A 53,942-nucleotide genomic window follows, 5' to 3' on the forward strand; every position below is an offset into this window, starting at 1 on the left:
GCTCGGCCATCCGTGAAATCCTCAAGATCACCGAACGCCCCGAGGTCATCTCCTTCGCGGGCGGTTTGCCGTCGCCCGAAGGCTTCCCGATTCCCGAACTGCGCGCCGCGTTCGACCGGGTGCTGGCCACACAGGGCGCTACCGCGTTGCAGTATGGCCGCACCGAAGGCTATACCCCCCTGCGCGAATGGGTGGCGCAGGATCTGTCGCGCGACGGCATGACGATCGACCCCGAAGAAGTCCTGATCGTATCCGGTTCGCAGCAGGCCCTGGACATGCTGGGCAAACTGTTCATCGATCCGGGTTCGCGCGTGCTGGTCGAGGCCCCCAGCTACCTGGGCGCGCTGCAGTCGTTTTCGCTCTTCGAGCCGCAATACCAGTCGGTGCCCACGGATGCCGGCGGGCTGATCCCCGAGGCCCTGGACGCGGAACTCACCCAGGATGCGCGCTTCATCTACGTCCTGCCCAATTTCCAGAACCCGACCGGTCTGACGCTGGATCTGCAACGCCGCCAGGCGCTGGTCGAGCGCTGCGCCGCCCTGGGGCTGCCCATCATCGAGGACGACCCTTACGGCGAACTGCGCTACGCGGGCGAGCCGCAGCCCAGCCTGCTGGAACTCGGCCGCCCCGTGGGCGCGACGGTGATCCGCCTGGGCACCTTTTCCAAGGTCCTGGCTCCGGGCATGCGCCTGGGCTACGTGGTCGCGCCGCGCGACGTCATTTCGAAACTGGTCCAGATCAAGCAGGCCACGGATCTGCATACGGCCACCATCACGCAGATGGCGGTCTACGAAACCGTGCGCAACGGCTTTCTGCGCACGCATTTACCCAAGGTCCGCGAGATCTACCAGCGCCAGTGCGGCTACATGCTTGATGCCTTGCAGCGGCATTTTCCCGCCGACGCGCGCTGGACGCGGCCGCAGGGCGGCATGTTCATCTGGGTGACGCTGCGCGAAGGCATCGACACCGGCGAACTGCTGCAGCGGGCCATCGCGCGCAACGTGGCCTTCGTGCCCGGGGCGCCGTTCTATGCCAGCGCGCAGGCGCCGACCAACCGGCTGCGGCTCAGTTTCGTGACGGTCCCCGAGGACCGCATCCGCACGGGCATCCAGGTGCTGGGCGAGCTGATCGGCCCGGGGCACTGACGTGGATGAACGGCCGGCAGCCAGCGGCCCGGACCTGTCGGACATGCGGTCCGACGACTGGGTCGCGCGCTGGCTGCCGGCATCGTGGGGGCCTTACGCGCGGCTATGCCGCCTGGATCGTCCGGTCGGCACCTGGTTGACCCTGTTGCCGGCGCTGGCCGCGCTGGCGCAGGCGGCCGACGGCTGGCCCACGCTGTGGCGACTGGTGATCTTTTCCCTGGGCGCATTGCTGATGCGGGGCGTGGGCTGCACCTTCAACGACATCTTCGACCGCAATTTCGATCATCGGGTCGAGCGCACGCGCTTCCGGCCTCTGACCAGCGGCCAATTGACGCTGCGGGCGGCACTGTGGTTCGCGCTGGCGCAAATCCTGGTCACAGCCATGCTGCTGCTGGCGATCAACGCCTACAGCCGCTGGCTGGCGCTGGTTCTGGTGCCGCTGGTGGTCATCTATCCTTTGTGCAAACGCTTTACCTACTGGCCGCAGGCCGTGCTGGGCATGGCCTTCAACTGGGGCATGCTCATGGCCTGGACGGACACGCGCGACATCCTGCCCTGGTATGGCCTGGCCATGTGGGTGGGGGCCGTGCTGTGGCAGATCGGCTACGACGCCATCTACGCCTACATCGACATGCGCGACGACCGCATGCTGGGATTGAAGTCCGTGGCCATGCGCTTTGGCGACCAGGGCAAGGCCTGGATCGGCGGCATGTATGCCGCCACGGCGGTCCTGTGGACAGTGTCCGGATGGGGCATGGGCATGCGCTGGCCGTATTACGTCGTGATGGCCGTCATCGCCGGGCATTTCGTCTGGCAGGTGCGGCTGTTCGACGTACGTTACCCGGAACGCGGCCTGCGGCTGTTCCGCTCGAACATGCAGGTGGGTGTGCTGCTGATCGTGGCGGCGCTGGCCGGGACAACGCTTTACGGCTAGACTGATTCCAGACAATAAGATCGGGCCGCACAGGCCCCAGGAGACACGCGATGGTCGGCAATGCGCCCACCGAAACCGCATTGGAATTCGATTATGTCATTGTGGGGGCGGGCTCGGCGGGTTGCCTGTTGGCCAACCGTTTGTCGCAGTCGCACCGGGTGCTGCTCCTGGAAGCCGGCGGCACCGACGACTGGCGCTGGATCCACATCCCCGTGGGCTATCTGTACTGCATCGGCAATCCGCGCACCGACTGGTGCTATCACACGCAGCCCGATCCGGGTCTGAACTACCGCACGCTGGGCTATCCGCGCGGGCGGGTGCTGGGCGGGTCGTCGTCCATCAACGGCATGCTGTATCTGCGCGGCCAGGCGGCCGACTACGACGGCTGGGAAGCCCTCGGCAACCCGGGCTGGGCCTGGCGTGACGTGCTGCCGCTGTTTCGCGATGTCGAAGACCACCATGCCGGCGCCAGCGAATTCCATGGGGCCGCGGGCACCTGGCGGGTCGAGCCCCAGCGCCTGCGCTGGGACGTGCTGGATGCCTTTCGCGACGCGGCGGCACAGGCGGGCATCGAACACACCGATGATTTCAACCGGGGCGACAACGCCGGCTGCAACTACTTCGAGGTCAACCAGCGGCGCGGCGTGCGCTGGAATGCCGCCAAGGCCTTCCTGCATCCCGTCATGGGGCGCGAAAATCTGCGGGTGATCACCGGCGCCTGCGTCGAGCGCATCGAATTTTCCGGGCGCCGCGCAACCGGGGTGGCCTTCGTGCAGGACGGCTTGCGCCGGCATGCCGTGGCTCACCGCGAACTGATCCTGGCCGCCGGGGCCATCGGTTCGCCTCAGCTGCTGCAGGTCTCGGGTGTGGGCCCCGCCGACCGGCTGCGCCATCTGGGCATCCCGCTGGTGCACGATCTGCCGGGGGTGGGGGAAAACCTGCAGGATCACCTGCAGCTGCGCATGATCTTTCGCCTGCAGGGGGCGCTGACCTTGAATACGCTGACCCATGCCTGGTGGGGCAAGGCCTGGATGGGGCTGCAGTACGCGCTGCTGCGCCGCGGGCCGCTGTCCATGGCGCCCTCGCAGCTGGGGGCGTTCGCCCGGTCGGATCCGTCGCGCCCGCGCCCCAATCTGGAATACCACGTCCAGCCCCTGTCGCTGGACAAATTCGGCGACCCGCTGCACACCTTTCCCGCCCTGACCGCATCGGTGTGCAATCTGCAACCCGGCAGCCGGGGCTATGTCCGCATCACCTCGCCCAACGTGGCCGATCATCCCGACATCCTGTGCAATTATCTGCAGACGCCCGAAGACCGCGCCGTCGCGGCCGATGCCCTGCGCCTGACCCGGCGCATCATGGCCCAGCCCGCGCTGGCGCGCTATCACCCTCAGGAATACCTGCCCGGGGATGCGGTGCGGACCCAGGAAGCGCTCGAGTCCGCAGCCGGCGATATCGGCACCACGATTTTCCATCCGGTCGGGACATGTAAAATGGGCACCGATCCCATGGCGGTGGTGGACCCGGAACTCCGCGTCCGGGGGATCGACAGCCTGCGGGTGATCGATGCATCGATCATGCCCGTGATCACCTCGGGCAACACCAATTCCCCCACCATCATGATCGCCGAAAAGGGCGCGCGCCTGATTTTGCAGCGTGCCTGAATCGTATTTTTCACATCCCTGCTTTTGGACTCGGATATGGTCAGTCACACCGAGGTCGTGGCCAGCTTGTTGTTTGCCATCGCCATCATTCACACGTTCTCCGTGCCGGTTTTCGCGCGTCTGGCGCATCGGGGCGGACGCCATGCCGGCTTATGGCATCTGCTCTCCGAGGTCGAGGCGGTATTCGGCGTCTGGGCCTGCGTGCTGTTCGTCTGGATGGCCCTGACGCTGGGGGTGAAGGGCGCGGTTGACTACCTGGATACCCGCAACTTCACCGAGCCCGCCTTCGTGTTCGTGATCATGGTGGTGGCCGCCAGCCGTCCCATCATCGAACTCGTGCGCCTGGTGGTCGATGGTCTGGCGCGTGTGCTGCCGGTGTCGTGCGAACTGTCGCGCTTTTTTGTCATCATGACGCTGGTACCGCTGGCAGGGTCGCTGATCACAGAGCCCGCCGCCATGACGCTGGCCGCGCTACTGCTGCGTCAGGCCTATTTCCGCCGCCCGGGCCAGGACGGCTTCAAATATTTGACGGTCGGGGTGCTTTTCGTCAACGTGTCCATCGGCGGCGTGCTGACGGCCTATGCGGCGCCGCCTGTGCTGATGGTCGCGCAGACCTTCGGCTGGGACACCGCCTTCATGGCCACGCATTTCGGCTGGCGTGCTGCCGCCGCCGTGCTGTTCAACGGCCTGATCCTGACCCTGATCTGCCGGCCCTTCCTGCTCGATGGCAGCCTGGGCGTGCGCCCTGATGACAGCAACGCCCGCGCGCCGGTGCCGCTCATGGTCATGGCCGTCCATGTCCTGTTCCTGCTGGGGATCGTGCTGGCCTCGCATCACATCAAGATCTTCCTCGCGCTGCTGGTGCTGTTCATCGGCTACGCACAGGCCTACAAGACCCACCAGTCGCCCCTGCTGCTGCGCGAAGGCCTGATGGTGGGGTTCTTCCTGGCAGGTCTGGTGGTCCTGGGCGGGCTGCAGCAGTGGTGGCTGCAAGGCCTGCTGGCCGGGTTGTCGCCCTTCGTCCTGTACCTGGGCGCCACCGCGCTGACGGCGGTCACCGACAATGCGGCGCTGACCTATCTGGGTTCCCTGGTCGAAGGTACCGGTGATCTGTGGCGCTACATGCTGGTGGCCGGGGCCGTGACCGGGGGCGGCCTGACGGTCATCGCCAATGCACCCAATCCGGCGGGGTTCTCCATCCTCAAGGGCTGTTTTGGCGACGGCACGATCTCGCCCCTGAAGCTGCTGGGGGCCGCGGCGGTGCCGACCCTGGTGGCGGCCATCATGTTCCTGCTGCCCAATTCTTTCAGCTGAAAACGCCGCGCCGGCAGTCGCGGGCCGTGCGGCGTGGGGGCACTTTGTTTTAAAAGGATTAAAATCCAGGCAGTTCAGATTTCCAGGACATTGTTGTGCCGATTTACGTCTATCGTTGCAGCCATTGCGGTCATCAGCAGGATGTGCTGCAGAAAATCTCCGACCCTCGCCTGACCGTGTGTCCGGCCTGCGGGCAGTCCACCTATGAAAAGCAGGTGACGGCGGCGGGTTTCCGCCTGAAGGGCTCGGGTTGGTACGAAACCGATTTCCGGGGCGGTAAGTCCGGCTCGCACTCCGAAGGGGTGCTGGGCTCGTCCGGCTCCGCAGCGTCGTCCGACCATGGGGCGGGTTCCGCCTCCGGCGGTGCTTCTTCCGCCGGGGCATCGGGCGCGGCAGCAGCCGGCCCGGCGTCCTCCGGCAGCCCCGTGCCGGCCGCCACGCCTGGCTGACGCCTTTCGCCGACACTTCGCTCAGGAACCATGCGATTCTTCAAGCGCTACTTCATCACCGGCCTGCTGATCTGGCTGCCCCTGGTGACCACCATCTGGGTGCTGACGATGCTGGCGCGCACCCTGGATTCCCTGGTGCCGTCGTTCCTCTCGCCAGAAGCCTTGTTCGGGGTGGCCATTCCCGGCTTCGAACTGGCGCTGGTGCTGGGCATCATCCTGCTCACGGGGCTGTTCTTCGCCAACTTCATCGGCCGCGCCATCCTGTCGCGCTGGGAGGCCCTGCTGGGGCGCATCCCATTGGTGCGCTCCATTTATAATTCGGTCAAGCAGGTCGGCGACACGGTGTTCTCCCCCAACGGCCAGGCCTTTCGCCAGGCCATTCTGGTGCAGTATCCGCACCAGGGTTCCTGGACCATCGGGTTCCTGACCGGGGCGCCCTGTCTCGAGATCGCGGATCTGCTGGCGGGCGATCACATCAGCGTCTACGTGCCGACGACACCCAATCCCACGTCGGGGTTCTTCCTGATGATGCCGCGCGCCGACGTCCAGGTGCTCGACATGTCCGTCGACACCGCCCTGAAATACATCATTTCCATGGGGGTGGTGGTGCCGCCCCCATCGATTTCACATCATTCTCGGAGCCATTCTTGAACCGTACCTGCTATACCGGCGAGGTGTCCAAAGCCCACCTCGACCAGACCGTCACCCTGTTCGGCTGGGTCCATCGCCGCCGCGACCACGGCGGTGTGATCTTCATCGATCTGCGCGACCGCGCGGGCCTGGCCCAGGTGGTGGTGGATCCCGACAATCAGGGGGCGTTCGCCACGGCCGAGCGCATCCGCAACGAATATTGTGTGCGGATCACCGGTCTGGTTCGGCGGCGCCCGGAAGGCACGCGAAATCCCGACCTGACGTCGGGCGAAATCGAGATCCTGTGCCGCGAAATCGAGATCCTGAATGCGTCCCTGACGCCGCCGTTCCAGCTCGACGACGACAATCTGTCCGAAACCACCCGCCTGACGCACCGCGTGCTGGACCTGCGCCGCCCGCAGATGCAGCGCAACCTGATGATGCGCTACCGGGTGTCGATGGTGGCGCGCAATTACCTGGATGCCCTGGGTTTCATCGACATCGAAACGCCGATGCTGACGCGCAGCACGCCCGAGGGCGCGCGCGATTACCTGGTGCCGTCCCGCGTGAATCCGGGTGAATTCTTCGCCTTGCCGCAGTCGCCGCAGTTGTTCAAGCAGATGCTGATGGTGTCGGGGTTCGATCGCTACTATCAGATCACGAAATGCTTTCGCGACGAAGACCTGCGCGCCGACCGCCAGCCGGAATTCACGCAGATCGATTGCGAGACCTCCTTCCTGAACGAAGTCGAGATCCGCGAAATTTTCGAAGGCATGGTGCGCGAGGTCTATCGCCAGGTGCTGGACGTGGCCCTGCCGGAATTCCCCGTCATGAGCTGGGCCGAAGCCATGCGCCGCTATGGTTCCGACAAGCCCGACCTGCGCGTGAAACTGGAATTCACCGATGTGGCCGACCTGATGCGCGCGGTGGACTTCAAAGTCTTCGCCGGCCCGGCCAACGATCCGGCCTGCCGGGTGGTCGCCCTGCGCGTGCCCGGCGGCGCCAGCATGCCGCGCAGCGAGATCGACGCCTACACGCAGTTCGTGGGCATCTACGGCGCGCGCGGCCTGGCCTACATCAAGGTCAACGACGCCGCCGCCATCCCCGAAGGCCTGCAGTCGCCCATCGTCAAGAACATCCATGCCGATGCGCTGCGCGCCCTGATCGAACGCACTGGCGCGTGCAACGGCGACCTGATCTTCTTTGGCGCCGACCGCACAAAGGTCGTCAATGACGCCATCGGCGCGCTGCGTGTGAAAATCGGCCTCAGCGAATTCGGCCGCGACAATGGCCTGTTCGAGGCCGGCTGGCAGCCGCTGTGGGTGGTCGATTTCCCGATGTTCGAATACGACGAGGGCGAGGACCGCTACATGGCGGCGCACCACCCCTTCACCTGCCCCAAGGCTGGCCACGAAGATCTGCTGGAATCCGATCCCGGCAGCGCGCTGGCCCGGGCCTATGATATGGTTATGAACGGCTGGGAGATCGGCGGCGGTTCGGAACGTATCCACCGCGCCGATGTGCAGACCAAGGTCTTCAAAGCCCTGAAAATCGACGAGGACGAAGCCGCCGAAAAATTCGGCTTCCTGCTGGACGCGCTGCAATATGGCGCGCCGCCGCATGGTGGCCTGGCATTCGGTCTGGACCGGCTGGTGACCCTGATGGCGGGCGCGGAATCCATTCGCGACGTGATCGCCTTCCCGAAAACCCAGCGTGCGCAGGATTTGCTGGTGCACGCGCCGTCGCCGGTGGACGAAAAGCAGCTGCGCGAACTGCATATCCGCCTGCGCCAGACCGAGGCGAAATAACACCAGAGGGCTGCCATGCCAGTCATGCGGATCGTCAGCTACAACATCCACAAGGGGCGCTCGGCTTCGGGTGGGCGGGAATCGCTGGCCGATCTGCGGCTGGGCTTGTATGGCCTGCGGCCCGATCTCCTGTTCCTGCAGGAAGTCCAGGGGCGCAACCAGATGCACAGCAGCCTGGATGCTCAGCACGAATCTCTGGCGGCCGCCCTGCACATGCAGGCAGCCTATGGCTGCAATGCGGTGCGCGCGGCCACCGACCACGGTAATGCGCTGCTGTCGCGCTATCCGATCCTGTATTACGAAAATCAGGACATCTCCGATCATCGCCTGGAACAGCGCGGCCTGCTGCACGGGGTCGTGCAGGTCGGGGACGCGCATGTGCACTGCCTGGTGGTGCACCTGGGGCTGCTGGCGGGGGGGCGTTCCCGTCAGGTGTATGCCCTGGTGGATCGTATCCGCCGGCTGGTGCCGGATTCCGAACCGCTGCTGATCGCGGGCGATTTCAACGACTGGAACAACCGCCTGGCGCCGCTGTTCGTCCAACAGCTGGGGCTGGTGGAAGTCTTCGCCGCCGCGCCCCAGGGCCTGGACGAGGTCTATCGCCTGCGGCATCGGGTGGCGCAGCTGCGTCAGCGGATGCCCTGGTTTCCGGGCCAGATCCTGCGTCCGCTGCCGGCGCTGCCGGCCGGTGGCCTGGCGGCGCGGCTGATGCCCCCGCCCCGCACGTTCCCGGCTATGTTTCCGTGGCTGCGCCTGGACCGGATCTATCAGCGCGGGTTTGCCGTGCGCCGGGCACGGGTGCTGCATGGCGCCCCCTGGAAGAAATTGTCCGACCATGCGCCGTTGGTGGCTGAACTCGAACTGCCTTGATGATCGGCAGGTGGGGAACTTTTCGCCTTTGACGCTGGTCAAATACTGCATTGTCTGGAAATTAGCACTCCGCCCCATAGAGTGCTAACATCATCCACGAACCACCCAAGGACTTTGCCACCATGAGCCACACTTCGTCTTCCCTGGTGTTGGCGCCGGCCCAGCTTGCGCAGGCCATTTCCAACCCGGGTGCGCTTGGCACCATCGACGCTTACATCGGGGCGGTCAATCGCCTGCCCCTTCTGACGGCCGACCAGGAATCCGACCTGGGCCGCCGCCTGCGCGACCAGAACGACCTGGACGCCGCGCGGGATCTGATCCTGTCCCATCTGCGCCTGGTGGTCTCGGTGGCGCGCCAGTACCTGGGCTATGGTCTGGCGCACGCCGATCTGATCCAGGAAGGCAACATCGGTCTGATGAAGGCGGTGCGCCGTTTCGACCCGGATCGGGGCGTGCGGCTGGTGTCCTTTGCCGTGCACTGGATCCGGGCGGAAATCCACGAATACGTGGTGCGCAACTGGCGGCTGGTGAAAATCGCCACGACCAAGGCCCAGCGCAAACTGTTTTTCAATCTGCGGCGCATGCGCCCGGACGGTCACACGCTGGCCCCGGACCAGGTGTCCGAGATCGCCCGCGAGCTTAACGTGCGCCCCGAAGACGTGGCCGAAATGGAAGTTCGCCTGTCAGGCGGGGATTGCGGACTAGAGACATCGGCCGCCGACGACGATGACCGTTTCGCGCCCATCGCCTGGCTGGCCGACGATAGCCAGGAACCGGGCCAGGTCCTGGCGCGTCGCGGCATGGATACCCTGCAAAGCCAGGGGCTGGCCGATGCCCTGGATTCCCTGGATGACCGTTCCCGCCACATCGTGCAGTCGCGCTGGCTGGCCGACGACGGTGGCGCCACCTTGCATGAACTTGCCGCCGAATACGGTATTTCGGCCGAACGTGTTCGCCAGATCGAGGCTGCCGCGCTGAAAAAACTGAAAACCGCGCTGGCCGACCGCCAGGCCGATTTCCTGGCAGCCTGATCTGTATCGGCTGCCGGGTAAATCCTTGTCAGGAAATTGTTTTTTACATTTTTGTCGGGTGTGCGGCAGAACTTTCCGGATGGCGGGCGGACTAATTCTCCATGGGCGAACGTCCAGCCCCCTGGGCCGCGTCGTCCTGTCGTCCGCTTCAGCTTCTCCTCTTCCCCTCCCTATCGAAGCGGATGTTCTCGGGATGCCTTCATGGCATCCTTTTTTTTGCGCCTCCGGACTGGGCGCGTTTCCGCGTCACAGCCGGATTGTTTGCGAGGGTGACGGCGTGCTGATGACATCGGCAAGACTCATTCATATCTGCTTTCAGACAAGGCAGGCGGCCCTGTAACATAATGGCTGACGCATTTTTTGCTGATTAGCTTCGATCATGAAAATAGGCTTCCTGGTCTTTGGCCTGGCCGGGCTGCTGGCCCTGATTTCCTTCATGCCGCCGCTGGCAGGGCGGCTGCGCCTGCCGTATTCCGTGCTGCTGGCCATCGTCGGCTTTGTCCTGGGCGTGATCATCCACGTCCACGGCTGGGCGCCGGGGGTCGTGGCCGATTTTCTCGATTCCCTGCAGCACTTCGACATTTCGTCCGAAACCTTTCTGTTCGTGTTCCTGCCGGTGCTGCTCTTCGAGGCGGCGCTGGCGATGAACATCCGGCGCCTGCTGGATGACATCAGCCCGATCCTGGTGATGGCCATCGTGGCGGTGGTGGTTTGCACGGTGGCGGTCGGTTTCTCGCTGGCGGCGATTTCCCCCTATGGGTTGATCGTCTGCCTGATGCTGGGGGCGATTGTCGCCACCACGGATCCGGTGGCTGTGGTTGGCATCTTCCGCGAGGTTGGGGCGCCCCGGCGGCTGACCACGCTGGTCGAAGGCGAGTCGTTGTTCAATGACGCGGCGTCCATCGCGCTGTATTCCGTGCTGCTCAGCATGCTGTTCAGCGGTGGCACCCCGTCGGTGACCAAGGTGCTCGGCAGCTTCCTGTTCAGTTTCATCGGCGGCGGGCTGGCGGGGCTGGCCATGGGGCGGCTGGCGAGCGCGCTTTTCCGCTGGCTGCGCGGCTGGCCGGCAGCCGAGGTCACTTTGACCGTGGCACTGGCCTATCTGACGTTTTTCGCGGCCGAACACTACCTGGGGGTGTCCGGGGTGGTGGCCACCGTGATCGCCGGTCTGGTGGTGGGCTCCAACGGCCGCACCCGCATGTCGCCCACGACGTTCGAACAACTGGAAGGCGCCTGGGCGCAGTTCGGATTCTGGGCCAATTCCCTGATCTTCCTGTTTGCCGCCATGCTGATCCCGCGCATGATGGCCGAGATCACCTGGATGGAAGTCCTGCTCATCCTGGTGGTCTTCATCGTCACCCTGGCGGCCCGGGCGATCATCATCTACGGCCTGTTGCCGCTGCTTGGCCGGCTGCGGCTCAGCACTCAGGTCAGCCGCTCGTACCGAGCCGTGATGCTGCTGGGTGGTTTGCGGGGCGCCGTGTCCCTGGCCCTGGCCCTGGCGGTCACGGAACAGCCCGCGGTTCCCCACGAGGCGCGCCAGTTCATCGCCGTGGCGACGACCGGGTTCGTGCTGATGACTCTGTTCATCAACGGCCTGACCCTGCGGCCGCTGATCGCGCGCCTGGGATTGAATCAGCTCTCGCCCGTGGACCGCACACTGCGCGATCAGGCGCAGGTCGTCGAACTGGAAGCCCTGCGCCTGCGGATCGACGAGATCGCCCGCCACGAAAACATCGGCCAGGAAGTACTGGACCGCTTGGGCGCCGTATTCGATGCCAGCCAGACCAGCATGGACACGGCGCAGGTGCATCAGCTGAGTCAGGATCAAAAGGTCACCGTGGGCATGGGGATCCTGGCCGGGCGCGAGGAAGAAATGTTCTTCGAGACCCTCAAGGCGCAGATGGTGGACTGGCGCACGGCGGAATCCCTGCTGGCCCGCTCCGAACGTCTAGGCGACGCGGTGCGCGCGGGCGGTCTGGCCGGCTTCGAGTCGGCCATCGACGGGGATTTGCGCTATTCGCACGGGTTGCGGCTGGCCTTGCGCCTGCATCATCTGACGGGCTGGCAGTTCTGGCTGGCGCGCGAACTGGCACAGCGGTTCACCAACCTGATGTTCAAATGGGCCGTGGCCCGCCGGCTGATCCAGTTTGCACGCACGGATGTGCAGCCGCTGCTGGGTGCCGAGGTCACCGACATCATCATTGCCGCGCATCAGCGCCGCCTGACGCTGCTGGAAGGCGCCCTGCAGGCCATGACGCTGCAGTATCCCGGCTATGCGCATCACCTGCAAGAGGCCTATCTGGCGCGCATGGCGCGTTCCATGGAACGCATGCGCTACCGGGACATGCTGGCGCAGAACCTGATCAGCGGGGAAACCTATTCCGATCTCATCCAGCAGGTGGATACGCGTTGGGGGCCGCTGGAAAAACACAGCGGGCTGGATATCACCATGAGCGCAGCCACGCTGGTGCAGCGCGTCGCGCTGTTCGAGGGGCTGGACGAGGCCACCATGGCGGCGATCTGCCGGGTGCTCAAGCCCCGGTTGGCAGTGCCCGGTCAGGATATTCCCATGCGCAACGGGCGCAGCCGGGCCATGTATTTCGTCGCGTCGGGGGCGGTCGTGCTGGATCTGCCCGATGGCACTTCGGCCGAATTGGGCAGTGGCCAGATCTTTGGTGAAATGGCGCTGGCCATGGACCGCGACTTCGAGGCGCGGGTGCGTTCGCTGGGCTACAGCCGCCTGCTGATGCTGCAGGAAAAGGATTTCAAGCGGCTGCAGCGGCAATTTCCCGAACTGCGCGACAAGATCGATGCGATCGTGCGCCAGCGCGCACGGGCGGTGGAAGTCTGGGAGCAGTTCAAGTCGGGTCAGCGACAGTACGAACCGTTGCCCCCACTGGGTCGGGACGCCACCCCTGGGGATGTCGTGCAATCGCCGGCGCCGGACCAGGCGGATCCCGAGGGACCCCGCCCGGATCCCGACGAACAGGTCGGGGCTGCATCGTAGCTGCCCGGCTGGCAGCGGATGGCCTACAGCAATAGCGAGATGTCGTGCGCCATGTCTTCGGGGGTCAGCGACGGCCCCAGCAAGGCCCGTGCCTCTCCCTTCTGGTCCATCAGATAGAAGGCGGCCGAGTGATTCATGGCGTACTGGTCCGGAGTCGGGCCCGGTTCCTTCGCATAGAAGGCCTTGAAGGACCGCGCGGTCTTGTCCAGCTGTTCGGGCGTGCCGGTCAGGCCGACGAAGGACGGGTCGAAGGCCTGGACGTAGGCGCCCAGGATGGCTGGCGTGTCGCGTGCCGGATCGACCGAGATCATGATCACCTGGACGTTACTGGCCTTGGCGCCCAGCAATTGCAGGGCCTGAGCGGCCTGTGCCATGGCGGTGGGGCAGACGTCCGGGCATTGCGTATAGCCGAAGAAAACCAGCAGGACCTTGCCGTGGAAATCGGCCAGGGTGCGGGGTTTGCCGCTGGTGTCCGTCATGTCCAGGTCGCGCCCCAGGTGCGTCCCGGTGATGTCGTTGCCTTCGAAGGGCAGGGGTTCCGCGGCCTTCGAGGTACAGCCAGCCAGCAGAGTCAGGGAAATGGATGCGACGGCGCCGACCAGCAGGCCGCGGCGAACGGCGGAAAATGAAACGGGCATGCTCAACCTATCGGGGTCATGGAGCCGGCCAGTGCCAGGCCGATCCAGTGATCCAGCAGCAGCGCCGCGAACAGCAGCGCCAGATACAGGATCGAATACCAGAATAGTTTACGCGACCGCGCGTCGGAATAGTTTCGATATAGCGCAAGGGATTGCCAGACAAAGCGCCCGCTGAGGATGCAGGCCGCCGCCAGGTAGGCCGGGCCGCTCATGCGCACCACGTAGGGCAGCAGCGAGGCGGCGAAGAGGACAATGCTGTAGAGCAGGATGTGCAGCTGGGTGAAATTACGCCCATGGGTGACGGGCAGCATGGGCAGACCGGATTCTTCGTAGTCGTGATGGCGGTACAGCGCCAGCGCCCAGAAGTGCGGCGGGGTCCAGATGAAGATGATCAGCACCAGGATCCAGGCTTCGGCCGGAACCGCGTCGGCCATCGCCGCCCAGCCCAGGGCGGGCGGCATGGCGCCCGAGAACCCGCCGATGACGATGTTCTGCGGCGTCAGGGGTTTGAGGATCGCGGTATAGATCAGGGCGTAGCCCACAAAGGAGGCGAAGGTCAGCCACATGGTCAGGGCGTTGACCCAGAGATTCAGGATCAGCATGCCGGCACCCCCCAGCAGCCCGGCCATCAACAGCACCTGGGGCGGGGTGATCTGCCCCGATGCCGTGCCGCGCTGCGCCGTGCGTCGCATGCGGGCGTCTGTTTCGCGTTCGATCAGGCAGTTGACGGAAAAGGCCGCCGCCGCCAGCAGCCAGATGCCGGCCGTGGCGGCCAGGGCCCGGCCCAGGTCGGGCAGGCCGGGGACCGCCAGGAACATGCCGATGACCGCGCAGAATACCGCCAGCTGGGTGACGCGGGGTTTGGTGAGCACCAGATACTGGCGCAGCAGGGATGGGTGATGGGTGGCGGCGGCAGTGGTCATGGGATCATTCTAGGTGGCTTGCGCGGGTCTGCCGCTAGGGAGTTTCCCTGGCTGCGACGCGGATAGGCCCGCGGCGGATCCCACAGGCATGCCGACGGGCTTGCCCGCCCGGGACAGGCGCCAGAGCAATGTCACGCTGACCAGCACCAGGCCGGCGGCCCCGCCGTTGTGCATGACGGCGATCAGCAGCGGCCACTGAAAGAAGATCGTGGTCAGGCCGGTCAGCAGCTGAAGCGCCAGCAGCGCCAGCAGCAGGCGGGCGGGGCCGCGCAGGCCGGGTGTGCGCCGCCAGCGCCAGGCCAGACCGCCCAGCAGGATCAGCACGACAAAGGCGAAATTCCGGTGGGCCCAGTGGATGGCGGTCAGAGCATCCTGCGAAATGAGATCGCCCGAAGACAGTTTGCCCAGGCCGCGCAGCAGGGCGAAACCCTCCTGGAAATCCATCGCCGGCAGCCAGGCGCCGTGGCAGGTGGGAAAGTCCATGCAGGCCAGCGCCGCGTAGTTGGTGCTGACCCAGCCGCCCAGGGCCAGCTGCAGCAGCAGTACGGCCAGCGCCAGGATCATCCAGGGGCGGCCGCGAGCCACCGCCGCCGGTACGGGATCGTGGGGTTTTTCGCGGGCCGCCAGCCAGGTCATCAGGGCGAGCAGACTCATGCCCAGGACCAGGTGGGTGGTGACGACCAGTGGCATCAGGCGATGGGTGACTGTCCAGGCGCCGAAGGCGCCCTGCAGGCAGACCAGGGCCAGGATGCCGGTGGCCAGCGCCGGGCCGTACGCCAGCGCGCGGCGCAGCCGCCACGCGAGCACGGTGAAGCCGATGATGAGCAACCCCAGTGCCGCTCCCGCGTAGCGGTGGATCATCTCGACCCAGGCCTGGAAGGCGCTGACCGGGCCGTAGGGCATGGATTCCAGGGCATGGCGGATCGATTCGTGCGCGCCCAGCGGGCTGAAATGCCCATAGCAACCCGGCCAGTCCGGGCAGCCCAGGCCCGAATCGGTCAGGCGCACGAAGGCGCCGAACATGATCAGATCCAGCGTCAGGAACCACGCCAGGAAGACCAGGCGACGATACGTTCTGTGTCGTCGGGGCGGGCCCTGCGGGTGCGCGCTCATGGGGGATTCCTATCCGATCCGGGAATTTTTCAGCAAGGTCCGGATGTCGTCGCGGACGGCTTCGGGCTGCTGGGCGTCGGGAAATTGCATCATCAGGTGGCCCAGCGGATCGACGATCCACAGGCCCTGCGTCAGGAATGCGCTGGGCTGCGCGGCGTTGGGCGCCAGCCAGGCCGCCAGGGCGGCCGGATCGACCCGAAGCACATGCGTGCCCCGGTAGGCCTCGTCCACCACCGGGGCGATGGGCGCATCGTCGGTGACGAACCAGACGCGTTCCAGACGGTTGACGTTCTTGCCCTGGCTGGCATGGGAATTGCGCAGCACGAACAGCCCGCGCACGCAGGATTCCGGGCAGGCGCCCGGACCGGCGCTGATCAGCAGCCATTGGCCCTTCAGCTGGTTCAGGTCGTAGGGGTGGCCGTTGGCATCCTTGACTGTCAGATTGTCCGGGATCGGCCGTTGGGGCTCGACCAACTGTCCGTAGTTCGTCCGGACCGCCGATCGCAGGCCCAGGGCCGGCACGTAGTACGCCAGGAGTGCGAACACCACCGGCGCCAGGCAGATCAGGAAAATGGCGATGACTGGCATCAGGGAACGGGGGCGGGCGGCGGCTGTCGTCATGGCTTGGGTGCGTCCGGGTTCAGGGGAAGGTGGGGGCGCCGCCGGATCCGCCAGAGCGTGACCATGGCGGCGCCCAGGGCGATGGTGGCAAAGCTGAACCATTGCGCGGCGTAGTTGTAGTTCTGGCCGGCATTCAGGGACGGCCCGGGCCAGTCCTGGACCAGGCCGGCGTCATGGGTGGGCGACTGTTCCAGGATCACTGGCAGCAGTTTCAGTCCGCTGGCGGCGGCCAGCGTATCCAGCGCCAGATTCTGCACCCGGGGCGGCTGGCCATCCGTCGCGGGGAAGGGGTGCGGCAGCGCGGTATCGGGATGGCCGGTCAGGATGCCCAGGTCGAACAGGCGCGGCACCTGGTGCAGCAGTGTGCCCCGGACCAGAACCGGGCCGTCCGCGGCGCGCAGATCGGGCAGGGTGGCGGGCGGCAGGGGGCGGGGGACCCAGCCACGCAGCACCAGGACGGCGGTATCGGGGCTGTCTTGCAGGGCCAGCGGGGTCGCCACCCACAGGCCGGGCAGACCTTTGAGGTTGCGATTGTCCAGGAGTACAGTAAATGGGTTGAGCCAGTGTCCCCGGACCTGGGCGGCATGCCAGTCTGGGCCGTCGCGCCGTTGATCCGTCAGGGTGAGTGCGGGCGCGTGCCGGCCCGCCTGCATGGCGGACTGGACGGCTTCGCGGGCATGCGCGCGGCGCAGCTGCCATTGCCCGGCACCCACGCACACGACCCCCAGCAGGATCAGCAGCACGATGGCCAGGACGGCTTTCGTTCGTGAGGCTGGTTGCTGCGGATTCATAGGCGGGTCGGGGTGCTGAGGCGGATCGGGTATGCTGACGCGATCGTGGCGGACGGATTACCGGCGGATTCTTTCAGTGTGATGGTTGCGGGTATCAGGGGAAATCCATGAAAGTGCTGATTGTCATTCTGTTCCTGGCGATCGTGGCCAGCCTGGGCTCGGCCCTGATGTTCCTGATGCAGGACCGGGGCCGCAGCAACCGGATGGCCTGGGCACTGACGTGGCGGGTTGGCCTGTCGATCCTGCTGTTCCTGTTTCTGCTGCTGGCCAACGCCATGGGCTGGATCCATGCCACAGGGGTCCCGATGACGGCGGGCTGACGCGAACCCGCCGACCTTGCATCCCCGGCCTACATCCAGTAGACGAAGATGTACAGGCCCAGCCACACCACGTCCACGAAGTGCCAGTACCAGGCGACACCTTCGAAACCGAAGTGGTGTTCGGCCGTGAAGTGGCCGCGTACCAGCCGCAGCCAGATGACCGTCAGCATCGTGCCGCCCAGGATCACGTGAAAGCCATGAAAGCCCGTCAGCATGTAGAACAGCGCGCCGAATGCGCCCGATGAAAAGCGCAGGTTCAGTTCCGTATAGGCATGGTGGTATTCGTAGGCCTGAAAACCCACGAAAGTAAAGCCCAGGATGATCGTGATGGCCAGCCACAGGATGGCCCTGGCGCGGTGGTTCGCGCGCAATGCGTGGTGGGCGACGGTCACGGTCAGGGCCGAGGACAGCAGCAGCGCAGTATTGATGGTGGGCAGCCAGAAGGGGCCCACGGTCTCGAATGGCGCGATTGTGCCGGCGGGGCCGAAGTTCGGCCAGGTGCCGGAAAATCCCGGCCACAGCAGGGTCTGGGAATCCAGGGTGCTCAGCCAGGGTGTGGAGACTGTCCGGGTGTACCACAACGCCCCGAAGAAGGCCCCGAAGAACATGACCTCGGAAAAGATGAACCAGGTCATGCTCCAGCGGTAGGAATGGTCGATGCGCTGGCTGTTCAGACCGCCCTCGGATTCACGGATCGCGTCGCCGAACCAGCAGAACAGCACGAAGAACATGCCCAGGATCCCGGCGCCGCACAGCCACGGCCCGAGCGCATAATCGTTGACCCAGAGCGCCGCGCCGACCAGGGTCGCCAGCATGCACAGGCTGCCGCGGATCGGGTGCGGGGAATGGGGCGGGACGTAGTAGTAGGGCGCCTTTCCGGTGTGTACTGTCTGTGCCGCTGACATGTCTCGTTCTCCTTTTTCTAGGCTGCCACCAGCCGGACGGCCAGTAGCAGCAGCAATACGAAGACTACCCCGCCCAGGATGCCCGCCACGATCAGGTGAGCCGGACCGATGCGCGACAGGTCGTCATCGTGGCCGGATCGTTTGCGCAGACCCAGGAAAGCCCAGGCCACGGTACGCACTGAACGCAGAAAGGCACCCGGGCCGTTCAAGAAACGACCCCGTACAGATTGGCGCGGACGAAGGTCCAGACCAGGACGGCCAGGGCAAACAAGGCGAGGAGCAGTCCGGTGCGGCGATTGCGGCGGCGTTGTTCAGGTGTCATGACCATGCTTCCGGTGTTTTCAGTCCGCATATTGAGGCGGCGTGGTGAAGGTGTGATAGGGCGCGGGCGAAGGCACGGTCCATTCCAGGCCCTCGGCCCCTTCCCAGGGATTGGCGGGCACCGGGGCGCCCCGGCCGCGCACGGCCTGGATCACGATGTACAGGAACAGCAGCTGCGACAGGCCGAACCAGAACGCGCCGATCGTCGACACCTGGTGGAAGGTGGTGAACTGGGCGGCGTAGTCCGCGTAGCGGCGCGGCATGCCGGCCAGCCCCAGGAAGTGCATGGGAAAGAAGGCGACGTTGAACGAGATCATCGTGTTCCAGAAGTGCCATTTGCCCAGCCGTTCGTCGTACATATGGCCGCACCATTTGGGCAGCCAGTAATAGGTGGCGCCGAACAGGGCGAACAGCGAGCCGGCCACCAGCACGTAGTGGAAATGGGCCACCACGTAGTAGGTGTCGTGGACCGCGATGTCGATGGGCACGATGGCGGTGACCAGGCCGGTGAAGCCGCCGATGGTGAACACGAAGATGAAGCCGATGGCGAACAGCATCGGGGTTTCGAACGACAACGATCCGCGCCACATCGTGGCGGTCCAGTTGAAGACCTTGACCCCGGTGGGGATGGAAATCAGCATCGTGCCGTACATGAAGAACAGCTGCGCCGTCACCGGCATGCCGGTGGCGAACATGTGGTGCGCCCACACCAGGAAGGACAGGATGGCGATGGCGCAGATGGCGTAGACCATCGACGAATAGCCGAACAGACGTTTGCGGGCGAAGGTCGGGATGATCTGCGAGACGATGCCGAATGCCGGCAGGATCATGATGTAGACCTCGGGGTGCCCGAAGAACCAGAAGATGTGCTGGAACAGCACCGGGTCGCCACCGCCGGCCGCGTTGAAGAAGTGCGTGCCGAAATGGCGGTCGGTCAGCAGCATCGTCACAGCGGCGGCCAGCACCGGCATCACGGCCAGCAGCAGGTAGGCCGTCACCAGCCAGGACCAGCAGAACAGCGGCATCTTCATCAGGGTCATGCCCGGCGCGCGCATGTTCAGGATGGTCACGATGATGTTGATCGCCCCCATGATGGACGAGGCGCCCATGATGTGGATGGCGAAGATGGCGAAGTCCATGCCGGGACCCATCTGCAGCGACAGCGGCGCGTACATGGTCCAGCCCGTCGCGGGGGCCCCGCCCGGGACGAAGAAGGACGAGGTCAGCAGGATCGCCCCCACCGGAAGCAGCCAGAAGCTGAAGTTGTTCATGCGGGCGAAGGCCATGTCCGAGGCGCCGATCTGCAGCGGGACCATCCAGTTGGCAAAGCCCACGAAGGCCGGCATGATGGCCCCGAAGATCATGATCAGGCCGTGCATGGTGGTGAACTGGTTGAACAGCTGCGGCTCGAAGAACTGGATGCCCGGTTCGAACAGTTCCGTGCGGATCAACAGCGCCAGCGTGCCGCCCTCGAGCAGCATGCAAAACGAAAAAATCAGGTACATCGTCCCGATGTCTTTGTGGTTCGTGGCGAACAGCCAGCGCCGCCAGCCGGTGGGCACGGGGTGTGCGTGTTCGTCATGCCCGGCGTAGGGCGGGATGTTGTCTACCGTGACGCTGCTCATGTGTTGCCTCCATCCTGGGCGCGCCGCTTGGGGGGCGCGGGGAATGTTGTCTCGGGTGTGCCGTGGGGTTCGGGATCAGCGCAGGGCCTTGACGTCGGCCGGCTGGACGACCGGGTCGGGGCCCTTGCCTGCGTTGTCCCAGGCATTGCGTGTGTACGTGATCACGGATGCCAGCTGGACATCGCTCAGCTGGTCGCGGAAGGCTGCCATGGCCGTTCCCGGGTGACCGTTCAGTTCTGTCAGGATCTGGCCCTTCATGGGCGCCAGAACGAATTTGGTGCTGCCGTTGAGCGCCGGGAAGGTGCCTGGAATGCCCTGGCCGTTGGCCTGGTGACAGGCGACGCAATTCGTGGCAAAGACTTCCTTGCCCTTGGCGATGAGCTCGTCCTTGGTCCAGACCTTGTTGGGGTCTTCCGTGGCCGCCGCCATCGCCAGCTTCTGCTGCTGGGCCCACTGGGCGTAGTCTTCCGCCGATTTGACTTCGACCACGATGGGCATGTAGGCGTGGTTCTTGCCGCAGAGTTCGGCGCACTGGCCGCGATAGGTGCCGGGCTTGTCCGCGCGGAACCAGGTGTCGCGCAGGTACCCCGGCACGGCATCCTGCTTCACGCCGAAGTAGGGCACCATCCACGAGTGGATCACGTCCGTCGCGGTCAGGACCACCCGGACCTTGCGATTGACCGGGACGACCAGCGGCCGGTCGACGTCCAGCAGATAGGTGTCGGTCTTGGGGGCCAGGCCGTTGATCTGGTCCTGGGGGGTAGTGAGATTCGACAGGAAATGCACGCCGGCGGCTGGGCCGTCCAGGTATTCGTAGCCCCATTTCCATTGATAGCCGGTGGCCTTGATCGTCAGGTCGGCGCCGGTGGTGTCCTTCATGGCGACGACCGTGCGGCTGGCGGGAATGGCCATGGCGACGATGATGAGGAATGGAACGATGGTCCAGGTGAGTTCGACCGAGAGGTTTTCCTCGAATTTGGCGGCCTTGTGGCCCCGGGATTTCCGGTGCATGACGATGGAATAGAGCATCGTCCCGAAGACCCCGATGAAGATGACCGTGCAGACGATCAGGATCATCCAGTGCAGTGCGTGGATGTCGTGCGCGATCGGGGTGACGCCGGGGGTGACGTTCAGCTGATCGACCGCCGGACCCCCTGGCACGTCCTGGACGTTCGCGGTGGCCACGGCCACCCATGACAGCGCAATCAAGCCCAACAACCCTCTGACCATCTTCATGTCGTCCCTCTGGTTGGTGTGTTCACCGGGCGGGTTGACCTTCGTCAGACAGGCACGAGGGGAAAACGGGCCCTGCACACATGGTCGGATCGTCAGGCCGTACAACGAGTCGCGAAAGCCTTGACCTGCGATGTCCTTATAAGCTTGAAGGGATTATAGCGAAGGCTTTCCGCTTGTACAGACATGTTTCCGGCGGCTCGCAGTGCTGGCGCGGGTTTCCCCCTACCGCTTCCGGGCTTCCACTACAATGCTGCGATGGATTCCACCTCGGCGGTCTTTACCCTGGATGATCTGGCGGCGCGCAGCGCGCGCCTGGTGCGTCGTGCGCAGCAGTTGCCGCCCGCGGGCGCGCGTCCGGTGACCGTGGCCGGACGGGTGGGGGGCTGGATCGGCCCGGCCGCGCTGTCGGTCATTGCCGGACGGCCCGGCGTGCACATCGAGGCCGAGGCAGCGCACCTGACGGCCGCGCCGGCTGCCCGTCTGAATCTGGATGGCGTGTTGCGCGACGTTGCCGTGGCCCTGCGGGATGCTGGCTGCATCCGCAGCTGGCGCGACGAACTGCTGGATGTCGTCGCCGAGGGGCTGACCCTGGCGCGCATCGAACGCGGGGCCGTGCGGCCGTTGGGCTTGCTCACCCAGGCGGTGCATCTGAACGGCTGGACGCCGGACGGGCGTCTGTGGGTCGCGCGCCGTGCCCTGAACAAATCCACCGACCCCGGGCTCTGGGATACGTTGTCCGGCGGCCTGGTGGCCGCGGGCGAGGATGCCGGGTCGGCGCTGTTGCGTGAATCCCACGAAGAAGCCGGACTGGCCGCCGTGGCGTTGGCCGCGCACGAACCTTTGCGGACGGTTGTTCGCATGCATCGACGTCTGCCCGACGGTTATCAGGTCGAAACGGTCTGCGTCAGCGACTGCGTGCTGGATGCGGCGGCGCCCGTCAATCTCGATGGCGAGGTCCAGGAATTCCGCTGCGTCGATCTGGCCGAACTCCATGACATGATGGCGCGCGGGGCGTTCACCCTGGAAGCGGAACTGTGTATCCTGGATTCACTGCGGCATTGTCTGTTTTCCGGGCGGGCGGCAGTTTCTCACTGATCGATTGATGCCGGCAGCGTGCCGGTGGAGGCTCACCATCATGGCGCAGGAATCTCCCAACCCCTTCGTTCTTCCGGGCTTTGGCCAACAAGGCGAAGCCGCTCAGAATCCTCTGTTCGCCGGTCTGGACATGATGCGCCAGGCCTGGCAGAACCTGGCCGGTGCCGGGCGCATGGATGCGCCGGCCATGCCACCGATGTCGCTCGAAGACCTGGATCGCCGCATCCGGGAATTGCAGACGGTGCAGAACTGGCTGCAGCTGAACGCCACGATGCTGGCCAACACCATCCAGGGGATGGAAATCCAGCGCAGCACGCTGAAGACCTTGCAATCCTTTGCTGGCGCCGTGGTTCCGGGTGCGGCCGGTGCCGCGGCGGCGTCGGCCGAATCAGCCGACGGCGCCAGTCAGGGATATGCCCAGGCGGCGGGCGACTGGTGGAATCTGGTGCAGCAGCAGTTCGAACAGTTGCGCGAGGCCACCACCGCCAGCTTGAGCAGCATGGCCGAAGCCACAGACGCCGCGCGGGCCACCGCGGCTGCCGGCAAGTCGGCCGGCGAACAGGGCCCGTCCACCAGCGCACGCGCGCCGGCCGCCCGGAAAACCCCACCGAAAAAAGCGCCCGCGACTGGCAAGACCAGCGCAGCTGCCAAGCCCACCCGGGCAGCATCCAAGCCCGCCCGCAAGCCTCGCGCATCCTGATTTCTCATCCGGCCCCTCCCTCACCGGGGGTGGCCGCGCAACGACTCTTCTCTTCCTTCGTTTTCCATGCTGAACATCATCATTCTGGCCGCCGGACTGGGCAAACGCATGCAGTCCGATCTGCCCAAGGTTCTCCACTCGATCGCCGGGCAGCCCATGCTCAGTCACGTGCTGGATGCCGCGCGCGCGCTGTCGCCCGATCGCGTCATCGTGGTGGTGGGGCATGGGGCCGACCGTGTCCGCCAGGCCTATGCCGGCCAGGACCTTGAATTCGTCCTGCAACAGCCCCAGCAGGGAACCGGGCATGCCGTGATGCAGGCCTTGCCGGAACTGCTGGAAGGCGATGCCGACGATACGTGCCTGGTGCTGTATGGCGATGTGCCGCTGGTGCAGGCCGACACGCTGCGGGCGCTGCTGCGGGCTCGCGGCAACGGCCTGGCGCTGCTGACGGAAACGCTGGATGATCCCAGCGGCTATGGCCGAATCGTGCGTGACGACCAGGGACGGGTGGCGCGCATCGTCGAACACAAGGACGCCAGTCCCGCGGAACAGGCCATTACCGAGGTCAATACCGGTATCCTGGCCGCGCCTACCGCCGACTTGCGGCGCTGGCTGGGCCGGATCGACAACCGCAACGCGCAGGGCGAATACTATCTGACGGATATCGTCGGCCTGGCGGTTCAGGATGGCGTGTCCGTGGCGCATGCGCAGCCGGCCGCGCACTGGGAAACCCTGGGCGTCAACAGCCGCGTGCAGCAGGCTCAGCTGGAACGCATCTGGCAGGGCGAGCAGGCCCGTCGCCTGCTCGAACAGGGCGTTACGTTGGCCGACCCGGCGCGGTTCGACCTGCGCGGCGTTCTGTCCTGCGGACGCGACGTGTTCATCGACGTCGGCTGCGTGTTCGAAGGCACGGTGCATCTGGCCGACGGGGTGCGCATCGGGCCGCATTGTGTGATCCGGGATGCCCGCATCGGTGCCGGCACCGTGCTGGATGCCTATACGCACATCGAGGGCGCCCAGGTGGCGGACGCCGCCCGCATCGGGCCGTATGCGCGCCTGCGCCCCGGTGCCGACATCGGCCCCGAAGCCCACGTCGGCAATTTCGTCGAACTCAAGAAAACCCGCCTGGGGCGCGGCTCCAAGGCCAATCATCTGGCGTATCTGGGCGATGCCGTCATCGGCGACCGCGTCAACATCGGCGCGGGCACGATCACCTGCAATTACGATGGCGTGAACAAGTTCCAGACGGTGATCGAGGACGACGCCTTCATCGGCTCGGACACCCAGCTGGTCGCGCCTGTCCGGGTGGGGCACGGCGCCACGCTGGGGGCTGGCACCACGCTGACGCGCGATGCGCCGCCCGACGAACTGACTCTGTCGCGGGCGCGGCAGCAGAGCGTGCCGGGCTGGAAGCGGCCGGTGCGCAAGGGCTGATCCTGATGTTCGAATCCGGCGCCTGCTTTGCCGATACGATGTCGTGTTCCGGGGGCGGCAGGGCCGTGCGATGCGCATCCTGCAACTGAATCTGGAAAAGGGCTGGCGCGGCGGCGAGCGCCAGACCCTGTTCACCTTGCAGGGTTTGCAGGCGGCCGGCCATCAGGTGGCCTTGGCGGCGCGATCCGGCGGGCCGCTGGCGCAACGGGCGCAAGCGGCCGGTATTCCTGTGTTTCCCTGCGCGGGCGGTGCGGCCCTGGCGCGGCTGTTGCTGGCGCAGCGGCGTTCGTACGATGTGATCCACGCACAGACGGCCCAGTCCATGAGCCTGCTGGCGGTGCTGCGGCCCGTGTTGCGCGGCGCGCTGGTCTTCACGCGCCGGACGGCCTTCGATGCGCCGGGCCGGGCGCGGCGCCAGTCCTGGAAATGGGCGCGGGCCGACGCCCTGGTCGCCATCAGCGCGGCGGCGGCGGCGGCCCCTCGGGCGCTGGGGCTGGCGGTGGAGGTCATCCCCAGCGCAGTCCAGCCGGTGGCACCGGACCCGGACCGGGTCGAGGCGCTGCGCCGGCAGTTCGGTCTGGCGGGGCGTCGAGTGCTGGTGACGGCGGCCGCGCTCAGCCCGGAAAAAGACCCCGCCACGCTGATCGAGGCCGTGTCCATCCTGCGCGCGGATTTCCCGGACGTCCTGTGCCTGCATTGCGGCGCGGACGGGGCGGCGGCGGATGCGGCGCGCGCCCAGGTCGCGGCGCTGGGCCTGCAGGACCATTATCGTTTCGCCGGCTTCCAGCCGCACGTGGCCGATGCGCTGGCGGCGGCCGAGGTCTACGTCAGCAGTTCGCGATTCGAGGCGCTGGGCACCAGCGTACTGGATGCCTGTCTGGCCGGCCTGCCGGTCGTGGCCACCGATGTGGGCGGTCACCGCGAGATCCTGGATCCGGATCGGGGGCTGCTGGCGCCCGCCGGGGATGCGCGGGCACTGGCCAGGCACCTGGGCTGGGTGCTGACGCATCCGCAACCGGCGCGGGACATGGCGGCACGCACGCAGGCCATGGTGGCGCGGGAATTCGCCGTGCCCACGATGGTGGCGCGGTACGAAAGCCTGTATCGGCGCCTGGTGCCCTGAAGTCCTGATGCCCTGACCGGACCCGCCGATGGGCTGGCCGGTTGGCGATCGGCAGGGACGCGAATTTACAGTGGACGCAGGGCCTGGCGGTACGTGGCCGCGCGGGCTGCGTAATCCTGCGCGCTGCGCCGCAGCGCGGCGACTTCCTCGTCCGACAGGGGGCGCACGACCTTGGCGGGGGACCCCAGGATAAGCGACCGTTCGGGAAAGACTTTGCCTTCGGTGACCAGGGCGCCGGCCCCCACCAGGCAGTGGCGCCCGATGACGGCGCCGTTCAGGACCACGGCCTGGATGCCGATGAGCGCACCGTCCTGGATGGTGCAACCGTGCAGCATGGCCTGATGGCCTACCGTCACGTCGCGCCCGATGGTCAGGGGCTTGCCCGCATCCACGTGCAGTACGGCGCCTTCCTGGATGTTGGATCCTTCGCCGATGACGATGGGCTCGTTGTCGGCGCGGATGACCGCGCCGGGCCAGACGCTGGTGCCCATCCGCAGCGTGGCTGAGCCGATGATGGTGGCTTCGGCGGCGACGAACGCCGTCGGGTCGATGTGCGGGGTCTGGTCCCCCAGGGCATAGCAGGTCATGAGATCGGTCTCCCGGACGCAAGGGACCGGTCGGGGACATGGCCCGAACGGCCAGGGCTTTCGATCGTAGCACGGCGGTCCTTGCCATCCGTATGAACCCGCCCGCCTATAATCGCGCCATGAGCACACGTATCCTCATTGTTCGCACATCCTCGCTGGGGGATCTGGTGCACATGCTGCCGGCCATGAGCGACATCGCCCGGCATGTGCCGGATGCGCGGATCGACTGGATCGCCGAAGAAGCCTTTGCCGAGATCCCGTCCTGGCACCCCGCGGTGCGCGAAGTCATTCCCGTGGCGCACCGGCGCTGGCGCAAGCACTGGTGGGATGCGCGGACGCGGCGCGAACGCGCGGCGTTGCGCGATATGCTGGCATCCCGCGAATACGATGTGATCCTGGACATGCAGGCGTTGCTGAAGTCGGTCTGGCTGGTGCGCCAGGCGCGCGGCCAGCGCCACGGGCTGGACTGGAAGTCGGCGCGCGAGCCGCTGGCATCCCTGTTCTACGACGTGAAGCACCGGGTGGAGTTCTGGCAGCCGGCCATCATCCGTCAGCGCACTTTGGCGGCGGCGACGTTCGGCTATTCGTTCGACGGTCCGCCGGACTTCGGCCTGCAAGGCCTGACCGATGGCGTGCCCATCGATCGGGTGGCGCTGATCATGCCGTCGGCCAGCCGCGACGACAAACTGTGGCCGGCCGCGTACTGGCGGCAAGTGTTCGATCATCTGCAGGCGCAGGGGTTGGGATTGCGGCTGCTGGCGGGCAACGAGACCGAACAGGCGCGTGCGCGTGAACTGATCCAGGGGCGTGACGATGCCCAGGTGCTGCCGCGCCTGGGGTTGCGCCAGGTGGCGGATCAGCTGGCGCGTGCGCGGCTGATGGTGGGGCTCGACAGCGGCCTGACGCACCTGAGCGCGGGACTGGGTCGTCCGACCATCGGCATCTACAAGGCTTCGACGCCGGTGCGCACACCCCTTCAGGGGGCGGCCTACACAGCCAGCCTGGGCGAGCGCGGCCAGGAGCCCGATGCCGGTCAGGTCATGGCGGCGATCGACGAGGCGCTGGATGCGGCGCGTTCCCCGATGAGTCAGCCTGCATGACCCCGGCGTCAGGGTCCGGCCATTCAGATTCCTGGTGGGTCTGATGAGTCGCAGGCTGTATTCGCTGTTGCTGATCCTGTTGTCGCCGCTGTTGCTGGGGTGGATGGCCCTGCGCGCCCGGCGCGCCGGTGGGCAATGGTCGGTGCTGGGTGCCGCGCGTTTCGGGCATTACCGGCGGCCGGCCCCGATACGCGGCGCGATCTGGATCCACGCAGTCAGCCTGGGGGAAACGCGGGCCGCTCAGCCGCTGATCCGCGCGTTGCTGGATCGGGGATACCCGGTGCTGCTGACCCATCTGACGGCGACGGGGTGGGCCGAAGGGCAGCGGGTTCACGCGCGGGACATCGCCCAGGGGCACCTGCTGCAGGCGTGGCTGCCGTACGATTTTCCGGGTGCCACACAGCGCTTCCTGCGGCACTATCGGCCGGCCATGGGGGTGCTGATCGAGCGGGAAGTCTGGCCCAACCTGGTGCATGCCGCGTCCCGGGCGGACATGCCGCTGATTCTTGCCAGTGCCCGTCTGTCCGCCGCGTCGTTGCGCGGGATGGTGCGGCTGGGCAGCCTGATGCGGCGGACCTACGGCCTGATCACGCACACGTATGCGCAGTCCCTGACCGATGCCCGACGCTTGGAGCGTCTCGGGGCGGATCCGGTCAGCGTGTCGGGCAATTTCAAATTCGATCTGCGGCTGGACGAGACTTTGGTGGCCCGGGGGCGCGCGTTTCATGCGCGTCTGGGGCGGCGTATCGTGGCTGTGGCCAGTACCCGCGAAGGCGAGGACGCTCCGTTCATCCAGGCCATCCGCCGCCAGATCGCCCGCGACGCCGCCCTGGGCGGGGCGGATGATACGTCTGTGCTGTTTCTGTTGATCCCGCGCCACCCCCAGCGGTTCGACGAGGCGGCGGGGCTGCTGGAAACCGCCGGGTTGTCTTTCGTGCGGCGGTCACGCTTGCTGGAACTGGGGGATGGCGGCAGTTCGGCCGTCGACGCCTGTCGGGGTGTCGCGGTGCTGCTGGGGGACACGCTGGGCGAGATGCCCTGGTACTACGCCTGCGGGCAGGTGGCCATCGTGGGTGGCAGCTTTGCACCGCTGGGTGGGCAGAATTTCATCGAGGCCAGCGCGCTGGGTTGCCCCGTCGTCGTGGGGCCGCATACCGCGAATTTCGGGCAGGCGGTCACGGATGCGCTGGCCGCTGGCGCCATCGTGCGGGCCGATGATCCGGAAGCGGCGGTGCGCCAGGCGCTGCGGTGGCTGGCGCACCCCGCCGAGCTGGCCCGGGTGGGCGATGCCGGCCGCCATTGGGTAAGCCAGCACGCGGGCGCTGTGGACCGGGTGGTCAACGGAATCGAGGATCTGCTGGCGCAGCGTGCATCCGGTCGCCGCTAGGCGGCAATCAGTCGGTGGTCAGGCCGTGGTATTTGCGGCCCAGGGCGATCGTGGCCTTGAAGAAGCCTTCCTTGCTGCCGCAGTCGTAGCGCTCGCCGGTGTAGCGGTGGGCGAATACCCGGCGGTGTTTCAGCAGCGCGGAGATCGCATCCGTCAGCTGGATTTCCTGGCCGACGCCCGCCTGGGTCTGGCGCAGGAAGTCGAAGATTTCCGGTTCCAGCACATAGCGGCCGACCACGGCCTGGTTCGACGGGGCGTCCTGTGGCGCCGGCTTTTCGACGATGTGTTCCACGCGGGTATTGCGGGCATCCACCGACGTGCCGGCAATGATGCCGTATTTGCGGGTGTCTTGCGGGTCGATGGTCTGGATGGCCAGCACGCTGCCGTCGTGCTGGTGCGCGGCGTCCACCAACTGGCGGGTGACGGCGGTGTCGGCATCCAGCAGATCGTCGGCCAGCAGCACGGCAAAGGGTTCGTTGCCGACGATGGGCGCGGCGCACAGCACGGCGTGGCCCAGGCCCAGGGGCTGGGCCTGGCGCGTGTAGATGCAATGCACGTGGTCCGGCAGGACCGAGCGGATGGTGTCGAGCAGCGCCTGTTTTCCCTTGGATTCCAGTTCGGCTTCCAGTTCCGGTGAGCGGTCGAAATGGTCTTCGATGGCGCGCTTGTTGCGGCCCGTGACGAAAATCAGTTCGGTGATGCCGGCGGCCAGGGCTTCTTCGACGGCGTACTGGATCAGCGGCTTGTCGACGATCGGCAGCATTTCCTTGGGCATGGCCTTGGTGGCGGGCAGGAATCGCGTGCCCAGCCCTGCGACGGGGAAGACGGCTTTGCGGATGGGTTTCATCGTGGGGTGAGTTCCGGCGGGATGGGCGTGCCCAGCGTGAGGGTCTGCTGATTGCGCTGCGACAGCGGGCGCGGCGTGCGTCCGTTTTCGGACGGCGGCGGGCCGAAAAAGCCCTGGCCGTAGGCAAGCAGGGCCAGATTGGCGACGACGGCGAGGGTCAACAGGAAGCGCATGATGCCTGTCAGTATACAAGGCGAGGCGCCTGTGCCCGATGCTGCGGGGATGACGCGGCGCGGAATTCAAGCATCCGGGTCCGGCGGATGGGACACCAGGCAGGCCAGGCCGTCCAGGACAGGGTTGTCCAGCCACTGCGCCGGCGTTTGCGGCAGCCGAAGATCGGCCTGTGCCTGGGTCAGGGCGGCCTGGACCGTGTCGCGTACGACTGGCCAGCCGCCCCCGCACACGAAGACGCGCGGGGCGTGTCCGCCGGCCGCCCGCAGGGCCAGCCGCCACTGACGTAGCACCGCGCCCGCCTGAGCCGCCGCGATGCCGCTGGCGATCGCGTCGTGCGTTTCGCGCGGGAAATCCACACAGTGGCCGGCGGTCAGGGGGAGCTGAGCCGTGCCTCGGGCCAGGCTTTGCGCCATCAGCGAGGGCCCGGGCAGGATCAGGCCGCCGATGAAGGATGCTTGTGGATGGGGCCCGCCAGCTGGCGGCATGTCGTGTCGCGGCTCCGGCAGCAGCGTGTCGATCGTGGTGGCCGTCCCGAAACTGACCAGCAGGGCGGGGTGGCCGTCCCGCCAGTCGGCCAGTGGGTGGACGTGCCGCAGCAGGCCCAGCAGGCCCAGCCAGCGGTCGGCACCCAGGCGTGCGGGGTCGGTGTAGCGATTGCGCAGCAGATCGCGTCCGTGGCGGGTGTCGCACCAGTGCACACCCAGGCCCCAGGCTGTCCGGCAGGCTTGCTCCAGGCGAGCGGCGATGTCCGGGCCGGCGACGTTGGAACCCAGGATGCGTCGCGGTTTGTGTGGCAGCCCGATCAGGTCGGACAGGTCCGCATAGTCCAGCGTTTCCGCCGTGATGTGGAGCTGGGATGCGTCCGGATCCAGCCAGGCGTATTTCGCCCGGGTATTGCCGATGTCGATCAGCAGGATCATCGCCGCAGCCGCACCGAGATTTCGCCGACCGACACCGCCTGGGTGCCGCTCGCGCTGCGCACGAGCAGTCGGCCGCTGGTATCGATGCCGCAGGCCACGCCGGTCTGCCTGAGGTGGCCGTCGTCGATCACGTCCACCTGCTGGCCGGCCAGCCCATCGACTTGCGCGTAGAGGGCGGGCAGATCGACGAAGCCGTGCGAGGTCGCCTGGTTCAGCGCTTCGTACCAGGCGCGCGCCGTGCTGGCCACCAGGTCGGCGGCGGTCGCGCTGGCGGCCTGGGGGTCGATCGCGGAGATCTCCGCCCAGTCGGCGATGTTGCGATCCAGCGAGCGGGACAGTGCGCGGGCGTCGAGCAGATTCAGCCCCATGCCGATGATGATGACGTGGTGGTCGGCGACCTGCGCGGTGCCCGACCGGGTGGATTCGATCAGGATGCCCGCGAGCTTGGCCTGATCCCATTGCAGGTCGTTGGGCCATTTCATGTTCAGGCGGGCCCGGTGCGTGGTGCCGATCCGCTGGCGCAGGGCCTGGCAGGTGGCAATGCCCATGAGCGGCGCCAGGGTGGGCAGCCGGCGCGCCGGCAGGAAGACGTCGAAGGCGCAGGAAAACATCAGATTGGCGCCGACCCGGTTCTGCCAGGTGCGCCCGGCACGCCCCCGGCCCCGAGTCTGCAGATGGGTGCCCAGCAGCCAGGGACGGGCCAGGGGCCCCTGGTCGTCGCGGATGCGTGCCAGCAGGTCGGCATTGGTCGAGCCGGTCTCGGCCAGCCAGCCGACCTGGCGGAATTGGGGCAGGGCCGCGTGCAGCGTGGCCGCCATGGTTTCCGGGGCTGGCAGGCCGGGGGCGCTATCGAGTGTGGATCCGGTCATATGGGTAGAATGAGGCCTGGGCGACACCGATAGAGAGTCCATGTCATCATGAGCTTGCGAACGGAACAATCGGCTTTCCAGGGAATGTCGGGAACCGTTGAATATACTGTGGACCATCCGGATCAGTCACCTGTCGGGTGGGCGCTGGTCCTGCATCCGCATCCGTTGCATGGCGGCACGCGCGACAACAAAGTCGTCACGACGGTGGCGCGCACCTGCGTGCAGCAGGGGCTGCTGGCGATCCGGCCGAATTTTCGCGGGGTTGGGGCATCCCAGGGGGTGTTCGATCACGCCGTCGGCGAAACCGCCGACATGGTGGCTTGTGTCGAGCACGTGTTTCAGGCCTGGCCCCAGGCGTCCACCGGGCCCTGGGTGCTGGCGGGCTTTTCCTTTGGTTCGGCGGTGGCGGCCCAGTTGTATGCCGAACTGGCGGATCGCGACCTGCCTCTGCCGGCCCGCTTGATGCTGATTGGCTGCGCGGTGGATCGCTTCCGCTACCGGCCGCTGACGATGCCGGCCCATACCTTGATGATCCATGGCGAACAGGACGAGGTCGTGCCCCTGGCCGAAGGCATGGATTTCGCGCGGACGCACCAGTTGCCCGTGACCGTGGTGCCGGATGCCGGCCACTTCTTTCATGGCAAGCTGCTGGTCCTGCGCCAGATTGTGGAAAGCGGGCTGGCCGGTCTGTGATAGGGTAGTGTTTCAGTTGCTTGCGTTTTGTCTCGATTTACGTGGGACCGCCCCTCGAAGCCGTTGTGGGTGCTGCCTATAATGGGCCTCACGTTTTGCCTCCCCCTATTTTTTCCTGACCATGCCCATGCGATCCGCCCTGCCGTCCTTTCGTCGTTTCCGTCTGGCGCCTCTGGCGCTCAGTTGTGCGCTGCTGATTCCGGGGGCTGCCTGGTCACAGGCCGCGGCACCGGCCAAGGCACCCGCCACCGCCCCGGTGGCCAGCCCGACCGAGGGCGCGCCGGCCGCCCCGACGACCGAGGGCGTGAGCGCATTCTCGAACATCCCCCTGCCGACGCTGGGCGCCAAGGCCTGGCTGACGCTGGATGCCACCAGCGGCCAGATCATCGCCGCGCAGAATCCGAAGGATGCCGTCGAACCCGCGTCGCTGACCAAACTGATGTCGGCTTACGTGATTTTCGAGGCCATCGAAGGCGGCCGCCTGAAGCTCGATCAGATGGTGCACATTTCACCCAAGGCCTGGAAAACCGAAGGTTCGCGCATGTTCGTGAACCCGAATACCGAAGTGTCGGTCGATGACCTGCTGCAGGGCATGCTGGTGCAGTCCGGCAACGATGCCACTGTTGCCTTGGCCGAGGCCGTAGCCGGCAGCGAATCGGCCTTTGCAGCGCTGATGAATCAGCAGGCGAAGGCGTTGGGTATGACGCATACGCATTTCGTGAATTCCACCGGGCTGCCCGACCCCGATCACATGACGACGGTCGAGGACCTGGCGACGCTGGCCCGGGCGCTGGTGCAGCGCTACCCGCAGTTCCGCCACTATGACAGCCAGAAGGAATTCACCTACAACAAAATCAAGCAGAGCAACCGCAACCGCCTGCTGTGGGCGGATTCGACCGTCGATGGCCTGAAGACCGGCCACACCCAGTCCGCGGGCTATTGCCTGGTGGCGACGGCGCTGCGCGATGGCCGGCGCGTGGTGTCGGTGCTGGTCGGCGCGGCCAGCGACGCGGCCCGCACCGAAAGCAGCCTGAAGCTGCTGAACTGGAGCTTCAAGAACTTCGATACCGTCAAGCTGCTGGACAAGAGCAAGCCGGCCGTGTCCGCCCGAGTCTGGGAAGGCGCGTCCGATACGGCGGATCTGGGGGTTGCCCAGCCGCTGTGGGCGACCGTGCCGCGCGGTCAGGCCGACAAGCTCAAGACCGAGGCCCGCTATACCCAGCCCCTGATGGCGCCGCTGACGGAAGGCGCCGAGGCGGGCACGCTGATTGTCACGCTGGATGGCAAAGTGCTGCGGCAAGTGCCGTTGCAGGTGATGCATTCGGTCCCGCAGGCAGGATTTTTTGGCCGGCTGGTGGACAAGGTCCGTCTGATGTTCCAATAAGGACATCATGAAAGCCATTCCTCCTGAAGAGTCCCTGATCGTCTATCCGTGCGACTTTCCCATCAAGGTCATGGGACGGGCGCACGACGACTTCCTGTCGACCATGGCGGAAATCGTGCGGGGGTTCGATCCCGCGTTCGATTCCGCCAGCATCGAAGTGCGCCCCAGTTCCAGCGGCAACTATGTGGGGCTGACGCTGATCGTGCGGGTCACGTCCCGCGAACAGCTCGACGCGCTGTATCGCGCCCTGCACGGGCACGAGATGGTGTCCGTCGTTCTTTAGGACCGACATGCGTCAGCATTGGCTGGATCGTCCCGCGCCGTATCTGCCGGTCTGGCAGGCGATGCAGGATTTCACGGAACGGCGCCAGGCCGACACGCCCGACGAGCTGTGGCTGGTCGAGCACGAACCGGTCTACACCCTGGGGCAGGCGGGCCTGGAATCGCACATCCTGAATCCCCATGGCATCCCGGTGGTGCATTGCAACCGGGGCGGTCAGGTGACTTATCACGGGCCGGGCCAGGTGGTGCTCTACACGCTGGTCGATCTGCGTCGCCGCAAAGTCTTCGTGCGGGATTTCGTGACGCTGCTGGAACAGGCGGTACTGGATGTCCTGGCGGAATCCGGCGTGTCCGGCGCCTGCCGTAAACCGGGCGCGCCCGGCATCTATGTGCCGCAGTCCGCGTTGCAGAACCCCCGGGGCGATGCGCTGGCCAAGATCGCCGCACTGGGGGTCAAGATCCGCAACGGCTGCGCCTATCACGGCGTGGCGTTGAACGTGGCCATGGACCTGAACCCCTTCCTGGGGATCAATCCTTGCGGTTACGCGGGGTTGCAGACCGTCGATTTGCAGTCCTGCGGGATCCATGCGAATCTCGTTCAGGTCGGCGACCGGTTGGCCCGACATTTCGCGGCGGCCTGGGAGACTGCCGGACACTGAGGAGACCATCATGCAGGATCATGCCGACGAGCTGGTGCTCGCCGAACGGCGCGACGACGTGCTGACACTGACGCTCAATCGCCCGGATCAATTCAATGCCTTGTCCGAGTCTATGCTCGATGCCTTGCAGGCACGGTTCGACGCCTGCCGGGATGATGCGGCGCTGCGCGCGGTGGTGCTGGCCGCGCGAGGGCGGGCGTTTTGCGCGGGTCATGACCTGAAGCAGATGCGCAGCCACGAGGGTGATCAGGATTATTACCAGACGCTGTTCAGGCGCTGTGGCCGCGTGATGCAGTCGATCGCGGCGTGTCCGGTGCCGGTGATTGCCCGGGTCCACGGGACGGCGACGGCCGCGGGCTGTCAGCTGGTGGCCACTTGCGATCTGGCTGTGGCGGCCGATAGTGCGCGGTTCGCGGTGTCGGGGATCAATGTGGGGCTGTTCTGTTCGACGCCGGCGGTGGCGCTGACGCGCAATGTTTCGCTGAAAAACGCGTTCGAGATGCTGGTGACGGGGCAGTTCATCGGTGCGGCGCAGGCGGTCGAGCGCGGTCTGATCAATCATGCGGTGCCGGATGCGGAACTGGACGGCGCGGTGGCGGGGCTGGTGGGTGCGATTGTGTCGAAAAGCCCGGTGGCGGTGCGCACGGGTAAGGCGATGGTCTACCGGCAACTGGGGATGCCGCTGGCACAGGCTTACGATTATGCGGCGGATGTGATGGCGGGCAACATGATGGCTGCCGATGTGTCGGAGGGGATCGACGCGTTTATCCAGAAGCGGCCGGCGCGGTTCACGGGGCGGTGAGATTCGCCTGATTGTCTAGCGATTTGTGTTGACTGCTGGGATTTCCGCTGATTGTGGGGTCTTTGTGGCCTGCGCTGCGGGTGTGGGGGCGGGGCCTCCGGCGCCCCAGACGGCGGTCCGGCCTGTGGCCTGACTTCCCGGATCTGCCTCGTACGAGCGGGCGGCGGGCAAACTCGGCCTTCGGCCTCAAACAGTGCCCGCCTCGTTTCCCGCTCTCCCTTCGTCAGCATCCGGCGCCGTCCGACCGGTCGCCGGAGACCCCACCCCCACACCCGCCGGACCGCTGATGGCTGAGACGGCCTTTCGATTTCTCTCGGATAGCGGCTGTGTCCGGTGTTTCAGGGGGGCTAGTCCGTGCGATTCATCTCGCGCATGTCGCCTGCTAAGGACATACTGCCTGCAAAGGCTTGCGTTCCTGGACAGGCTTTTGGCGGATAAGATCACGGTGCCACTTGCCTGACGGAGGCGGTGCGGGGTATTTCGCGCACAGTCGGCCAGCGCCGGATGCTGACGAAGGGAGAGCGGGGAAAAAGGCGGGCACTGTTTGAGGCCGAAGGCCGAGTTTGCCCGCCGCCCGCTCGTACGAGGCAGATCCGGGAAGTCCGACCGAAGGCCGGACCGCTGGCTGGGGCGCGAAATACCCCGCACCGCCTCTGGCAGGCTACATCCCAGACCCAGACCCTCCATCCATCACAAAGGCTTGATTCGTCTCAAAACAGAGGGTTGCACTTCCGGGTCCAATAGAGGGGTACCCACGAGGTTTCCCGATGACACAGTTTGCCCGGCCCCCTAACACACCCCTTCGCCGTATTTCCCGTCCCCTACAACAGTCCATGCTGACCCTCGCCCTGACGGCAATCGTCTCGGTGGCGTCGGCTGCCGCCGCAATCGATCACGCCATCGATGTCGTGCCGGTTCCCGCCGGCACCTTCACCTACCAGGCAGCGGGCGAATTCCTGAATCAGGGGCATCCGGTGGACGCGCCGCGCGTGCAGGGGCAGGTGGAACCCGGCCGGGCCATCATGCGCCGCCAGGTCAGCCAGGCCGACTATGCCCGTTGCGTCCAGGCGGGTGCCTGCAAGCGGCTGGACAAGGGATTCCGGAATGCAACGTCGCCTGACTTGCCCGCAGTGGGCGTCAGCTGGGCGGATGCGACCGCCTATTCGGCCTGGCTATCCAGCGAAACCGGGCAGCGCTGGCGATTGCCCGTGTATGCCGAATGGGTGCGGGCCGCGGCGGACCGTTATCGCGAGGAAGGCGCGCTGCCGTCGGACCCGAATGACCCGGCCGTGCGCTGGCTGGCGGAATACGACCGCGAGATCACCCGTAGCGAGGGCCGGATCAAGCCGGCCCAGCCTTTCGGGCACTTCGGGGTCAATACCCTGGGGGTCAGCGACATGGCGGGCAATGTCTGGGAATGGACCGACACCTGCTTTGCCCGCCACAGCATCGGGACCTTGCCCCTGGCGCCGCGCGAAAACTGTGGTGTGCGCATCCTGGCCGGATCGCACGTGGCGGCGCTGCCCGATTTCATCCGGGATCCGCGCAACGGCGCCTGTTCCATCGGCCTGCCGCCGGCCAACCTGGGCTTCCGGCTGATCCGCGAAGACTAACGCGTTTTTTCCGGGCGCTCGGGCACCCGGATGCCGGGGCCTGTCGTCTTCGCGTGACGGCAGTCCGCGAGTTTGCGTTAGATCAATGGATCCCGACAACACCTGAACGTCGCATGAACGAGGTTGATCCATCGCAATAAGGGTTAACCCATGGCATGACAAGATTGAACTGTCGAAGAAGACGACACAATCAATCAGGGAGTTGTATATGAAGGTATTTCGTCTGTGTATGGCAGCCACCGCCTTGGCGTCTCTGTTGGCCGGCGGCGTGGCAACCGCAGACCCTGCCGACCAGCTGGAGCACATCCGCCCCATGCTGGTTGCCCCCCCCAATGTGATGGCCCACGAGCAAGCCACCAAGGCCAAGCCCAAGGTTGTCGAATTCACGATGACGATCGAAGAAAAGAAGATCGTGGTCGATGAGGAAAAAGGGACGACGCTGCAGGCGATGACCTTCAACGGCACGATGCCTGGCCCGACCATGGTCGTGCACGAAGGCGACTACGTGCAGCTGACCCTGATCAACTCCAGCAAGAACACGCTGGAACATAACATCGACTTCCACGCCGCGACCGGGGCGCTGGGCGGCGGCGCGCTGACCAAGATCAAGCCGGGCGAACAGACCGTGCTGCGCTTCAAGGCCGACCGCACCGGGGCGTTCATCTATCACTGCGCGCCCGAAGGCATGGTGGCCTGGCACGTGGTGTCGGGCATGAGCGGCACCCTGATGGTCCTGCCGCGCGAAGGCCTGACCGATGGACACGGCAAGAAGCTGCATTACGACAAGGCCTACACCATCGGCGAATTCGACCTGTACATTCCCAAGGATGAGAACGGCAACTACAAATCCTACGACACGCCGCTGGAAAGCTACGGCGACACCGTCGAGGTCATGCGCAAGCTGACCCCGACGCACGTGGTGTTCAACGGCAAGGTCGGCGCCCTGACCGGCAAGAACGCGATGACGGCGAAGGTCGGCGAGACGGTGCTGTTCATCCACTCGGCGGCCAACCGCGACACTCGTCCGCACCTGATCGGCGGTCACGGCGACTACGTCTGGGATGGGGGCAAGTTCGCGAACGCGCCCGACCGCAATCTGGAAACCTGGTTCGTTCCCGGCGGTTCGGTCGGTGTGGCGTTGTACAAGTTCAAGCAGCCGGGCGTCTACGCCTATGTGAACCACAACCTGATCGAAGCCTTCGAACTGGGGGCGGCCGGTCACGTGAAGGTGGAAGGCAAGTGGAACAACGACCTGATGAAGCAGGTCGTGGCACCCAGCCCCATCAAGTAAACCTTTGTTGAATGCCCGGACGGGTTTTTCCGTCCGGGGCGATTACCTGCAGGCGCCCTTCCCAAAAGAGCGTCCGAATGACGGAGATAATGATGTTGAAGACCCTGAGCATTGCGGCCCTGAGCCTGGCCCTGATTCCCGCCCTGTCGATGGCGACCGACGCCGGTACCCTGCAAAAGGGTGAAAAGCTGTACAAATCGGCATGCATTGCCTGCCACAGCACGGGTGCCGCCAATGCCCCGAAGCTGGGCAGCAAGGACGCATGGGCGCCGATCATTGCCCGTGGCATGGACGAAATGGTCAGCGTGGCCACCAACGGCAAGGGCGCGATGCCGGCTCGTGGGGGCACCAAGGCCGATGACGAATCCCTGCGGGCCGCCATCGAATACATGGTCAGCCGCGTGAAATAAACCGCGAGTCCTGCAAGGGGTGCAACCCCTCGAACCGGTAGTGCGGGTGGCGCGCGCCTGGGGCATAGACGTCCCAGCGCACGGCGTCGCCCGATAGGTCCGCGTCGACCGTGGCCATCGTGTTTTCGTCATCCGTGTCGGTGGATGAGCGCCGCAGGATGGGTTCTTCCGCGTCCCCGGTATCCGCCAGGATGCTCAGTGCGGGCGCATCCTGGGCCAGCAGGGTCTCGCCCCTGGCCTGACGATGGGCGGACGACGCCGTGATGACCTGTGGCAGTGTCCGTTGTGCCTCGTGGATGGCATGGTTGGCATGGATGCGGCGAGCCTGCCGCACCGGCTGGACGGAAACGGCCGTCTGGCTGAATTCGACGCTCCAGGTGCAGGCGGTGGCGATCTGGCCGATGCCCAGGTGAAACGCCCCCATGCGGGCGTGGGATTGCAGCAGGGCAACCGCCTGTGACGGGGTCTGCGTGGCCAGCAGGGCGCGTGTCAGCACCATGCGCGGCAGACCCGTAAAATCGGCGCGGCGCGCCCGGATGTTGTTGACCGTAATGACCAGACCCGCGTGGTTGACGGCGAAAGTGTGCCCGGGCAGCGAGCCCGGGTAGATGAAGGAAATGAAGGCGGGCGCATCGATAGGCCGGACCCTGGCCAGCCCGCAGGCCCCCGTGAAGCCCGGGTCGCCGTCTTCGTTGTGACTGAGCCTTTGGGGGGCCAGCACGGTGGTGCAACCATCCGGTGCATGCGCCCAGAGATCGCCTCGGCAGTTCCAGAGAAATACGTCCTCATGGGCCAGCCCCAGACCATCGGCCAGGCCGGCAAGCTCGTGTTCGACCCAGGGGAAGCTGTGGTGCAGCAGCGCCCGCAAGGCCGGGATCCCGGGGTGGTGGCGATATTCCATGACCTGGGCCCATGCCTGGGAATGGATCAGGTGGCGCCGGCAGGCATCGGCGCCCCAGCGCCCCAGGGCCAAGCCGATTTCGTGGTGCGACCCATGCGCGTCCAGCCAGGATAAGGGGGATGTGGTGGTTGTCATCAGAGTCTCAGGCGTAGGCGCCGGTTGCCTGCAGGCTGGCTTCGGTGCGCGACAGCTCGGCGATGGCCCGTTCGCCGCTGCGGACCAGGAGTTGCTGCGCCAGCATCTCGACCAGGGACTGCACCGCGACCGTTGACGGAAAGAAGGAATGCCCCTGCGTCGGAAAGGTCAGGATGTGGTCGGCGCGCAGCGCGATGGGCGCGACTTGGCTGTCGCACAGGGCCAGCACGGCGCAGCCCTGGGCGTGGGCCGCTTCGGCTACCTGGATGATTTCGCGAGAATAGGGTGTGTAGCTGATCAGGACAACCGCGTCTGTGGCTTGCAGGTGGTGCAGGTCCAGGCTCATGGTGCCGCCCGCGTTGTGCAGCAGATGGACATCCGGGCGGAACAAGCTGCACAGATAGCACAGGCTGAAGGCGGGTGGGTAGGATGAGCGGAAGCCGGCAATGACGATGCGGCTGGCCCCCAGCAGCTGAGTGACGGCGCTGTCCAGCGCACTCCGGTTGGCGGGTTCGAGGGCCATCAGATTGCGGGATTGCTGCTGTGCGGCATTCAGCCAGGCGGTCTGGGCCGGTTCCGAACTGTCGATCAGCGACTGGGCGCGTGCGGCATAACTACCGGGGTGTTGTTGCAGCGCGCGGGTGAAGACGGATTTCAAGGCTTCCCACCCGGCGTAGCCCAGGTGCTGGGCCAGACGGACCAAGGTGGCGGGCTGTACGCCGGCCAGTGTGGCGACTTTGCGCGCCGACAAGGTCGAGACCTGGGCAGGATGGTCGATCAGATAACGCGCCCCTGCCTGGAACTGCGGGCTGAGGTCGGCATACTGCGACTGGATGAACTGGATCAGTTCGTCCGGGGAGTGTGGGGCGGACATGGCAGAGACCTGAGAAAATGTCGATCAGAATTTGATTCGAATGTTTCATGATATATGATACAAGAAACGTCCGTTGAGCTTACCGGTTTTCATACTTGAATCCCTCAGGCCCGAGGGGCTGCCCATGATCCATGTATCCCACCGGAAGCCCCAGCATACGCTGAAACACGCCGTGCGCGGCCAGGGAATTTCCCTGTTCGCCGCGTGGCCACACCACGGAGACCATCGATGGCCCGAATCGATTACGCAAACCTGAATCATGGCCCTGCGGCGGCCCTGGCGCAACGCATCATCGCCGAGCGCGGCAGCGTGCTGCATCTGTATCAGATGCTGTTGCACAGCCCCTCTGTGGCGGAAGGCTGGCTGACCTATCTGACGGCGATCCGCCAAAAATCGGGACTGGACGGCGCCTTGAGAGAACTGGTGATCATGCGCATCGCCCACTTGAACCATGCTCCCTACGAGGCCGATCAGCATGCGCCGATCGCGCTGGCCGAAGGGCTGCGGCAGGGCCAGCTGGATGCGCTGGCATCCGAGGCGCTGCCCGAAGGCCTGTTCGATGCGCGGCAATCCGCGACATTGGCCTACGCGGATGTCATGACGCGGTCGGTGCAGGTGCCCGACGCGGTGTTCGACGCATTGCGGCCGCATTTCTCCGAACCGGACCTAGTCGAACTGACAGCCACGATCGCCGCCTACAACATGGTGTCCCGGTTTCTGGAGGCGCTCCAGATCCATTCGGGGGATGATCGGTGACCTTGTCGGAACGACGGTCGCGCAATTGATCTATACGAAGGACAGGGGGCGACATATAATTGTCGTGCAATGTCGTTCAATTGACGTGCCAGAACGACATCAAAGACAATATCAGTCCATCCAGAAGATCAGTCAGGGGCTCAGGTCATGTCGGTTGCGGAACTCCAGTCTATCGTGGATATCGTTGCCGGTCACCCGCAGGGGATTGGCATTGCCGCCATCGAGGCGGCGCTCGTGCGGCGGCTTGGTGCCGCTCCCCATCGCCGAACGCTGCAGCGTCGCCTGCAAAAGCTCGTGCACGATCAGCAGCTGAAAACCGAGGGCGAAAGCATCGCGCTGGTGTATAGGCCAGTTTCTGTGGCGCCCATGTCAGGTATGGCCATCCAGTTTCCCGCAGTCGGCCCCAACAGTTGGTTGTCGCTGGAAGAGCCGTCAGATGAATCTTATATCCCGGTATCGCCCGATGGACAGGCTATCCGGGATCGGATCAGCTTGCCTCTGGTCCGACGCCGCCCTGTCGGTTATCGGCGGGAATTCCTGGATCAGTATCAACCTGGGGTCACCTTTTATTTGCCAGAATCGCTGCGGCGCCAGCTGCACGCCATCGGCCGGACCCCGGCGGACCAGCGTCCGGCCGGCACCTATGCCCGCGATATTCTGGCGCGCCTGCTGGTGGACCTATCATGGGCCTCTTCCCGTCTCGAGGGCAATACCTATAGCCGCCTGGATACGCAGAATCTGATCGAACTAGGCCAGGTTGCGCAAGGCAAGGATGCCTTCGAGACCCAGATGATCCTGAATCACAAGGCTGCAATCGAAATGTTGGTCGAGTCAGCCGATGACATTGGGTTTGATTCCTTCACGTTTCAGAATCTTCATGCAGTTCTGTCGCAGGAACTGCTGGCCGATCCCGATTCATGCGGGCGTCTGCGCCGGCGTCCGGTGGATATTTCCGGCACGGTCTTTCATCCTCTGGCGTTCCCGCAGGTGATTCAGGAATGCTTTACTTTGCTGTTGGCCAAGGCGGCTGCCGTGCCGGATCCGTTCGAACAGGCGTTCTTTCTGATGGTGCAGCTGCCATATCTGCAGCCTTTTGACGATGTCAATAAACGCGTGTCGCGTGTAGGGGCCAATATCCCGCTGATCCGTAATAACTTGTGCCCCTTGTCCTTCATCGATGTGCCGGATCGCGCCTACATCAATGGGACGCTGGGCGTGTACGAACTCAACCAGCCTGCGCTATTGCGAGACGTGTTTGTCTGGGCTTACGAACGTTCCTGTCAGCGGTATCTGGCGATCACTCAGGGGATGGTGGCCCCAGACCCGATCAAGATCAAATACCGGGAATCGTTGATTCAGGCCGTGCAGGATGTCGTCCGATGCCTGCAGGATCCTGTTCCATCGGTTCTGGAAAAGCTGGCCGTCCAGTATGCACCCCCTCAGGATCAGGCTGTGTTTGCGGACATGCTGGGCGATGCCCTGAGCCATCTGCACGAGGGCAGCATTGTGCGGTATCGGCTGCGGCGGGCTGAATTCCTGGCCTGGCAACAGCGGAAAATATGAAGCAGCCCTCCACGTCGCGCCTTGCAAGGCGCTCCGATTCGGCAGGTACGAAATAGTCCATTGGGGCTATTTCGTGTCCTGCCTCATCCATAAAACGTCGGGGGCTTTGGATTCGCGATTCAGGTGGCGGGCCAGCACGAAGCACAGGTCCGATAGCCGGTTCAGGTAGTGCAGGACTGGCGGGTTGACGGACTCTGTGTGGGCCAGGGTGACGACGGACCGCTCCGCGCGGCGGGCGATGGTGCGGGCCATGTGGGCCTGGGCCGCTGCCGGGCAGCCGCCTGGCAGGATGAACTCCTGCAGCGGGCCCAGCCCCGCGTTGTAGTGCGCCAGGGCTTCGTCCAGGCGCAGGATGTGTGCGTCGTTCAGTGCGGTCCAGCCTGGGATGCACAGTTCGCCGCCAAGGTCGAACAGGTCATTCTGGATGCGGCTCAGCAGGGTGTCCACATCTTCGGGCAGATCGTGCGTGCGCCAGACACCGATGGCGCTGTTCAGCTCATCGACGTTACCCAGGGCGGTGATGCGCGGGGCGTCCTTCGGTACCCGGGTTTTGTCGCCCAGGCCGGTGGTGCCGTCGTCCCCGGTGCGGGTGGATACGATGGAAACGCGAATCGACATGATGATCTCCTTGGATGCGTCTGGCGTTCAGTCCTGCGTGGCCAGGCGCTGCAGGGCTTCGCCCGTGACGCGCACCACGCGCCAGTCGTCCAGGATCTCGCCGCCATGGTGCTTGTAGAAATCGATGGCGTTCTGGTTCCAGTCCAGCACGACCCACTCGAAGCGCCCGCAGCCCAGCTCGATCGCCAGCGCTGCCAGGTGCTTGAGCACCCAGCCGCCCAGGCCGCGTCCGCGATGGTCGGGCGAAATATAGACGTCTTCCAGGTACAGCCCGCGACGGTCCAGGAAGCTGGAATAGTTGTGAAACCACATGATGTAGGCGATGGCGGTGCCGGGGGCTTCCTCGGTCGTGATGACCAGGCAGCGCGCGGCCGGCTCGTCGCCAAAGAAGCTGGCGCGCAGGCTGTCATGGGTCGCCTTGAAGATGTCGGTCAGCTTCTCGAAGGTGGCCATTTCGACCATCAGGCTGTGGATGGCCGGGATGTCGGATTCGGTGGCGGGCCGCAGGAGATAGCCGGGAATGGAAGTGGGCAAGGTGTGCTCTGTTTCGCGGTATGCTGGAACTAGCCAGGAGTGTAGCCCATGCGTTTTTCTTACCCGTTCAGTCGTCACCCTGCCGCCGCGTTGCGGGTGGCGTTGTCCCGGTCCTGGCATGGGGGATGGCTGGTGTTGCCGGTCCTGGCGGCGGCGCTGCCCGTCCAGGTGGCGCAGGCCCAGCCGGTCCAGGCTCAGGCCACTGGCCAGGTCGTGCGCATCGACGCGGCAGCCGGCAAGATCGCGATCCGCCATGGCGCCATCGGCAAACTGGATCTACCGGCCATGACGTTGGTGTACCACGTCGCCCCCGCGCTGCTGAAGGGGATCGCGGTCGGGGACCGGGTGGATTTCACAGCCGAACGGACTGGCGGCCAGTATCGATTGACTGAACTGAAAAAAGACTGATCGTGTCGTGAATCCGCCCGGAGGGCGGGGCACAGGACCGCGAAGGGCCCCGGCCGAAGCGCGGGGCCCTGTTGTTTACAGCACGTAGCGGGCCAGATCCTGATTGCCCGCGGCCTCGGACAGTTTGCCATTCACGTAGGCGGCGTCGATCACCACGGTATCGGCGCCCGGGCTGGCCGCCTCGAAGGACAGGTCCTCCAGCAGCTTTTCCATGACGGTATACAGGCGGCGCGCGCCGATGTTCTCGGTGCGTTCGTTGACCTCGAAGGCCAGTTCCGCCAGGCGGCGGATGCCGTCCTCGGTGAAATCCAGCGTGACGTCTTCCGTGGCCATGAGGGCGCTGTACTGCTTGGTCAGCGACGCGTCGGTGGCGCTCAGGATGCGCACGAAGTCCTCGGCGGTCAGGGAATCGAGTTCGACGCGGATGGGAAAGCGCCCCTGCAATTCCGGGATCAGGTCCGACGGACGCGACAGATGGAAGGCCCCCGAGGCGATGAACAGGATGTGGTCGGTGTGCACCATGCCGTATTTGGTGTTGACGCTGGTGCCCTCGACCAGCGGCAGCAGATCGCGTTGCACCCCCTGGCGCGAGACATCCGCCCCGCCGGTTTCCTGGCGGGCGGCGATCTTGTCGATCTCATCCAGGAAGACGATGCCTTGCTGTTCGGCCAGCGTGACAGCCCGGGTGCGGATTTCTTCCTCGTTGACGCGGCGGCCGGCTTCTTCCTCGGTCAGCAGCCGGAAGGCTTCCTTGACCGTGATCTTGCGCGATTTGGTCTTGCCCTGGGACAGGCCGGCGAACATGCCGCGCAGCTGCTCGGTCATTTCCTCCATGCCCGGGGGCGCCATGATTTCCATGTGCGCCGGGGTCTGGGCGACCTCGATGTCGATCATCGTGTCGTCCAGCTTGCCTTCGCGCAGGCGCTTGCGGAACACCTGGCGGGTGTTGTTTTCCTCGCGCTCGGGCTCGCCATGGGCGTTGCGCGGCGGCGGCAGCAGGGCGTCCAGGATGCGGTCCTCGGCGGCGTCCTCGGCCTGGGCGCGCACGCGGCGCATTTCGGTTTCGCGGGTCTGCTTGACGGCCACGTCCACCAGATCGCGCACGATGGTGTCCACGTCGCGGCCGACGTAGCCCACTTCGGTGAATTTGGTGGCTTCGATCTTGATGAAGGGCGCGTTGGCCAGGCGTGCCAGGCGGCGGGCAATTTCAGTTTTGCCCACGCCGGTGGGGCCGATCATCAGGATGTTCTTCGGGACGATTTCGTGGCGCAGCGGCTCGGCCACCTGCTGGCGGCGCCAGCGGTTGCGCAGCGCGACGGCGACGGAACGCTTTGCCTTTTCCTGGCCGACGATGTTCTTGTCCAGTTCCGAGACGATTTCTTTTGGGGTCATGGTGGTGGCGGACATGGCGGGCCTATAGTGTTTCGACAACGTGGTTCTGGTTGGTGTAGATGCACAGGTCTCCGGCGATTTCCAGGGATTTCTTGACGATTTCCGTGGGGGTCATGTCGGTGGAATCCAGCAGGGCGCGGGCAGCCGATTGCGCATAGGCGCCCCCGGATCCGATGGCTGCGATGCCGTGTTCGGGTTCCAGAACGTCGCCGCTGCCCGTGAGGATCAAGGTGTGTTCCTGGTCCGCCACGATCAGCATGGCTTCCAGGCGGCGCAGCACCCGGTCGGTGCGCCAGTCCCGGGTCAGTTCGACCGCGGCGCGCATCAGGTGGCCCTGGTATTTTTCCAGTTTCGATTCGAAGCGTTCCTGCAGGGTGAAGGCGTCGGCCGTCGCCCCGGCAAAGCCCGCCAGCACCTTGTCATGGTACAGGCGGCGGATCTTGCGGGCGGTGCCCTTGATGACGATGTTTCCCAGGGTGACCTGGCCGTCTCCACCCAGGGCGACTTCGTTGCCGCGCCGGACGCAGACGATGGTGGTGGCGTGAAATTGTTCCATGGTGCTCTCTTGAGTCAGAACATTCACATGGGGGTGGCGAGCGGAAAGTTCAAGTGCGATCCGGCGCGCGGGCGAAGAGCGACCCTTGTCGACAGGGGGGTGACAAGGGTCTGGCGGGCCGCGTGGCGGCGGTACGCGGCAAGGGGGAAGCCCTGATCAGTCGCCGTAGAGCTTTTGCCGCATTTCGCGGCGTTCCTGTGCCTCGAGGGACAGGGTGGCCGTGGGGCGTGCCAGCAGGCGGGCGATGCCGATGGGTTCGCCGGTTTCCTCGCACCAGCCATATTCGCCTGAATCGATGCGGGCAATGGACTGCTGGACTTTCTTCAGCAGCTTGCGTTCGCGGTCGCGCGTGCGCAATTCCAGTGCGTGTTCCTCTTCGATGGTGGCGCGGTCGGCCGGATCGGGCACGTACTGCGTTTCACGCAGGTTTTCGGTGGTGGCGCCCGCGTTGGTCAGGATTTCATGTTCGAGCTGATGCAGACGATCGCGAAAGAACGCCAGCTGTGCTTCGTTCATGTAGTCCTGTTCGGGCATCGCCAACAGTTCTTTTTCGGTCAGAAGCTTGGCAGGGGTTTTGGTGCCGGATTTGCTAGCCATGTTGTGTCCTTCCAGATTATGTGCCGGGGCCTGTCGTCCGCATCCCGAAAATACAGCGGGGCAGCGCGGGGCGGGTGGTCAGGCCAAGCATTGTTCGAGCCCCTGAGTGAAGATGTCCTGAGGCAGTTTACGGCCGATGAATACCAGCCGGGTATTCGGTTTTTCACTGGCTTTCCAGGGTTTGCCGGGTTCGGCGCCCATCATCATGTGCACGCCCTGGAACAGCATGCGACGGTTGATGCCCTTGATATACAGGATGCCCTTGTAGCGCAGCAGGTCGGGGCCGTAGACCTGAACGATGCCGCCCAGGAAGTCTTCCAGCCGTTCCGGGTCGAACGCCCGGTTGGAGCGGAAGACAAAGGCACCGATGTCGTCGCTGTGGTGCGCGTGGTGGTGATCGTGCCCGCAGGCGGGGCCGCAGGCGTGGTGGCCGTCCTCGTCATCATGGTCGTGATCGTGGTGATCATGGTCATGACCGTGGTCGTGATCGTGGGCCTCTTCCTCGGCCAGGAATTCCGGATCGATATCCAGGATCGTGTCCAGGTCGAAGCCGCTGACGTCCAGCAGGGTCGTCAGGTCGGTTTCGCCGAAGTGCGCCGGTGTGATCGAAGCGCGCGGGTTGATGCGCACCAGGCGGGCGCGCAGTGCCTCGTAGTCGGCCTCGTTGACCAGGTCCTTTTTAGAAACCAGGATACGGTCGGCAAACCCCACCTGGCGCTGGGCCTCTTCCTGGCGATCCAGCGTGGCCATGCCGTGTTTGGCATCCACCACCGTGATGACGGCGTCGAGCCGGTAGGTCTCGGCGATGTCGTCGTCCATGAAGAAGGTCTGGCACACCGGCCCCGGATTGGCCATGCCGGTGGTTTCGATGATGACGCGATCGAAACGCACCGCGCCATCGTCGCGGCGGGTCGCCAGGTCGTTCAGGGTGCGGATCAGGTCGCCGCGCACCGTGCAGCAGACGCAGCCGTTGCTCAGTTCGATGACCTGCTCGTCGCTGTCCTGCACCAGCAGGTCGTTGTCGATGTTTTCTTCGCCGAATTCATTTTCGATGACGGCGATGCGCTGGCCGTGGAATTCCGTCAGGATGCGGCGCAGCAGCGTGGTTTTGCCCGCCCCTAGAAAACCGGTCAGCACGGTAACGGGGATCATGGAATCGGTGGAGCGGGCAGAATTGGCAGCGTTCATGGTGGACCTCAGTGCGATACGCCATCCCCGTGATGTCGGCCGCCAGAATTCGTTTCCGCAGCCGTAGTCCTTGTCAAGGGGCTTAGGCGATCAGCATGCGATTACATCATAGGCCCGGGTTTAGGGCAAACCTGCCTGCTGGCAGCGTGTGCAGACGGCGCGCAGTTCGGTTTCGTGACCGTCCAGGACGAAACCGGCCTGTGCGACGCAATCCGCCAGCCGCTGGCTGAGCGCGGGGTCGCTGAGTTCGGCGACAGTGCCGCAGCGGGTGCACACGATCAGCAGATCATGGGGGTCGCCGCCCGCGTCTGTGCAGGCGCTCCAGGCGTTGACCGCATCCAGGCGATGGATTAGGCCCTGTTCGGTCAGGAAATCCAGTGCGCGGTACACCGTGGGTGGCGCCGCGCCAGGCTGCGCCGCCCGCAGCGCGTCGAGCAGTTCGTATGCCTTCATGCTGCCCGGGTGCCGCAGCAGAGTCGCCAGCACCAGGCGGCGCAGCGGCGTCAGCCGGGAACCGTGTTGTTCGCAGAGCCGTTCGGCCGTGTGCAGACGCTGGTCGATGGCAGAACCGGAATGGGAATGAGCCTTCTTGTTCATGATGGTTATGTTATAACATAACGAACGTTGAATCCGTATTCCCGGAAATCACCCTGCCTGCAGCGCTCATCATGCCGCGATTTTCCCCATTTTCACGCCCTGATCACTATCGGGGATCTTCCTTGCTGTTGTCGGCGGCCAGCCGCATGCGGCGTGTGGCCTGGGCCATCCTGCTGCTGTGGCTGCTGACGGGATGGGCGTTGCAATGGTGGTGAGCCAAAGCGTGGCGGCCACGTGCTCCGTCCACGGCATTTCCGCGGACGGTCTCCCGCAGGCGGCTCAAGCCGCTCGGGATGCCGACCTTGCCGTCATGCCGGCCATCGAACTGCAGCAGGTCTGGCTGGGATGGCGCGACCGGATCGCGGTGCGCGATGCCTGTGGCACGTTTGCCAGCGGGACTCTCACAGCGCTGGTGGGCCCCAACGGGGCGGGCAAGTCGACCTTGATCAAGGCACTGACGGGGCGCCTGAGTCCCGCTCGCGGGCACATCCGGATCGACCCGGCGCTGGCGCGCAGCCTGGCCTGTCTGCCGCAGTCCGCCGAACTCGACCTCGATTTTCCGATCAGCACCTTCGACCTGGTGGCCCTGGGGGCCTGGCACCGGATGGGCGCCTGGCGTGGGCTGGACACGGAGGGGCGCGACCGGGTCGAGGCGGTCCTGCAGGCCGTGGGCCTGGCGGGGTTCGGCCATCAGTCGGTCAATACGCTCTCGGGCGGCCAATTGCAGCGGGCGCTGTTTGCCAGGCTGATGCTGCGGGATGCCCGGGTGATCTTGCTGGACGAGCCGTTCGCGGCGGTGGACCGGGCGACAACCGAGGATCTGCTGGCGCTGCTGCATCAGTGGCACGAGGAAGGGCGCACCGTGATCGCCGTGCTGCACGATCTGGACATGGTGCGGGCCCATTTTCCGCAGGCGCTGCTGCTGGCGGGGCAGGTCGTGGACTGGGGGCCCACTGACCGGGTGCTCAGTCATGCCAATCTGCATCTGGCCCGTCATTTGTGCGCCGGGGGGCTGTCGTGATCCATCTGTGGGATGTGCTGGTGCAGCCGTTCATCGAGTTCGGTTTCATGCGCCGCGCCCTGGCGGGATCCTGGGCGCTGGCTTTCGCGGCGGGGCCGCTGGGCGTGTTTCTGGTGCTGCGGCGCCTGAGTCTGATGGGCGATGCCATGGCGCATGCCATCCTGCCCGGGGTGGCGGTCGGGTTCCTGACGGCCGGGCTGTCCATGACAGCCATGACGGTGGGCGGGCTGGTGACCGGAGTCGTCGTGGCCTTGCTGGCAGGGATGGTCGCGCGCCTGACTCCCCTGCGTGAAGACGCCAGTTTTGCCGCGTTCTATCTGGTTTCCCTGGGGCTGGGCGTGCTGCTGGTTTCCCTGAAGGGCACCAATCTGGATCTGATCCATGTGCTGTTTGGCACGGTGCTGGGCCTGAGCGAAGCGGCGCTGCTGCTGGTGGCGGCGGTCGCAAGCATCACGTTGCTGGCGCTGGCCGGGATGTTCCGGGTGCTGGTCACCGAGTGCCTGGATCCTCTGTTCCTGAGAACCGAGGGGCGCGCGGGGGCCTGGGCTCACATGGGGTTCCTGCTGCTGCTGGTCCTGAATCTGGTGGCGGGCTTCCAGGTGCTGGGCACACTGATGGTGGTGGGGATCATGATGCTGCCCGCCACGGCGGCGCGGTTCTGGGTGCGTTCGGTGGGCGCCCAGATGGTGTTGGCCGCCGTGCTGGGGGCATGCGCCTCTTACGCCGGCCTGTTGGTGTCCTATTACGCGGATGTGGCGGCGTCGCCCGCCATCATCCTGGCCGCGGGGGTGGCGCATTTCCTGTCGGTCGGTTTCGGGCCTTATGGCGGGCTGTTGCAAACGGCGCGTCAGGCGCGGGCGCGGCGCGCCCGCTTGTTGCAATCCATAGAGGAATGAAGCATGTCGGATGGTTTTCGGGTTAGGCGGGCGGGTCTGTGGGCGGGTATCGGTCTGTGCCTGTGGCTGGCGCTGCAGTCGGCGGCTTTCGCCCAGGCGGCAGCCAGTGGCGCGGTGCCGGCGGCGGGTCGCGAAGACCGGTTGCGCGTGGTGGCCTCGTTCTCCATCCTGGGGGACATGACGCGCGAGGTCGGCGGCGACGACATCCACCTGGATGTCCTGATCGGGCCGATGCGTGAGGCGCATACGTTCGAGCCCAGTCCGCGCGATGCGCGCGCCCTGGGCGCGGCTCAGGTGCTGGTGCTCAATGGCCTTGGGCTGGAAGCCTGGATGCCGCGTTTGCTGGAAGCCTCCGACTTCAAGGGGCGGGAAATCGTGGCATCCCATGGGGTGAAGACCAGGCTGGTCGGGGCGGGTGAAAGCGAGGATGCCGCGCCAGGCACGGTCGATCCGCATGCCTGGCAGGACCTGGCCAATGGCGTGCAGTATGTGCGGAACATCGCCCAGGGCCTGGCGCAGGCCGATCCCACCCATGAGTCGGCCTATCTGGCCCGGGCCGATGCCTATGTCCAGAAGCTGCGTCAGGCCGATGCGCAATGGCGTCAGCAGCTGGCCGCGATCCCCGAGGATCGGCGCGCGCTGGCGACGTCCCATGACGCGTTCGGGTACCTCGGCGCCGCCTATGGCATCCGTATCCTGTCGCTGGTGGGCTTGTCCAGCGAGGCGGAACCATCCGCTCGCGCCATGGCCGACTTGCTCAAGCGGATTCGCGCCGATCACGTTCGGGCGCTATTTTTGGAACAGGGAGGCAATTCCCGGGCGCTGGAGCAGCTTGCCCAGGAAGCCGGCGTGACGATGGGTGGAACGCTGTATGCCGATACGCTGGATCGGCCGGGGCACGAGGCTTCGACTTATCTGGGGATGTTCCGCTGGAACACGCAGCAGTTGATGAAGGCCTTCACGGCATCCGGACATTAATCTTTCGACTTCCGCCTTGCCCGCGGGTGCGCCTGGTCGTAGCTGGCCGCCAGGTGCTGGAAATCCAGCCGCGTATAGATCTGGGTGGTGGCGATGTTGGCATGCCCCAGCAGTTCCTGCACGGCGCGCAGGTCCTGCGACGATTGCAGCAGGTGACTGGCAAAGCTGTGCCGCAGGCTGTGCGGATGCACGTGCAGTTGCAGGCCGACGCGCTGCGCCAGGGCCTGCAACTGCAGCTGCACCACGCGCGGGCTGACGCGCCGGCCCCGAGCACCCAGGAACAGGGCGGCGCGGGTGTCGGGGTCTGGCTCGGGGGGCAGCAGCTGGCTGCGCACGGCCAGCCAGTCCCGGATGGCCTGCGCCGCATGACGCCCCAGCGGGACGGCCCGGGTCTTGCGTCCCTTGCCCTGGACGATGGCTTCCTGTTCGTCCAGCTGGATCCAGCTGTGCGAGGCGTAGCCGGATTCGCGCAGGGGCTGCCAGTCCAGGCCGACCAGTTCGGATAGCCGCAGTCCGCCGGAATACAGAATCTCGAACATGGCCATGTCGCGCTTTTCGATGGGGCTATCGGCAGGCGGCAATTGCGAGCGGTCCAGCAGTGCCTGGGCTTGATCGACGGATAGCGCTTTGGGCAGGCTGCGCGGGATGCGCGGGGCGCGCACCCCATGGGCCGGATTGCAGGTCAGGCCCGCGGCGGGGGCCCGCCATTCGAAATAGGCACGCCAGGCGGAGAGGGTTCGGGCCAGGCTGCGGGGCTGATGACCCTGCGCATGCAGGCGCCCCAGCGCCTGGCGGATGTGCGCTTCACTTATCGCGTCCAGATCCTGGTCGGGAAAGCATTGCCGCAGGGCGCTCAGGTCACGCCGGTAGGCCGCGATCGTGTGCGGCGAGTAGCGCTGCTGGGCGCCAAGCTCGTCGAGCCAGGATTCGATCCGCTGCGCGTCTTCTGTTGACATGGCGATGGATTCCATCCGGTCGATTGGCGATCAGGCCCCGGGCTTGCGTGGATCCGGAACGGGCCGCCAGGGCGCCGTCAGGCGGCTTCCGGGGCCGGCGCCGCCAGCCGGCCCAGCGCTGCGCCGGCCAGGGATGCGATCAGTTCCAGGAATGCCGTGCCTATGTCGGGGGTGAAGCGTTTGGGATCGTCGGCCCCCAGCACCAGCAGGCCGATGGGGTCCTTTCCGGTGAGGGTGCGCAGCGGCAGGATGGCAAGCGATGTGGGCTCGGAAGCCAGCCAGGCGGCGGCTTCCTGACCCTTCAGCGGACCGCAGTAGGGGCGGGGAAGTTCAGCGGTGTAGCGGCGGATTTCGGGGGTGACGTCCTGCGCGAATTCGCTGTCCCGCAGGGCGGGCAGATCCCAGATCCGCAGGGCGATGGCGTTCAGGTCGAACTGATCGGCCAGGCTGCGGATGATGTGGGCCGGGATTTGCAGCGCGTCCGGTTCGGACAGCATCCGGGCGCACCATTGCATCAGTGCGTGGTTGATGCGTTCGTTGCCGCCGGCATTTTGCAGCAGCTGCATCAGGCGCTGTTCGTGTTCTTTGACCCGGCCGCGCAGCGTCATGACCTGACGTTCGCCCAACGAAATCGCGCGGGCCTGGTGCGGGTGCGGCACGCTGAGCGTCGAGAAGACGTCGGCGTGGTCCTCGAAGAACCGGGGGTTCTGGCTCAGGTAATCCGCCACTTCCTGGGCGGTCAGGGCTTCCTGTGTCATGTCGGCGTTCCGTCAGCGGGAGGCGACCAGGGCATCGATATCGACCTGGCCTTGAAAAACCGTGGTGGCCGTGCCCTGCATCCGCAGGGTCTGGCCGTTCCATTCGATCTGCAGCGTACCACCGTGGGTATCGACGCGCACAGGGCTGTCCAGCAGACCCCGCCGGATCCCGGCGACGGCGGCCGCGCAGGCGCCCGTCCCGCAGGCCAGGGTTTCGCCCGCGCCGCGTTCGTAGACCCGCAGGCGGATGTGGTGCCGGTCCACGACCTGCATGAACCCGGCATTGACGCGCTGCGCAAAGCGCCGATGGCTTTCGATGGCCGGGCCGATGCGGCCGACGGGATAGACTTCCGTATCGTCCACCAGCACGACGGCATGAGGGTTCGAGATGGCCACCAGGGAACACCAGATCTCGGATGCCTCGCCGGGCAGGTCCAGGCCGTATAGCGTGTCGCCGCCGTCGGGCCGGGTCGCCAGACCGGTGGCGTCGAAGGCC

Annotated in this window: 59 protein-coding genes (2 of these 59 cut by a window edge); 32 read left to right on the forward strand and 27 right to left on the reverse strand. The window is 65.7% G+C overall.

All coding sequences use genetic code 11. The annotated features are described in order from the left end of the window. The 10 genes from ABCV34_RS13175 to ABCV34_RS13220 form a co-directional block, all read left to right on the forward strand. A protein-coding gene (locus ABCV34_RS13175; protein ID WP_345796667.1) for a PLP-dependent aminotransferase family protein crosses the window boundary here: on the forward strand, window positions 1-1,145 show its 3' portion. Its footprint begins 58 nt before the window's first position; only the last 1,145 of its 1,203 coding nucleotides appear in the window; its start codon lies off the left edge, out of view; it ends in the stop codon at window positions 1,143-1,145. 43 nt (window positions 1,146-1,188) lie between these two features. Continuing rightward, window positions 1,189-2,079 (forward strand): 4-hydroxybenzoate octaprenyltransferase, encoded by an 891-nt coding sequence (gene ubiA, locus ABCV34_RS13180; RefSeq protein ID WP_345798783.1) that lies wholly within the window; start codon window positions 1,189-1,191, stop codon window positions 2,077-2,079. Between the two features lie 50 nt (window positions 2,080-2,129). Further along, a complete protein-coding gene (locus ABCV34_RS13185; protein ID WP_345796668.1) occupies window positions 2,130-3,743 on the forward strand; it encodes a GMC family oxidoreductase N-terminal domain-containing protein in 1,614 nt (537 codons plus the stop codon). 36 nt (window positions 3,744-3,779) lie between these two features. Next, a complete protein-coding gene (locus ABCV34_RS13190) occupies window positions 3,780-5,057 on the forward strand; it encodes a putative Na+/H+ antiporter (RefSeq protein WP_345796669.1) in 1,278 nt (425 codons plus the stop codon). A gap of 95 nt (window positions 5,058-5,152) precedes the next feature. Continuing rightward, window positions 5,153-5,506: an FmdB family zinc ribbon protein gene (locus ABCV34_RS13195; protein ID WP_345796670.1), complete on the forward strand. Its 354-nt coding sequence runs from the start codon at window positions 5,153-5,155 to the stop codon at window positions 5,504-5,506. Window positions 5,507-5,536: 30 nt separating this feature from the next. Then, window positions 5,537-6,157, forward strand: a complete 621-nt coding sequence (locus tag ABCV34_RS13200) for a DUF502 domain-containing protein (RefSeq protein ID WP_345796671.1) — start codon at window positions 5,537-5,539, stop codon at window positions 6,155-6,157. Continuing rightward, window positions 6,154-7,944, forward strand: a complete 1,791-nt coding sequence (gene aspS, locus ABCV34_RS13205) for an aspartate--tRNA ligase (protein ID WP_345796672.1) — start codon at window positions 6,154-6,156, stop codon at window positions 7,942-7,944. Before ABCV34_RS13200 ends, aspS begins: the two co-directional genes overlap by 4 nt. 15 nt (window positions 7,945-7,959) lie before the next feature. Then, window positions 7,960-8,814 carry an endonuclease/exonuclease/phosphatase family protein gene (locus tag ABCV34_RS13210; protein ID WP_345796673.1) on the forward strand — a complete coding sequence of 285 codons (855 nt, stop codon included), beginning with the start codon at window positions 7,960-7,962 and terminating at the stop codon, window positions 8,812-8,814. 122 nt (window positions 8,815-8,936) lie between these two features. Further along, entirely contained in the window at window positions 8,937-9,845 is a 909-nt protein-coding gene (gene rpoH / locus ABCV34_RS13215) for an RNA polymerase sigma factor RpoH (protein ID WP_345796674.1), read from the forward strand. 379 nt (window positions 9,846-10,224) lie between these two features. Next, complete coding sequence (locus ABCV34_RS13220; protein ID WP_345796676.1) at window positions 10,225-12,855, forward strand: cation:proton antiporter; 2,631 nt, start codon at window positions 10,225-10,227, stop codon at window positions 12,853-12,855. A 23-nt stretch (window positions 12,856-12,878) separates the two neighbouring features. Here the strand turns inward: ABCV34_RS13220 and ABCV34_RS13225 are convergent, their stop codons facing one another. From ABCV34_RS13225 to ABCV34_RS13245, 5 genes are read right to left on the reverse strand one after another with little or no spacing between them, the layout of a single operon-like run. Beyond that, window positions 12,879-13,493 carry an SCO family protein gene (locus tag ABCV34_RS13225; RefSeq protein WP_345796677.1) on the reverse strand — a complete coding sequence of 205 codons (615 nt, stop codon included), beginning with the start codon at window positions 13,491-13,493 and terminating at the stop codon, window positions 12,879-12,881. A 2-nt stretch (window positions 13,494-13,495) separates the two neighbouring features. Next, the gene (gene cyoE, locus ABCV34_RS13230; protein WP_345796678.1) at window positions 13,496-14,416 is read right to left on the reverse strand and encodes a heme o synthase; all 921 of its coding nucleotides are present in this window, start codon (window positions 14,414-14,416) and stop codon (window positions 13,496-13,498) included. Window positions 14,417-14,425: 9 nt separating this feature from the next. Continuing rightward, on the reverse strand, window positions 14,426-15,529 hold the full coding sequence (locus ABCV34_RS13235) for a COX15/CtaA family protein (RefSeq protein WP_345796679.1): 1,104 nt from the start codon (window positions 15,527-15,529) through the stop codon (window positions 14,426-14,428). 9 nt (window positions 15,530-15,538) lie between these two features. Then, window positions 15,539-16,150 carry a hypothetical protein gene (locus ABCV34_RS13240; protein ID WP_345796680.1) on the reverse strand — a complete coding sequence of 204 codons (612 nt, stop codon included), beginning with the start codon at window positions 16,148-16,150 and terminating at the stop codon, window positions 15,539-15,541. After that, the gene (locus ABCV34_RS13245) at window positions 16,147-16,941 is read right to left on the reverse strand and encodes an SURF1 family protein (protein ID WP_345796681.1); all 795 of its coding nucleotides are present in this window, start codon (window positions 16,939-16,941) and stop codon (window positions 16,147-16,149) included. Before ABCV34_RS13245 ends, ABCV34_RS13240 begins: the two co-directional genes overlap by 4 nt. 107 nt (window positions 16,942-17,048) lie before the next feature. Here ABCV34_RS13245 and ABCV34_RS13250 point away from each other — a divergent pair, with 107 nt between their 5' ends. Beyond that, a complete protein-coding gene (locus tag ABCV34_RS13250) occupies window positions 17,049-17,261 on the forward strand; it encodes a twin transmembrane helix small protein (RefSeq protein ID WP_345796682.1) in 213 nt (70 codons plus the stop codon). Between the two features lie 29 nt (window positions 17,262-17,290). Here ABCV34_RS13250 and ABCV34_RS13255 read toward each other — a convergent pair whose 3' ends face one another. The 5 genes from ABCV34_RS13255 to coxB all read right to left on the reverse strand — a co-directional run bounded on the left by ABCV34_RS13255 (window position 17,291) and on the right by coxB (window position 21,348). Further along, a complete protein-coding gene (locus ABCV34_RS13255; RefSeq protein WP_345796683.1) occupies window positions 17,291-18,166 on the reverse strand; it encodes a cytochrome c oxidase subunit 3 in 876 nt (291 codons plus the stop codon). Window positions 18,167-18,183: 17 nt separating this feature from the next. Then, the gene (locus ABCV34_RS13260; protein ID WP_345796684.1) at window positions 18,184-18,375 is read right to left on the reverse strand and encodes a DUF2970 domain-containing protein; all 192 of its coding nucleotides are present in this window, start codon (window positions 18,373-18,375) and stop codon (window positions 18,184-18,186) included. Beyond that, window positions 18,372-18,488: a cytochrome oxidase small assembly protein gene (locus tag ABCV34_RS13265; RefSeq protein WP_345796685.1), complete on the reverse strand. Its 117-nt coding sequence runs from the start codon at window positions 18,486-18,488 to the stop codon at window positions 18,372-18,374. Before ABCV34_RS13265 ends, ABCV34_RS13260 begins: the two co-directional genes overlap by 4 nt. Window positions 18,489-18,507: 19 nt before the next feature. Further along, window positions 18,508-20,112, reverse strand: coding sequence for a cytochrome c oxidase subunit I (ctaD, locus tag ABCV34_RS13270; protein ID WP_345796686.1), 1,605 nt, complete (start codon window positions 20,110-20,112; stop codon window positions 18,508-18,510). Between the two features lie 75 nt (window positions 20,113-20,187). Continuing rightward, window positions 20,188-21,348 (reverse strand): cytochrome c oxidase subunit II, encoded by a 1,161-nt coding sequence (gene coxB / locus ABCV34_RS13275; RefSeq protein WP_345796687.1) that lies wholly within the window; start codon window positions 21,346-21,348, stop codon window positions 20,188-20,190. Window positions 21,349-21,603: 255 nt separating this feature from the next. Here coxB and ABCV34_RS13280 point away from each other — a divergent pair, with 255 nt between their 5' ends. The 4 genes from ABCV34_RS13280 (at window position 21,604) to ABCV34_RS13295 (ending at window position 25,700) form a co-directional block, all read left to right on the forward strand. Further along, window positions 21,604-22,443 (forward strand): NUDIX domain-containing protein, encoded by an 840-nt coding sequence (locus ABCV34_RS13280; protein WP_345796688.1) that lies wholly within the window; start codon window positions 21,604-21,606, stop codon window positions 22,441-22,443. A gap of 40 nt (window positions 22,444-22,483) precedes the next feature. Further along, the gene (locus ABCV34_RS13285; RefSeq protein ID WP_345796689.1) at window positions 22,484-23,143 is read left to right on the forward strand and encodes a PhaM family polyhydroxyalkanoate granule multifunctional regulatory protein; all 660 of its coding nucleotides are present in this window, start codon (window positions 22,484-22,486) and stop codon (window positions 23,141-23,143) included. A 66-nt stretch (window positions 23,144-23,209) separates the two neighbouring features. Continuing rightward, complete coding sequence (glmU, locus tag ABCV34_RS13290; protein WP_345796690.1) at window positions 23,210-24,577, forward strand: bifunctional UDP-N-acetylglucosamine diphosphorylase/glucosamine-1-phosphate N-acetyltransferase GlmU; 1,368 nt, start codon at window positions 23,210-23,212, stop codon at window positions 24,575-24,577. Between the two features lie 70 nt (window positions 24,578-24,647). Further along, on the forward strand, window positions 24,648-25,700 hold the full coding sequence (locus ABCV34_RS13295) for a glycosyltransferase family 4 protein (protein ID WP_345796691.1): 1,053 nt from the start codon (window positions 24,648-24,650) through the stop codon (window positions 25,698-25,700). Between the two features lie 65 nt (window positions 25,701-25,765). On the opposite strand, the gene ABCV34_RS13300 is transcribed toward ABCV34_RS13295, so the two are convergent. Continuing rightward, a complete protein-coding gene (locus ABCV34_RS13300; RefSeq protein WP_345796692.1) occupies window positions 25,766-26,287 on the reverse strand; it encodes a gamma carbonic anhydrase family protein in 522 nt (173 codons plus the stop codon). 119 nt (window positions 26,288-26,406) lie between these two features. On the opposite strand from ABCV34_RS13300, the gene waaC reads away from it, so the two are divergent. After that, window positions 26,407-27,387, forward strand: a complete 981-nt coding sequence (gene waaC, locus ABCV34_RS13305; protein WP_345796693.1) for a lipopolysaccharide heptosyltransferase I — start codon at window positions 26,407-26,409, stop codon at window positions 27,385-27,387. A 43-nt stretch (window positions 27,388-27,430) separates the two neighbouring features. Then, window positions 27,431-28,774, forward strand: coding sequence for a 3-deoxy-D-manno-octulosonic acid transferase (locus tag ABCV34_RS13310; RefSeq protein ID WP_345796695.1), 1,344 nt, complete (start codon window positions 27,431-27,433; stop codon window positions 28,772-28,774). Window positions 28,775-28,781: 7 nt separating this feature from the next. On the opposite strand, the gene galU is transcribed toward ABCV34_RS13310, so the two are convergent. The 4 genes from galU to ABCV34_RS13330 form a co-directional block, all read right to left on the reverse strand. Then, complete coding sequence (galU, locus tag ABCV34_RS13315) at window positions 28,782-29,621, reverse strand: UTP--glucose-1-phosphate uridylyltransferase GalU (protein ID WP_345796696.1); 840 nt, start codon at window positions 29,619-29,621, stop codon at window positions 28,782-28,784. Then, on the reverse strand, window positions 29,618-29,794 hold the full coding sequence (locus tag ABCV34_RS13320) for a hypothetical protein (protein WP_345796697.1): 177 nt from the start codon (window positions 29,792-29,794) through the stop codon (window positions 29,618-29,620). The genes galU and ABCV34_RS13320 overlap by 4 nt, the downstream gene beginning before the upstream one ends. Window positions 29,795-29,860: 66 nt before the next feature. Continuing rightward, entirely contained in the window at window positions 29,861-30,715 is an 855-nt protein-coding gene (locus tag ABCV34_RS13325; protein ID WP_345796698.1) for a type III pantothenate kinase, read from the reverse strand. Further along, the gene (locus tag ABCV34_RS13330) at window positions 30,712-31,584 is read right to left on the reverse strand and encodes a biotin--[acetyl-CoA-carboxylase] ligase (protein WP_345796700.1); all 873 of its coding nucleotides are present in this window, start codon (window positions 31,582-31,584) and stop codon (window positions 30,712-30,714) included. Before ABCV34_RS13330 ends, ABCV34_RS13325 begins: the two co-directional genes overlap by 4 nt. Window positions 31,585-31,632: 48 nt before the next feature. On the opposite strand from ABCV34_RS13330, the gene ABCV34_RS13335 reads away from it, so the two are divergent. From ABCV34_RS13335 to ABCV34_RS13370, 8 genes are all read left to right on the forward strand, one after another. After that, window positions 31,633-32,277 (forward strand): CocE/NonD family hydrolase, encoded by a 645-nt coding sequence (locus ABCV34_RS13335; protein WP_345796702.1) that lies wholly within the window; start codon window positions 31,633-31,635, stop codon window positions 32,275-32,277. 127 nt (window positions 32,278-32,404) lie between these two features. Further along, a complete protein-coding gene (locus ABCV34_RS13340) occupies window positions 32,405-33,661 on the forward strand; it encodes a D-alanyl-D-alanine carboxypeptidase family protein (RefSeq protein ID WP_345796704.1) in 1,257 nt (418 codons plus the stop codon). A 7-nt stretch (window positions 33,662-33,668) separates the two neighbouring features. Next, window positions 33,669-33,944, forward strand: a complete 276-nt coding sequence (locus ABCV34_RS13345) for a DUF493 family protein (RefSeq protein ID WP_345796705.1) — start codon at window positions 33,669-33,671, stop codon at window positions 33,942-33,944. 7 nt (window positions 33,945-33,951) lie between these two features. Beyond that, window positions 33,952-34,602 (forward strand): lipoyl(octanoyl) transferase LipB, encoded by a 651-nt coding sequence (gene lipB / locus ABCV34_RS13350; protein WP_345796706.1) that lies wholly within the window; start codon window positions 33,952-33,954, stop codon window positions 34,600-34,602. 10 nt (window positions 34,603-34,612) lie between these two features. After that, a complete protein-coding gene (locus ABCV34_RS13355; protein WP_345796707.1) occupies window positions 34,613-35,404 on the forward strand; it encodes an enoyl-CoA hydratase in 792 nt (263 codons plus the stop codon). Window positions 35,405-36,237: 833 nt separating this feature from the next. After that, a complete protein-coding gene (locus ABCV34_RS13360; RefSeq protein ID WP_345796708.1) occupies window positions 36,238-37,017 on the forward strand; it encodes an SUMF1/EgtB/PvdO family nonheme iron enzyme in 780 nt (259 codons plus the stop codon). A gap of 208 nt (window positions 37,018-37,225) precedes the next feature. Then, window positions 37,226-38,308 (forward strand): copper-containing nitrite reductase, encoded by a 1,083-nt coding sequence (nirK, locus tag ABCV34_RS13365; protein WP_345796709.1) that lies wholly within the window; start codon window positions 37,226-37,228, stop codon window positions 38,306-38,308. Between the two features lie 92 nt (window positions 38,309-38,400). Then, complete coding sequence (locus ABCV34_RS13370; RefSeq protein ID WP_345796710.1) at window positions 38,401-38,718, forward strand: c-type cytochrome; 318 nt, start codon at window positions 38,401-38,403, stop codon at window positions 38,716-38,718. Here ABCV34_RS13370 and ABCV34_RS13375 read toward each other — a convergent pair. Together ABCV34_RS13375 and ABCV34_RS13380 are read right to left on the reverse strand one after the other, a co-directional pair. Continuing rightward, the gene (locus ABCV34_RS13375) at window positions 38,702-39,754 is read right to left on the reverse strand and encodes a C45 family peptidase (protein ID WP_345796711.1); all 1,053 of its coding nucleotides are present in this window, start codon (window positions 39,752-39,754) and stop codon (window positions 38,702-38,704) included. The two genes, ABCV34_RS13370 and ABCV34_RS13375, sit on opposite strands and share 17 nt — an antisense overlap. Window positions 39,755-39,761: 7 nt before the next feature. Then, window positions 39,762-40,628: a MurR/RpiR family transcriptional regulator gene (locus tag ABCV34_RS13380; RefSeq protein WP_345796712.1), complete on the reverse strand. Its 867-nt coding sequence runs from the start codon at window positions 40,626-40,628 to the stop codon at window positions 39,762-39,764. Between the two features lie 228 nt (window positions 40,629-40,856). Here ABCV34_RS13380 and ABCV34_RS13385 point away from each other — a divergent pair, with 228 nt between their 5' ends. Then, entirely contained in the window at window positions 40,857-41,384 is a 528-nt protein-coding gene (locus ABCV34_RS13385) for a carboxymuconolactone decarboxylase family protein (protein ID WP_345796713.1), read from the forward strand. Between the two features lie 147 nt (window positions 41,385-41,531). After that, window positions 41,532-42,947 (forward strand): Fic family protein, encoded by a 1,416-nt coding sequence (locus ABCV34_RS13390; RefSeq protein ID WP_345796714.1) that lies wholly within the window; start codon window positions 41,532-41,534, stop codon window positions 42,945-42,947. A gap of 66 nt (window positions 42,948-43,013) precedes the next feature. On the opposite strand, the gene ABCV34_RS13395 is transcribed toward ABCV34_RS13390, so the two are convergent. Together ABCV34_RS13395 and ABCV34_RS13400 are read right to left on the reverse strand one after the other, a co-directional pair. Further along, window positions 43,014-43,565: a cob(I)yrinic acid a,c-diamide adenosyltransferase gene (locus tag ABCV34_RS13395; protein ID WP_345796715.1), complete on the reverse strand. Its 552-nt coding sequence runs from the start codon at window positions 43,563-43,565 to the stop codon at window positions 43,014-43,016. A gap of 27 nt (window positions 43,566-43,592) precedes the next feature. Further along, on the reverse strand, window positions 43,593-44,099 hold the full coding sequence (locus ABCV34_RS13400; protein WP_345796716.1) for a GNAT family N-acetyltransferase: 507 nt from the start codon (window positions 44,097-44,099) through the stop codon (window positions 43,593-43,595). Window positions 44,100-44,147: 48 nt separating this feature from the next. Between ABCV34_RS13400 and ABCV34_RS13405 the strand changes: the two genes are divergently transcribed. Beyond that, the gene (locus tag ABCV34_RS13405) at window positions 44,148-44,507 is read left to right on the forward strand and encodes a copper-binding protein (protein ID WP_345796717.1); all 360 of its coding nucleotides are present in this window, start codon (window positions 44,148-44,150) and stop codon (window positions 44,505-44,507) included. 75 nt (window positions 44,508-44,582) lie between these two features. Here the strand turns inward: ABCV34_RS13405 and hslU are convergent, their stop codons facing one another. The 5 genes from hslU to ABCV34_RS13430 form a co-directional block, all read right to left on the reverse strand. After that, window positions 44,583-45,914 carry an ATP-dependent protease ATPase subunit HslU gene (hslU, locus tag ABCV34_RS13410; RefSeq protein WP_345796718.1) on the reverse strand — a complete coding sequence of 444 codons (1,332 nt, stop codon included), beginning with the start codon at window positions 45,912-45,914 and terminating at the stop codon, window positions 44,583-44,585. A gap of 7 nt (window positions 45,915-45,921) precedes the next feature. Beyond that, on the reverse strand, window positions 45,922-46,455 hold the full coding sequence (gene hslV / locus ABCV34_RS13415) for an ATP-dependent protease subunit HslV (protein ID WP_345796719.1): 534 nt from the start codon (window positions 46,453-46,455) through the stop codon (window positions 45,922-45,924). A gap of 156 nt (window positions 46,456-46,611) precedes the next feature. Then, complete coding sequence (gene dksA / locus ABCV34_RS13420) at window positions 46,612-47,052, reverse strand: RNA polymerase-binding protein DksA (protein WP_345796720.1); 441 nt, start codon at window positions 47,050-47,052, stop codon at window positions 46,612-46,614. A gap of 78 nt (window positions 47,053-47,130) precedes the next feature. Then, a complete protein-coding gene (locus tag ABCV34_RS13425; RefSeq protein ID WP_345796721.1) occupies window positions 47,131-48,240 on the reverse strand; it encodes a GTP-binding protein in 1,110 nt (369 codons plus the stop codon). 120 nt (window positions 48,241-48,360) lie between these two features. Further along, on the reverse strand, window positions 48,361-48,837 hold the full coding sequence (locus tag ABCV34_RS13430) for a Fur family transcriptional regulator (protein ID WP_345796722.1): 477 nt from the start codon (window positions 48,835-48,837) through the stop codon (window positions 48,361-48,363). A 71-nt stretch (window positions 48,838-48,908) separates the two neighbouring features. On the opposite strand from ABCV34_RS13430, the gene ABCV34_RS13435 reads away from it, so the two are divergent. From ABCV34_RS13435 to ABCV34_RS13450, 4 genes are read left to right on the forward strand one after another with little or no spacing between them, the layout of a single operon-like run. Continuing rightward, window positions 48,909-49,052, forward strand: a complete 144-nt coding sequence (locus tag ABCV34_RS13435; protein WP_345796723.1) for a hypothetical protein — start codon at window positions 48,909-48,911, stop codon at window positions 49,050-49,052. Further along, window positions 49,049-49,858 carry an ABC transporter ATP-binding protein gene (locus tag ABCV34_RS13440; protein WP_345796724.1) on the forward strand — a complete coding sequence of 270 codons (810 nt, stop codon included), beginning with the start codon at window positions 49,049-49,051 and terminating at the stop codon, window positions 49,856-49,858. The genes ABCV34_RS13435 and ABCV34_RS13440 overlap by 4 nt, the downstream gene beginning before the upstream one ends. Before the next feature lie 47 nt (window positions 49,859-49,905). After that, a complete protein-coding gene (locus ABCV34_RS13445; RefSeq protein WP_345798784.1) occupies window positions 49,906-50,754 on the forward strand; it encodes a metal ABC transporter permease in 849 nt (282 codons plus the stop codon). A gap of 3 nt (window positions 50,755-50,757) precedes the next feature. Continuing rightward, window positions 50,758-51,732, forward strand: a complete 975-nt coding sequence (locus ABCV34_RS13450) for a zinc ABC transporter substrate-binding protein (protein ID WP_345796725.1) — start codon at window positions 50,758-50,760, stop codon at window positions 51,730-51,732. Here the strand turns inward: ABCV34_RS13450 and xerC are convergent. The 3 genes from xerC to dapF all read right to left on the reverse strand — a co-directional run. Continuing rightward, window positions 51,729-52,688 (reverse strand): tyrosine recombinase XerC, encoded by a 960-nt coding sequence (gene xerC, locus ABCV34_RS13455; protein WP_345796726.1) that lies wholly within the window; start codon window positions 52,686-52,688, stop codon window positions 51,729-51,731. The genes ABCV34_RS13450 and xerC overlap by 4 nt on opposite strands. A gap of 77 nt (window positions 52,689-52,765) precedes the next feature. Beyond that, on the reverse strand, window positions 52,766-53,446 hold the full coding sequence (locus tag ABCV34_RS13460) for a DUF484 family protein (protein ID WP_345796727.1): 681 nt from the start codon (window positions 53,444-53,446) through the stop codon (window positions 52,766-52,768). A 12-nt stretch (window positions 53,447-53,458) separates the two neighbouring features. After that, on the reverse strand, window positions 53,459-53,942 hold the 3' portion of the coding sequence (dapF, locus tag ABCV34_RS13465; RefSeq protein ID WP_345796728.1) for a diaminopimelate epimerase. The gene runs 407 nt beyond the window's last position; 484 of the gene's 891 nt are visible here — the last part of the coding sequence; its start codon lies off the right edge, out of view — the gene reads right to left on this strand; it ends in the stop codon at window positions 53,459-53,461.

It is taken from the genome of Castellaniella sp. MT123 (assembly GCF_039614765.1).
Taxonomy (GTDB): Bacteria; Pseudomonadota; Gammaproteobacteria; order Burkholderiales; family Burkholderiaceae_B; genus Castellaniella.

Excerpts from the sequence above, each read along its gene's own strand:
- ABCV34_RS13345 (WP_345796705.1), top strand. The coding sequence starts at position 33,669 with ATGAAAGCCATTCCTCCTGAAGAGTCCCTGATCGTCTATCCGTGCGAC.
- xerC (WP_345796726.1), bottom strand. The coding sequence starts at position 52,688 with ATGTCAACAGAAGACGCGCAGCGGATCGAATCCTGGCTCGACGAGCTT.
- cyoE (WP_345796678.1), bottom strand. The coding sequence starts at position 14,416 with ATGACCACTGCCGCCGCCACCCATCACCCATCCCTGCTGCGCCAGTAT.
- ABCV34_RS13285 (WP_345796689.1), top strand. The coding sequence starts at position 22,484 with ATGGCGCAGGAATCTCCCAACCCCTTCGTTCTTCCGGGCTTTGGCCAA.
- waaC (WP_345796693.1), top strand. The coding sequence starts at position 26,407 with ATGAGCACACGTATCCTCATTGTTCGCACATCCTCGCTGGGGGATCTG.
- rpoH (WP_345796674.1), top strand. The coding sequence starts at position 8,937 with ATGAGCCACACTTCGTCTTCCCTGGTGTTGGCGCCGGCCCAGCTTGCG.
- lipB (WP_345796706.1), top strand. The coding sequence starts at position 33,952 with ATGCGTCAGCATTGGCTGGATCGTCCCGCGCCGTATCTGCCGGTCTGG.
- coxB (WP_345796687.1), bottom strand. The coding sequence starts at position 21,348 with ATGAAGATGGTCAGAGGGTTGTTGGGCTTGATTGCGCTGTCATGGGTG.
- ABCV34_RS13380 (WP_345796712.1), bottom strand. The coding sequence starts at position 40,628 with ATGTCCGCCCCACACTCCCCGGACGAACTGATCCAGTTCATCCAGTCG.
- ABCV34_RS13385 (WP_345796713.1), top strand. The coding sequence starts at position 40,857 with ATGGCCCGAATCGATTACGCAAACCTGAATCATGGCCCTGCGGCGGCC.
- hslV (WP_345796719.1), bottom strand. The coding sequence starts at position 46,455 with ATGGAACAATTTCACGCCACCACCATCGTCTGCGTCCGGCGCGGCAAC.
- ABCV34_RS13265 (WP_345796685.1), bottom strand. The coding sequence starts at position 18,488 with ATGACACCTGAACAACGCCGCCGCAATCGCCGCACCGGACTGCTCCTC.
- ABCV34_RS13320 (WP_345796697.1), bottom strand. The coding sequence starts at position 29,794 with ATGCGCTTCCTGTTGACCCTCGCCGTCGTCGCCAATCTGGCCCTGCTT.
- hslU (WP_345796718.1), bottom strand. The coding sequence starts at position 45,914 with ATGTCCGCCACCACCATGACCCCAAAAGAAATCGTCTCGGAACTGGAC.
- ABCV34_RS13395 (WP_345796715.1), bottom strand. The coding sequence starts at position 43,565 with ATGTCGATTCGCGTTTCCATCGTATCCACCCGCACCGGGGACGACGGC.
- ABCV34_RS13435 (WP_345796723.1), top strand. The coding sequence starts at position 48,909 with ATGCCGCGATTTTCCCCATTTTCACGCCCTGATCACTATCGGGGATCT.
- ABCV34_RS13425 (WP_345796721.1), bottom strand. The coding sequence starts at position 48,240 with ATGAACGCTGCCAATTCTGCCCGCTCCACCGATTCCATGATCCCCGTT.
- ABCV34_RS13325 (WP_345796698.1), bottom strand. The coding sequence starts at position 30,715 with ATGATCCTGCTGATCGACATCGGCAATACCCGGGCGAAATACGCCTGG.
- ABCV34_RS13360 (WP_345796708.1), top strand. The coding sequence starts at position 36,238 with ATGCTGACCCTCGCCCTGACGGCAATCGTCTCGGTGGCGTCGGCTGCC.
- ABCV34_RS13295 (WP_345796691.1), top strand. The coding sequence starts at position 24,648 with ATGCGCATCCTGCAACTGAATCTGGAAAAGGGCTGGCGCGGCGGCGAG.
- dksA (WP_345796720.1), bottom strand. The coding sequence starts at position 47,052 with ATGGCTAGCAAATCCGGCACCAAAACCCCTGCCAAGCTTCTGACCGAA.
- ABCV34_RS13210 (WP_345796673.1), top strand. The coding sequence starts at position 7,960 with ATGCCAGTCATGCGGATCGTCAGCTACAACATCCACAAGGGGCGCTCG.
- ABCV34_RS13330 (WP_345796700.1), bottom strand. The coding sequence starts at position 31,584 with ATGACCGGATCCACACTCGATAGCGCCCCCGGCCTGCCAGCCCCGGAA.
- ABCV34_RS13240 (WP_345796680.1), bottom strand. The coding sequence starts at position 16,150 with ATGACGACAGCCGCCGCCCGCCCCCGTTCCCTGATGCCAGTCATCGCC.
- ABCV34_RS13335 (WP_345796702.1), top strand. The coding sequence starts at position 31,633 with ATGAGCTTGCGAACGGAACAATCGGCTTTCCAGGGAATGTCGGGAACC.
- ABCV34_RS13355 (WP_345796707.1), top strand. The coding sequence starts at position 34,613 with ATGCAGGATCATGCCGACGAGCTGGTGCTCGCCGAACGGCGCGACGAC.
- ABCV34_RS13245 (WP_345796681.1), bottom strand. The coding sequence starts at position 16,941 with ATGAATCCGCAGCAACCAGCCTCACGAACGAAAGCCGTCCTGGCCATC.
- ABCV34_RS13405 (WP_345796717.1), top strand. The coding sequence starts at position 44,148 with ATGCGTTTTTCTTACCCGTTCAGTCGTCACCCTGCCGCCGCGTTGCGG.
- ABCV34_RS13280 (WP_345796688.1), top strand. The coding sequence starts at position 21,604 with ATGGATTCCACCTCGGCGGTCTTTACCCTGGATGATCTGGCGGCGCGC.
- ABCV34_RS13450 (WP_345796725.1), top strand. The coding sequence starts at position 50,758 with ATGTCGGATGGTTTTCGGGTTAGGCGGGCGGGTCTGTGGGCGGGTATC.
- glmU (WP_345796690.1), top strand. The coding sequence starts at position 23,210 with ATGCTGAACATCATCATTCTGGCCGCCGGACTGGGCAAACGCATGCAG.
- ABCV34_RS13310 (WP_345796695.1), top strand. The coding sequence starts at position 27,431 with ATGAGTCGCAGGCTGTATTCGCTGTTGCTGATCCTGTTGTCGCCGCTG.
- ABCV34_RS13445 (WP_345798784.1), top strand. The coding sequence starts at position 49,906 with ATGCGCCGCGCCCTGGCGGGATCCTGGGCGCTGGCTTTCGCGGCGGGG.
- ABCV34_RS13250 (WP_345796682.1), top strand. The coding sequence starts at position 17,049 with ATGAAAGTGCTGATTGTCATTCTGTTCCTGGCGATCGTGGCCAGCCTG.
- ABCV34_RS13255 (WP_345796683.1), bottom strand. The coding sequence starts at position 18,166 with ATGTCAGCGGCACAGACAGTACACACCGGAAAGGCGCCCTACTACTAC.
- ABCV34_RS13185 (WP_345796668.1), top strand. The coding sequence starts at position 2,130 with ATGGTCGGCAATGCGCCCACCGAAACCGCATTGGAATTCGATTATGTC.
- nirK (WP_345796709.1), top strand. The coding sequence starts at position 37,226 with ATGAAGGTATTTCGTCTGTGTATGGCAGCCACCGCCTTGGCGTCTCTG.
- ABCV34_RS13340 (WP_345796704.1), top strand. The coding sequence starts at position 32,405 with ATGCGATCCGCCCTGCCGTCCTTTCGTCGTTTCCGTCTGGCGCCTCTG.
- ABCV34_RS13200 (WP_345796671.1), top strand. The coding sequence starts at position 5,537 with ATGCGATTCTTCAAGCGCTACTTCATCACCGGCCTGCTGATCTGGCTG.
- ABCV34_RS13430 (WP_345796722.1), bottom strand. The coding sequence starts at position 48,837 with ATGAACAAGAAGGCTCATTCCCATTCCGGTTCTGCCATCGACCAGCGT.
- ABCV34_RS13235 (WP_345796679.1), bottom strand. The coding sequence starts at position 15,529 with ATGAGCGCGCACCCGCAGGGCCCGCCCCGACGACACAGAACGTATCGT.
- ABCV34_RS13370 (WP_345796710.1), top strand. The coding sequence starts at position 38,401 with ATGTTGAAGACCCTGAGCATTGCGGCCCTGAGCCTGGCCCTGATTCCC.
- ctaD (WP_345796686.1), bottom strand. The coding sequence starts at position 20,112 with ATGAGCAGCGTCACGGTAGACAACATCCCGCCCTACGCCGGGCATGAC.
- galU (WP_345796696.1), bottom strand. The coding sequence starts at position 29,621 with ATGAAACCCATCCGCAAAGCCGTCTTCCCCGTCGCAGGGCTGGGCACG.
- ABCV34_RS13390 (WP_345796714.1), top strand. The coding sequence starts at position 41,532 with ATGTCGGTTGCGGAACTCCAGTCTATCGTGGATATCGTTGCCGGTCAC.
- ABCV34_RS13460 (WP_345796727.1), bottom strand. The coding sequence starts at position 53,446 with ATGACACAGGAAGCCCTGACCGCCCAGGAAGTGGCGGATTACCTGAGC.
- ubiA (WP_345798783.1), top strand. The coding sequence starts at position 1,189 with ATGCGGTCCGACGACTGGGTCGCGCGCTGGCTGCCGGCATCGTGGGGG.
- ABCV34_RS13220 (WP_345796676.1), top strand. The coding sequence starts at position 10,225 with ATGAAAATAGGCTTCCTGGTCTTTGGCCTGGCCGGGCTGCTGGCCCTG.
- ABCV34_RS13225 (WP_345796677.1), bottom strand. The coding sequence starts at position 13,493 with ATGCCCGTTTCATTTTCCGCCGTTCGCCGCGGCCTGCTGGTCGGCGCC.
- ABCV34_RS13190 (WP_345796669.1), top strand. The coding sequence starts at position 3,780 with ATGGTCAGTCACACCGAGGTCGTGGCCAGCTTGTTGTTTGCCATCGCC.
- ABCV34_RS13375 (WP_345796711.1), bottom strand. The coding sequence starts at position 39,754 with ATGACAACCACCACATCCCCCTTATCCTGGCTGGACGCGCATGGGTCG.
- ABCV34_RS13300 (WP_345796692.1), bottom strand. The coding sequence starts at position 26,287 with ATGACCTGCTATGCCCTGGGGGACCAGACCCCGCACATCGACCCGACG.